The organism is Methylopila sp. Yamaguchi (genome assembly GCF_002897035.1).
Classification (GTDB): domain Bacteria; phylum Pseudomonadota; class Alphaproteobacteria; order Rhizobiales; family Methylopilaceae; genus Methylopila.
Window position 1 is genome coordinate 1 of the sequence record NZ_BAUX01000002.1, and the last position, 55,619, is coordinate 55,619.

A 55,619-nucleotide genomic window follows, 5' to 3' on the forward strand; every position below is an offset into this window, starting at 1 on the left:
ACGGCGGGCGCAACGCCGAGCCGCGCCGCCAGCACGCCTCCGCCCCCCAAGGCGCGCGGAGCGACGGCGGCCGCGGCTCCGAAGGTGGCATGTCCGGCGTCGGCTTCATGAAGGCGAACGGCGGCGGCGGGAAGCCCGGCGGACGTCGTCCCCGTCGCGACGGCCGCCCGCAGGGCGATCGTCGTCAGGCCGACCACGGCTGACGACGCCGGACCTCAAAGCCATTAAGGCTTCATTCAAAGAAAGGGCGCTTCGGATTTCCGAAGCGCCCTTTCGCGCATCTGACGAGGGTCGAACCGCCGGCTAGACCTCACTGCGTGGTGGTCGATTTCACGATCGCCACGCCATCGGCCGCGCCGCAGGTCGTGTCGAGTTGCGGCCCGAGCCAGGTCAGCGCTGGTCCCAGTTCGCGTCGCCACAGCGGCCACTCGTGACGGCCGGGGACGATCGTCAGCTTGCTGTCGACGCCCGCCCTCAGCAGGGCGAGATGCAGCTCTGTCGAGCCCTGCACGATGCCGCCGGGATCGCGGTCGCCGGCGTTGATGTAGATCTTCGGCTTCTCGCGCAGCAGGGCGAGCCTCGGAGCCTTGGGGAACAGGTTCGCGGCGTTGAAACGCGAGACCCTAAAGGGCGTGCCGAAGGCGCCGTCGTAGAAGGTGCGAGCGCGTTTCAGCCGCCCGGTCATCTGCGGCGCGATGGGCTGCGTCAGACTGCCGGACAGACTAACGCCAAAGCCGAACCGGTGCGGCTTGTCGAACGCGAACAGCAGCGCGCCGTAACCGCCCATCGACAGGCCTGCGGCCGCCCTGCCCCCGCGGCAGGCCGCCGTCGGCAGGCTCCGGTCGATCGCATTGACGAGATCGCGCGTGATCGCGGTCTCCATCAGGCCCTCGCCCTGCGGGTCGGGATTGTCCACGTACCAGCTGTTTCCAGCGTAGGGCATGACCACGATGGTCGGCGGCATGCGCCCTTCCGCGATCGCTTTGTCCATCGTGCTCGCGAGCCCGCCGGCGTCGAGCCAGTCGGCCTCGCCCGGCCCGCCGCCGTGGAGCAAATAGAGCACGGGCCAGCGCGTGCCCGGCGCGGGCTCTCCCGCGGGCTTGTAGAGACTGTACCGCAGCGGCTTGCCGAGGGCGGGACTGGGCGCCTTGAGGTCGCGCTCGACGATCCCGCCGGAGACGGCGGGCGTCGCGGCGCTCAGAACAAGGGACGCGACGGCGAAGCTGGCGGACAGGATGCGCGTGATCAAACGGGCGCTCTCCGACGGGACGGACAACCGGGAGCGGCGCGGGCGGCGTCAGAACGTCGTCGGAGCCGTCCTGATGTTATTGCGCGCGCGCTTTGAAAAGCACGCCCAAATGGTCGGCGCCGATCTTGCGCTTTTGCATGCGTTCAAGGCGTCGGCTTGGAGCCGTCGGGCGCTCCGCTCGAGGCCATGTCATGGCCGCAGGCGGGATCGAGCTTGGGTCCGAGCCACGTCAGAGCCGTCGCGAACTCGCGCCGCCACGTCTCCCAGTCATGCTGGCCCGGACCGATCCGGAAGGTGCTGTCGACGCCCGCCCGCAGCAGCGCGACATGCAGCCGGGTCGTGTTCTGCAGCAGACCGCCCCGATCGCGGTCGCCGATCGACAGATAGACGTCCGGCCGCGGCGCGGCGCCCTTTTCGAGCATGCGGAGGCGCGTGAAGAGATTCCAGGCGTTGAACCGCTCGCGATCGAGCGGCCGACCGAAGGCGCCGTCGTAGAAGGCGTCGGCGCGCTTCAGCCGGGCGACGTCGTTGCGGTCGATCGGCGGGCTGACTGCGCCGGCGAGGCTGATCGCCGCCGCGAACGCCTCCGGCGCGTCGATCGCGAACAACAGCGCGCCGTAGCCGCCCATGGACAGACCTCCGACGGCGCGCCCCTCGCGGCAGGCCGCGGTGGGGAAGCGTTGGTCGACCGCCGCGACAAGATCGCGGACGATCGCCGTCCGCATCAGTCCGTGGCCGCCGGGATCTGGGTTGTCGACATACCAGCTGTAGGGGGCGACGGGCGTGACCACGAGCGTCGGCGGCATCGCGCCCGCGGCGATCGCCCGGTCCATAGTCTCGGCCAAGCCGCCTTGGTCCAGCCAGTCCGATACGCTGGGGCGGCCTTCGAGAAGGTAGACGACAGGCCAGCGCTCGCCGCCGGAGGGCGGCATCTCCGGGCGGTAGAGGTTGTAGACGAGCTCTCGCCCCAGCGCCGGGCTCCAGGCCGACTGGTTGCGCTCGACGACACCTTGGGCCTCAGCGCCTGCGGGGGCGAAGGCGAGAAGAAGGGCCAGGACGGCGGAGACGCGTCGACGCATCGGGGACCATTCAACGATACGGAAGCCGGAACATAGGGCCGGAGTTTGGGGAGCTGATCAGATTCTCGTGTTTCGGACGGCCCGGCGAGCGGGAGATCGGCAGCCCAGCCCGCTTCGCCGCCATCGCGAGCGGTATCCCAAGAGGGATCAAGGACGCATCCGGGGGTTGCGTACGCCGAATTTGCGCGGGGCGCCCACGGAGCGCTCCGCGCCATCGTTTTCCGCTCTGAGCGGGGGCATGCGAGAGCTTTCCAAGGGATGCGTATGAAACAGGTGTCCACCCCAATCGGTCGCGCCCCCGTTTCGGCGATCGGCTTTGGCTGCGCCTCGATCGGATCGTGGGTCCCCGCCGACGAGGGGCTCTCCGCGCTCCAGCGCGCCTTCGACGCCGGGGTCACCTGGTTCGACGTAGCCCCGAGCTACGGCGACGGGGCGGCGGAAGCCATACTTGGCCGCTTCCTCGCGGGCCGCTCCGGGGCGGTCAACGTCTGCACCAAGGTCGGGATCGTCGCGGTGTCGACCGGTTGGAAGGCGGCGCTGCGGCCGCACGCCCGCCGGCTGGTCCGGCGGTTGCCCGCGCTTCGCCGCTACGCTCGTGGGATACGGACGATCGAGACCACGCCGCTCACGACCGTGGGAGTTATGGCGAGCGTGGACGAGAGCCTTCGCCGGCTGGGCGTCGAGCGGATCGACCTGCTGATGATCCACGACCCCTCGCCGCGCGAGGTGCTCGATGGCGCGGTGCAGGAGGCGCTGACGATGGCGCTGGAGGCTGGGAAGGTCGGCGCCGTCGGCGTCGCGGGGGATATGGACGCCGCAGCGGCCGGCGCGGCGCGGCCGGGGCTGTTCGCGGCGCTCCAGGTCGAGAACAACCCGTTCGAGCCCAACCTGCAGGACCCGCGCCTCGCCGAATGGCGATCCGGAGGCGGCCTAACGATCGCGCATGGGGCCCTCAACGTCTTCGGCGCCCTGCCGCGGCTGCGGACTTTGCTGGCGGAGGACCCTACGGCGCGACGCCGCGTCGCCGACGCCGGCTATGATCCGGCGGCGCCGACGACGCCGGCCGAGGTGCTGATCGACTACGCGCTTGCGACCAACCGCGCGGGGCTCTGCTTGTTCTCGGCCATCAAGCCGCGGCACCTCACCGCGCTGGTGGCGCGCGTCGACGCGCCGCGGCCTCCCGCCGAGATGCTGGACCTCGGAGCGGCGCTCCGGGAACGCTGGCGCAGCCGGAGCTTGGCCGAGACATGAACCGACATGGAACGACGGCGCTGCGCGCGCCCAAGCGGCGGAGCGACCGCAATCCGGCCGAGGCATGATCCAGCTCAGACGGCCCGCGTCGCGGCGCGCCCGCTATGGTGCGCGTCCTTGAGGCCCAAGCGATCGACCGGCGCGGAACATGAGCGCGGCGGCCAACAGCGCGTTGCCGGTGGCGACGACCGCCAGCGCCACCAACAGGACCCCTGGCTCCGCAGCGGTCAGCGCGAGGCCGGCGGCGAAGGGCGCGGCCGCCTGCACGATCAAGTTGGGGGCCGCCAGCCGCCCCATCACCACCGGGTAACGCCCAGCGCCGAACAGCGCGAGCGGGACAGTGCCGCGGGCGATCGACCACACGCCGTTCCCAGCCGCATAGAGCACGACGGCGACCGCCGCCGGCGCCGCCCCGAGCGCCAGAAGCACCACGCCGACAGCGACCAACCCGCCCGCGCAAGCGAGCGTGGCGGTGGGGTGGAGCCGGTCGCCGAACAGCATCTCGACCGCTCGTGCGCCGACCTGCGACGGGCCGATCAGCGCGCCGACCGCGACGGCCGCTGCGAGCGCCATCCCCTGATGTTGCAGGATCGCAAGCAGATGCACCGCCACGGTCGTCTGGACCGCGCCATTCGCCATCAAGATCGCAGCGAGCAGCAGGAACGATCCACGCTCGCCGCGGGTCATCCGCCTGCTTTCCGTGAGATCTGCCGCAGCCGGCGCTTTCCGCGCCTCCCGCGGCAGTAGGGCGAACAGCGCCGGAGCCATCACGAACACATGCGCGGCGGCGTAGGCGAAGCAGGCGCCACGCCAACCGATGTGTTCAATTGCGAGAGCGGTCAGGGGCCAACAGACGGTGCTGGCGAACCCGCCGAACAGCGTCAGGTTGGTGATCGCGCGCCGCGCCGACGCCCCGAAGATCCTTCCGAGCGTGGAGAACGCGGCGTCGTAGAGCCCGGCGCCCATGCCGAGGCCGAGAACGACCCAGCCGAGGAGATAGGTCACGGGCCCGGTCGATAAGCCGACTGCGGCGAGCCCAGCGCCCATCAGGAGCGACCCCGCGGCCATCGTCGGTCGCCCGCCGAAGCGGTCGATCATCCGACCGACGAAGGGCGACACAATCCCGGAGCAGAGAAGCCCCACCGACCCGCCGCCGACCACCCACGCGATCGGCCATCCGGTATCAATGGACATCGGGGCCGCGAGCACGGCGAGCAGGTAGAAGCTCGAGCCCCACGACAGGATCTGCGCGACGCCGAGCAGCGGGACCGCGATCCTGCCGCCTGGCGGCGTCGAGGCCCCGCTCACGTCTAGACGGCCTGCTTGAGGTTCACCCGCGCTTCGAGAGCCGCGGCGCTCTCCCGGCGCTCGCTGTAGCGGTCGGTCAGGTGATCCGACAGGTCCCGCGTGAGCCAAGTGAACTTCACCAGCTCCTCCATCACGTCGACCACACGGTCGTAGTAGGCCGACGGCTTCATCCGGCCGTCCTCGCCGAACTCCTGAAAGGCCTTCGCCACGGACGACTGGTTGGGGATCGTCAGCATCCGCATCCAGCGGCCAAGCACGCGCATCTGGTTCACGGCGTTGAACGACTGCGAACCGCCGGAGACCTGCAACACCGCGAGCACGCGCCCCTGCGTCGGCCGCACCGAGCCCACCGCGAGTGGGATCCAGTCGATCATGGACTTCATGACTCCCGTCATGGCGCCGTGCCGCTCCGGGCTCGTCCAGACCTGCGCCTCCGACCAGAGCGACAGCTCGCGCAGCTCCCGCACCTTCGGGTGATCGACAGGGCCGCCGTCCGGCAGCGGCAGGCCGGTGGGATCGTAGACCCGGGTCTCGCAGCCCAGCCGGTTCAGCAGGCGCTCGGCTTCGAGCGTCAGCAGCCGGCTGTAGGAGACGGGCCGCAGCGAGCCGTAAAGCAGCAGCACCCGCGGCGGATGGGTCGACCGGGGACCGTGGAGCCTGGACGGGTCGGTCGGGCGGAACGAGTCCTCGTCGAGGTTGGGCAGGTCGCTCATGACGCGGATCCCGCCTTCACGACCTCGCCGTCCTCTTTGGTGAAGTCCCCGACCAGAGACGTGGGCAGGATCTCGAGCACGACCTCGGACGGTCGGCAGAGCCGCACCCCGCGGGACGTGAACACAAAGGGGCGATTGATCAGGATGGGGTGAGCGAGCATCACGTCGAGAAGCGCGTCGTCGGCGATGGAAGGATCGTCGAGGCCGAGCTCCAGGTAGGGCGCGCCCTTCTGCCGGATGGCCGCGCGGACGCTCAGGCCGGCGGCGTCGACCGCGCGCTCCAGCTCGTCGCGCGTCGGCGGCGTCTTCAGATATTCGACGACGGTCGGCTCGATCCCAGCCGCTCGGATCATCGCCAGCGTATTGCGGGACGTGCCGCAGTCCGGGTTGTGCCAGATGGTGACGGCTTCGGGCATCGCGGCCCTCCTCAAGAACGGGGTTCGAGGGTCGCGGCGCGGACGCCGCGGGCCTCATACCAAGGCTTCGAGCGGTTCACGATCCAGACGACCGAGAGCATGACCGGCACTTCAATCAGCACGCCGACGACCGTCGCGAGCGCGGCGCCCGACTTGAAGCCGAACAGGCTGATCGCCGCGGCGACGGCCAGCTCAAAGAAGTTCGACGCGCCGATCAGCGCGGACGGCCCGGCGACGCAATGCGCCTCGCCGGTCGCTCGGTTCAGCACGTAGGCGAGACCCGCGTTCAGGTAGACCTGGATCAGGATTGGGACCGCCAGCAGGGCGATGACGAGCGGCTGGGCGACGATCTGCTCGCCCTGAAAGGCGAACAGCAGAACCAGCGTCGCGAGCAGCGCCGCCAGCGAAAGCGGCTGGATGCGCCCGAGCACGTGGTCGAGCGCGGAGCGTCCTCCCGTCGCGAGCAGGCGTCGACGAAGAACCTGCGCCACGACGACCGGCACGACGATGTAGAGGACGACCGACAGGACCAGCGTGTCCCACGGCACGGTGATGGCCGACAGGCCCAGCAGCAGGCCGACCAGCGGCGCGAAGGCCACGATCATGATGGCGTCATTGACCGCAACTTGGCTCAGCGTGAACAGCGGGTCGCCGCGAGTCAGGTTCGACCAGACGAAGACCATGGCGGTGCACGGGGCCGCCGCGAGCAGGATCAGCCCGGCGACGTAGCTGTCGATCTGGTCCGCGGGGAGCCACGGCCGGAACAGCCAGCCGACGAACAGCCAGCCGAGCAGCGCCATCGAGAACGGCTTCACGGCCCAGTTGACGAACAGCGTCACCGAGACGCCCCGCCAGTGCGTCGCGACCTGGCGCAGGGCGCCGAAGTCGACCTTCACCAGCATGGGGATGATCATCAGCCAGACCAGCGCCGCGACGGGCAGGTTCACCCGAGCGATCTCCAGAGAGCCGATCGCCTGGAAAAGCTCGGGCGCGGCATAGCCCAGAGCGATCCCGACCACGATGCAGAGCGCCACCCAGAGGGTGAGCCAGCGTTCGAACAGCGACATCCGTCAGGCCCTCGCCGCCGGCCTGCAGCCGCAGCCCTTCTCGAGCTGCTCGAACACCGGCGCGCAGACCTCGGGGCGACCCGCGCAGCAGTCCGCCAGCAGATAGTTCACGAGGCCGCGCATCCCTTCGAAGTTGGCGGCGTAGAGGATCGACCGCCCATCGCGGACGCCCGTGATAAGCCCGGCCCGCACGAGGATCGCGAGATGAGTCGAAAGCGTGTTCTGGAGACAGCCGAGCGCGTCGGCGATCCCGCCCGCGGGCTGGGGCTCGGGCGCCATCGTGACGAGGTGCTTGAAGATGCGGAGCCGCGTGGATTGACCGAGCGCTGAAAGGGCGTCCAGGGCCGAAGCCTCGGGCGTGGACGTGGACGTCTCCGGCATCAGCCCCTCCTTCACTGCAGAGGGCCTTATATCGAAATATCGACGTTTGTCGATGAGTTTTGCGAGCGCTCGGGACGGCTCAGCGTCGTCCGCGACGCGACAAGCGCTAACGGCGGCGTTGCAGACGATGGCGGCCCGGGACGCGCCGGGTGCCAAGGTTTTATCTGCTCAAACTGGCGCTATTTCATCTGGTGCGGACGGCGGGACTCGAACCCGCACGCCTTGCGGCGCAAGATTTTAAGTCTCGTGCGTCTACCGGTTTCGCCACGTCCGCCCGTGCGGCGAGGTATGGACACGAAAAAGGCGCGCCGCAACTGCGACGCGCCTTTCAGCGATCGATGACGCTCGAGGCTTACGAGCCGAACGGGCGGCGGACCTGGGTCGCCGCGTCGGAGATGCCGAGGCGGTCGAGGTCGGCGGCGTTCGGGGTACGGTGCGACTCGACCGCCGAGGCGACGCGGCCGGCGGCGAACACGAGACCAATGGTCTCCATCACCTCACGAGCCATGTTGCGGATGCGAAGCGCCGGCAGAGGGCGGCCCATCGCGACGGAAAGATTGCGAGCCACGTTCGATCTCCAAAGTTCCTGGAACCCGATGGTTCCTGCGGCTCAAGATAAGCTCGATGCCGCATCGCACAATGCGCGTTGTCCTCGACCGAGACATGCTACTTTCGCATAACTCTTTGCGTCCGCTTTCACGCAATCGCAACAGTCCGACTCACCCGGCCGCGCCTTCGCGGATCGGCGGCTGAAAGGCGAGACCCATGTCCCAGGGAAAATAGATCCAGGTGTCCTGGCTCACCTCGGTGACGAAGGTGTCCACCAGCGGCCGCCCCTGCGGCTTGGCGTAGACGGTGGCGAAGTGCGCTTCGGGCAGCATGGCGCGGACGCAGCGCGCGGTGCCGCCTGTGTCGACCAGATCGTCCACGATCAGCACGCCCCGCCCCTGTCCGCCGCCGAGCGCCGCCACCGACGCTGCGACCTCCTTCAACACGGTCATGGCGCCTTGGGTGTCGTAATCGTGGTAGCTCGCGACGCAGACCGTCTCGATCACCCGGATGTCGAGCTCGCGCGCGACGATCGCCGCCGGCACCAACCCGCCGCGTGTGACGCTGACGATGGCCTTGAAGCCGCCGACCGCCGCCGCGTCCGCGGTGAGGCGCCATGCGAGCGCGCGGGCGTCGCGGTGAAACTGCTCCCAGGAGACGGGATAGATCTTCTCGGGGCCCGGAGCCGCCATGGTCGTCGTCCTCCCGAGCCGTCAGCGCAGGCTGGCCAGCATCGCCTCGACCGCGGTCTTCGCCGCGGCGAGCGCCTCCGGATCGCGCGAGCGGATCACGATGTTGGTGTTGAAGCCGCCCTCGTCCACGAAGGGGTAGCTGCCGATCGCGACGCCCGGATGTTCCTTCTGCACGGCGCCGAGCGGCGTCGCGATGTCGCCCTCCTTCGCGTCGGCCCGGACGCTTTCGCTCAGAACTTTGACGCCGGCCGCAAGCGTCGGCCCGACCTCGTCGAGCATGGCCTGCATGATCGAAGGTACCCCCGCGAAGACGAAGACGTTTTCGAGCCGGAAGCCGGGGGCCTTCGAGACCTTGTTGGCGATGAGGTCCGCGCCGAACGGAATGCGGGCCATGCGCAGCCGCCCCTCGTTGAGGTCGGCCGCATTGGGAAAGCGTTCGCGGAGCATCGCGACGGCGCGGGGGTCGTGGTCGATGCCGACGCCGAAGGCCTTGGCCACCGAATCGGCGGTGATGTCGTCGTGCGTCGGGCCGATGCCGCCGGTCGTGAATAGGTAGGTGTACCGGGCGCGGAGCGCGTTGATCGCCTCCACGATCGCCGCCTCGTCGTCCGCCACGACGCGCACCTCCTTCAGGTCGATCCCGATGTTGGTGAGATACTGCGCGATGTAGCCGCTGTTGCTGTCCCGCGTGCGTCCCGAGAGCACCTCGTCGCCGATCACGAGGACGGCGGCTGTGGCGGGCGTGTTCGACATCGGATCGGCCTTGCGATGGGAGGACGTCGCGGAGATAGAGGAGCGATCGGCGGCGAACAAGCGAGGCGCCGCCTCGGAGGGCCTTCCTCGCAGGAGACAGCCGTGACGCCGCTCATCAACATCGACGTTCCGGACCTCGCCGCCGCCGTTCGCTTCTACCGCGCGGCCTTCGGGCTGACGCCGACGCGGCGTGTCGGCGACGCGGCGGTGGAGCTCGCCGGTTGGCCGACCCCCGTCTACCTCCTGCAGCGCGCCGAGCACACGGCGACGGCCGGCCGCGCGCGCCGCTCCTACGCCCGGCATTGGACGCCGCTGCATCTCGACGTGGTGGTCGACGACATCCGGACCGCGCGCGACCGGGCCGCCGCGGCCGGCGCGATCGTCGAGGGCGAGATCGCCGTGGAGGACTGGGGCTCCCTCGCCGCGCTGTCCGATCCCTTCGGCCACGGCTTCTGCTTGATCCAGTTCCACGGCGACGGGTACGGCGCGATCTCGACGGCGGCAGATGATCTCTGACGTGGACGTCGCCGCGGCCGCCTTTCCCGTGCTGCCCTATCCGGCCACGCTCGTTCCGGGCCGACTGATCCGCCGCTACAAGCGCTTCCTCGCCGACGTCCTGCTCGACGACGGCCGCGAGGTCGTCGCTCACGTTGCGAACTCGGGCTCGATGATGGGGCTCTCGACGCCCGGCATGCGCGTCTGGCTCTGCCCGAAGACCAGCGGGTCCCTGCCGTGGTCGTGGGCGGTGGTCGAGGTCCAGATCGAGGGACGTCCGACGCTGGTGGGAGTCGACACGGCCGCTCCGAACAAGCTCGGCCTCGCCGCGGTCGGAGCCGGCCTGCTGCCGGCCTTCGCAGGCTACGACAGCGTCCGGCGCGAAGTTCGCTACGGCGTGAACAGCCGCATCGACCTGCTGCTCGAAAGCGCCGGCCGGCCGAAGGCCTTCGTGGAGATCAAGAACGTCCACCTGTGGCGGCGCGGGGCGCTGGCGGAGTTCCCGGACGCGGTGACCGCGCGAGGCGCCAAGCACCTCGTCGAGCTCTCGAACGAGGCGGCGGCGGGGGCCCGCGCGGCGATGCTGTTCATCGTGCAGGGCCCGGCGGCCGGCTTCGCGATCGCCCGCGACATCGACCCCGCCTACGGCCGCGCCTTCGACCTCGCCCGCGCCAGCGGGGTCGAGGCGCACTGCTGGAGCGCTACGGTCACGCTGGACGGCGTCCGGCTCGACCGCGAGGTCCCGATCGTCGCCTGAACTTTGAGAGTCAGCTCCCCAGCGCCGCCAAGCGGTCAAGCGCGGCGGAGAAGCCGTTGAGGGAGACGCTGAAGCTCGTCACCTGGCCGTCGCTCTGGTTGAGCGACGAGATCGTCAGACGTTGGCCCTTCTTCATGGCGTCCGTCGCCGCCGCCGGGAACGACACCGGCAGCACGCAGCCCTGCGGCACGCAGGTGGAGAAGCGCAGGCCCGTCCCGAAATCCTTGTCGTCGAGGGTGAGGATGGCGCCGTTGTCGAGCTTGAGGCCGAAGGGCATGAGCACGGCGCCCTCGGTCTTGCCGTCCGCCGGCACGCGCAGCTCGATCGCGAAGATGCGGCGGCCGGACTGCTTATCGCCCTGCGCCTGCGACAGCAGGCAGCTCTTGCGGCTGTCGGCGACCCGGCAGTCCACGGTCCAGTCGCCGTAGGTCTCGTTGATGGAGCCCGCGCCGTTGGGAAGCGTCGCGGCCGCGGGCTGCCCCGGCGCCTGCGCCTTCGCGGCCTGGGCGTCCGTCGGCTGAGGTTGCGTCGTGCGGTCGTTCTTCCGCAACCGGTCGGTCGCGGCCTTCATCTCCTCAGGCGTCGGCTGCTGGGCGAAGGCGGCCGGAGCGGCCGCCACTGCGGCGGCGGCGAGAAGGAGAACGGCGCTGAAGCGGAGCATGACGAGGCTCTTCCAAAACATTGATCGACGACGCGGGCCGCTTTACACCAAACAGGGCGCGAGACGTAAGTCCTTGCGGCGAAAGACAGCGAAAGCGACAGCACAGCAAAGTATAGAATCGATCTAAAGTTCGGCCGTCACAGCAGCCGCCCGCGGCGATCGAGCGCCTGACGCGCGCGCCCGGCGGATGCTATCTCTCCTGCGACGCAACCACGCACGGACGGGCGCCGCACGCATGAGATTCGAAGGCACGACCGCCTACGTCGCGACGGAGGATCTCAAGATCGCCGTCAACGCCGCCGTGACGCTGGAGCGGCCGCTGCTGGTGAAGGGCGAACCCGGCACGGGCAAGACCGTGCTCGCCCACGAGATCGCCCAGGCGCTCGACGCTCCGCTGCTCGAGTGGCACGTGAAGTCGACGACGAAAGCTGTTCAGGGGCTTTACGAATACGACGCCGTGGCCCGGCTGCGTGACGGCCAGCTCGGCGACCCGCGCGTCTCCGACATCGCCAACTACATCCGCAAGGGCCCGCTCTGGACCGCCTTCACGGCGGAGCGCCGCCCCGTGCTTCTGATCGACGAGATCGACAAGGCGGACATCGAATTTCCGAACGACCTGCTGCTCGAGCTCGACCGCATGGAGTTCCATGTGCCTGAGACCGGCGAGACGGTGAGGGCCGCTCGTCGGCCGGTCGTGATCATCACCTCGAACAACGAGAAGGAGCTGCCGGACGCTTTCCTGCGCCGCTGCTTCTTCCACTACATCCGCTTTCCCGATCCGGAGACCATGGCCGCGATCGTGGAGACGCATTTTCCCGGGCTGAAGAAGCGTCTGCTTTCGGAGGCGCTGGCGCTGTTCTACGAGGTGCGCGAGGCGCCCGGCCTGCGCAAGAAGCCATCGACGAGCGAGCTCTTGGACTGGCTGAAGCTGCTGCTGGCCGAGGACGTGGCGCCCGAGACCTTGCGCGCGAAGGATCCGCGCCGGGCGATTCCGCCGCTGCATGGCGCGCTGCTGAAAAACGAGCAGGACGTGCAGCTGTTCGAGCGCATGGCCTTCATGATGCGGCGCGAGGGGCGATAGCGCCCCCCGGCCGCCTCGGCATCAGGCGAGCGCGAGCGACTTCTCGAACACGGTCAGCCCCGTCAGGCAGTCCTCCATCGCGCGGCGGGCCCGGGGGCGCGGCACGTCGAGCGCCTTTGCGACCGTCTCGAGGCGGTGGTTTGGGAGGTCCTTCACGCGGCCCTGCGCGAAGCGCATGGCGCAGACGGTCGTCGCCGGCGCCGTCAGGCCGGCCCGCTCCGCCTCGGCGACGAGGAACGCGTGGTCGAAGCCGATGTTGTAGGCGACCAGCGGATCCTCCCCGACGAAGGCGAAGAAGTTCGCCAGGGCCTCCTTGGGCTCCGGCGCCTCCGCGAAGGCGGCGTCGTCGAGGCCCGTCATCGCGCGGACAAAAGCGGGGATCGCGCGGTCCGGCTTGACCAGTGACTGGAAGGCCGAAAGCTCGCCGGAGGCGCGGTCGAACTTGAGGGCGGCGATCTCGATCACGCGGTCCCGCTTCGGCGTCAGGCCCGTCGTCTCGAGGTCGAAGAAGACATAGCGGCTTTCGCCGGCGGCGATGCGTTCAAGCGGCGTGGTCATCTCTTTCCGATCGGGACTCGACTGGCGCGTGCGGCGGGACGTTAACGGATCGTTCCTACGGTATCGAAAAGAGCGTCGCCAGAAGCTTTTCGCCAAGACCACAGCGTGGCATAGGCTCCGTCCATGTCGCACAACACCTTCGGCCACCTCTTCCGCGTCACCACCTTCGGCGAGAGCCACGGCCCCGCCATCGGCGCGGTGGTCGACGGCTGCCCGCCGAGGCTGACCTTTCGGCGGGACGACGTGCAGGCCGCGCTCGATCGCCGGCGCCCCGGCCAGTCGCGTTTCACGACCCAGCGGCGCGAACCGGACCAGGTCGAGATCCTGTCGGGCGTGCTGGAGGCCGAGGACGGCCTGCTGACGACCACCGGCACGCCGATCGGCCTGCTGATCCGGAACGTCGACCAGCGGTCGAAGGACTACTCCAACATCGCCCAGAGCTACCGCCCGGGGCATGCGGACGTGACCTACGACATGAAGTACGGCCTCCGCGACCACCGCGGCGGCGGGCGGTCGTCGGCGCGCGAGACCGCCATGCGCGTGGCGGCCGGCGCGATCGCGCAGCTCGTGATACCGGGCGTCACCATCCGCGGGGCCCTCGTCGCCATGGGCGAGATCGAGATCGACCGGTCGCGCTGGGATTGGTCGGAGGTCGACCGCAACCCGTTCTTCTGCCCCGATCCTGTCGCGGCGAAGGAGATGGAGACCTATCTCGACGGCATCCGCAAAGCGGGGTCCTCGGTCGGCGCGGTGCTTGAGGTGGAGGCGGACGGCGCGCCCGCGGGGCTTGGCGCGCCCATCTACGGCAAGCTCGACGCCGACCTCGCGGCGGCGCTGATGAGCATCAACGCGGTCAAAGGGGTCGAGATCGGCGCGGGATTCGCCGCGGCGCGCCTGACGGGCGAGGAAAACGCCGACGAGATGCGGGCGGGGAACGACGGCAAGCCTGTGTTCCTGTCGAACAAGGCCGGCGGCGTTCTCGGCGGCATCTCGACCGGGCAGGCCATCGTCGCGCGCTTCGCGGTGAAGCCGACCTCGTCGATCCTCACGCCGCGCCGGTCGATCGACGCCTCGGGCGCCGACGTGGACGTCTCGACCAAGGGCCGCCACGACCCCTGCGTCGGCATCCGCGCGGTCCCCGTCGGCGAGGCGATGGTCGCCTGCGTGCTGGCGGACCACGTCCTGCGACATCGCGGCCAGACCGGCGGCTGATCAAAGGCTTGACGCGTGGTGCGAGCGGCCCGAAACCGGGGCGCGTCCAGACGCCGATCTCGGCGACGGAACTAAGACGCGGCTGGTCCGCGGCGAGGTAAATCCGTTGTCACGATCGCGCCGTACGAGACCGCATAGGCGCGCCCCTCGGGGTTGCGTTTCAACTTGAGAAACCCGCCGGCCGGTAAGCAGTCCCCGAGCCGGCGGTTTTTTTCGCTCTCCCCACGCCGTGGTCCAAGCTGAGCTTCGACGCGGGCGGCGTATCGCCGCCTCTCGCGACGTCGGATGGAGGACCTACGGCCATGGAGCGACTGACGGGCGGCTGCTTGTGCGGCGACGTTCGTATCGTGGCGTCGGAGCGACCGTACCGGGTCGGCGTCTGCCACTGTCTTGACTGCCGCAAGCACCACGGCGCGCTGTTTCACGCCTCCGCGGTGTTTCCACAGGAGGCGGTCTCGGTATCAGGCGAACCGCGCTCTTACGCCGGCCGGTTTTTCTGCCCTCGCTGCGGTTCGTCCGTCTTCGCGCGCACGGCGGACGAGGTCGAAGTGAACCTCGGATCGCTGGACGCGCCCGACCAGCTGCAGCCCACGTACGAAAGCTGGACCGTCCGTCGCGAATCCTGGCTGCCGCCGTTTCCGCTGTCGCGTCGCTACGCCGGCGACCGCGATCCCACGAGCCGGTCAGAGGACTGAGTCTAGGGGCGCTGCGCGTCGAACAGGTTGCCGGCGACCTCGCGGACCGTCGGGGGACGGCGCTCGACGAAGGGCAGAGGCCGGCACACCGCCATCGCGGCGAGGCCGACGCGGGCGGTCAGAAGGCCGTTCAGCACGCCCTCCCCCAGCCGCGCTGAGAGCTTCGCCGCAAGGCCGTGCCCGAGCACCTGCTCCAGCAGCCCGTCGCCGACCCCCATGCCGCCGGTCACGGCGAGATGGCCCAGCACGTGCTTCGCCAGCTTGAAGAAGCCGAGCGAGCCCGGGCGGCCGCCGTAGATCGTGCCGATCCGACGGATGAGCCGCATGGCCTCCACGGCCACGAAGGCGAGGTCCACGATCGCGCGCGGGGACACCGCGGTCACCACCGACACGCGCTTGGCGGAGGAGGCGATCGCGCGCGTCGCCTCGGCGTCGAGCGCCGCGAGCAGTTCGCGCTCGGCGATCTTGAGCCGGTCGGAGCCGTCGATGATGTCGTCGTCGTGCTCGGCGACCGCACGGCGCGCACGCGCCGTTTCCGGCCGCGCGGCGTAGAGCGCCATCACGTCCGCGATAACGCGCTTCGCGGCCTTTGCGTCGTCGCTGGCGTGCGCGGCGTCCGCCGCCTCCCGCAGGTGCTCGATCCGCGACAGCCGCATCAGCCCCGCAGCCTCCCGCCCGATGATGGCAAGGCCGGCCAGGGCCGCGAGAACGGCGAGGCCGAGCGCGACCCAGCCGAGCCAGTCCGAGCGCGCGAACAGGTCCTCCACCACGCGCGTCGCCCACAGCCCCACCGCGAGGCTGACGAGGCCCCCGAGAGCGCCGAAGAACAGGTTGCCGAGAGACAGCCCCTTGCGCCGCGGCGCCACGGGCGCCGCCGCGGGCTCCTCGACCTCGAAGGGGTCGGGCTGCGAGGTCACGACCACGCCGCCGCGCGAGGTCGCGACCGCCTCGTCCGGAGCGGCCATCACCACGGACGGGTCGTTCAGGCGGAACGCGGTCGGCCGGCGCGGAGGCTGCCGCCGCGGGTCGTTTGGCGGAGCGTCGGTCACAGCAGCGCGTCTCCCAGCAGGAATTCAAGCGTGCGGTCGAGGCGAATGTGCGGAAGCTGCGTGATCCCGCGCTCGGGCGCGAGTCGCGGCGGGCGGAACTTCACGAAGCGGATGTCGCCGCCGTCCTCGCTGAGGGCGCGGCCGCGGTAGCCGCCGGCGCTGAGCGCCGTCTCAGGATCCTCCGGAAGATCGCCGGGGAACACCGCAATCTCCTCCTGGCCGTCGAACACCTGCCCGCCCGACCGCTCTCCGGCCTCCGGCACGCCGACGATGACGGGGAGGTCCTCCCGTCCCTGCCGCGCCGTGGCTTCCCGGGTGGCGCGCACCGCGGCGAGAGCGACGACGTCGACCGCCGCGCCGTCGAACTCCGCGTTCTTGATGGCCCGTCCGACAAGCCGGCGCAGGATCGCCTCAAGCCGGTCATGGCTCGTGTGATGCAGATGGTCGGCCTTGGTCGCGGCGAACAGCAAGCGGTCGACCTTGGGGCGGAACAGGCTGGTCAGCCATGAGTTCCGGCCGTGCCGGAACGCCGCGAGCACGTCGGTTAAGGCCACCTCGAGGTCCGCGACCGCCTCGGGGCCTGCGTTGAGCGCCGCAAGCGCGTCGACGAGGACAACCTGCCGGTCAAGCCGCGCGAAATGATCCCGGAAGAACGGTTTCACGACGTGATTGCGGTAGGATTCGTAGCGCCGCTCCATCATCGCCCACAGCGACCCGGCTGGGGCCTCGCCTTCCGGCGGCACGTCGAGCGGGGCGAAGGTGAGCGCCGGGCTGCCGTCGAGATCGCCCGGCATCAGGAAGCGGCCGGGCGGAAGCGTCGACAGAGCGACGCGCTCGGCGCGACCTGCGATCAGATAGGCTCGGAACAGCGCGGCGGCCTGCCGAGCCGCGGTCTCGTCCTCGCGGGCGGCGGGGTCCAGCGTCGCGAGATGGGCCCGCCATTCGGCGGCGAGCGGCGCACGGGTGGCGCCTTCCGAGGCGTGGAGCGTCTTTTGCGACCAAGTCCGGAAGTCCTGCGACAGCAGCGCGAGGTCGAGCAGCCATTCGCCGGGATAATCGACGATGTCGAGCGTGAGGCGGCGGCCCGGCCGCTGCCGGCTGAGAAAGCCCGAGCGGCTTTCGAAATCCACCACCACGCGCAGTTCGGAAATCCGTCGCGTGGACTCGGGCCAGTGCCGGTCTGGGCCCGTCAGCGCCCTTAGATGGGTCTCGACCTCGAACCGCGGCACCGCGTCGTCCGGCTGCGGCGCGAGCCTCGCCCCGGCGATGCGGCCCTGGCCGTAGGCGCGGAACGCCGGCAGGCGGCCGCCCTGCGTCAGGGCGTTCACCAGAGCGGTCAGGAACACGGTCTTGCCCGCCCGCGACAGACCGGTCACCCCAAGCCGCAGCGTCGGATCGAGCGTGCCGGCGGCGGCGTCGAGCAGGCTCTGCGCCGCGATCCGGGCTTCGTGGGCGAGGTCGCCGAAGTTCATGCGACGTCGAGGCCGAGGCTCTTGGGGGTGACGAACCGGTCGAGCCGCCCTGCGCGCGGCGCGGCCTGGGCCCAGCCGTCGAACGGCAAGTCGAGCACCGCGATCGCGGCGGTCGGAAACTTGACCGACAGCAGGCGCCTCGCTTCCGGATCCCCCGAGCCGGCGAGCAGGTCGACCAGACTTGCGAGGCCAGGATTGTGACCGACGATCATCAGCGTCTGCGCCTCCGACGGCGCCGCGCGGATCAGCTCGAGCAAGCCTTCGGCGGACGCCTCATAGGCCTCCCGCACCACGCGCGTCTCCGGCGCCGGGGTGAAGGCGCCCTTCGCGATGTCCCAAGTGGCTTTGGCGCGCTTCGCCGTCGAGCACAGCACGAGTTCCGGGCGGAAGCCCCGGCCCGCGAGCCAGGCCCCCATCGGCCCGGCGGCCTTTCGGCCCCGAGTGGCCAGGCCGCGGTCGTGATCCGCGGTCGCGGCCAGCGACCAGTCGGACTTCGCATGGCGGAACAGAATGAGACGGCGCATGGATCCCCGGAATTCACAGCCGCGACGATCCCGCGGCGCTGCAGGAGGTGGGGGCCTCAAACGCCTTTCTCAAGCCTCGGCGTTCACGACTCGGAAACCTTCCATGGCGTTTCCATGGGTGGCGCCAGGGTGAACGCCGGATGAACGCGACGTTCGGACCGAGTTCAACGTCGCTCGGCGAAACTGATCACCGTGGCCGAAAGGTCACTTTGTAGGAAAAGCTTTCGCCGAAAGGTGAGCAAGACGTTTCGGCGCCTTTGTTTCACCATCGCCATCGCACACTTCAGAACGGCGCCCGCAGCGTATCAGCGGGTTTGGAGTTAAAGTCATCATGTCGAGCACCATGGAACAGTACGAGCAACGCACCGGCGGGGAATTCGCGACCGCGATCGACCTCGCCCACCTTTCCCGCCAGACTCTTGGCGACCGGACTCTCGAGCGCGAGGTCCTCGAGCTTTTCCGCCGTCAGGCGCGCATCCTCCTCTTCCGTTTCGAAGCGGTGACCTGCCCGTCCGAGCGCGCCCAGATCGCGCACACGCTGAAGGGCTCGGCCCGCGGCGTCGGCGCCGGCCGCGTGGCCTATGCGGCGGACGAACTCGAGCGCGCGGCGAACGCCGGCGAGCCCACCGGCAAGGCTCTCGCCGAAGTCGCCGAGGCCGTCGCCGAGGCGACCTCCGCGATCGAACTGCGCTTCGGCTTCGACCGCTAAGCTTTTGGCTTCCACCGTCCGGGCCGGCTAGATCAGCCGGCCGCGATTCGAACGCGTGACGACGACGGCGTCCGCCCGTCGTCTGGCGCGCGGATGCGAAACGCTCTAAACAGCCCGCCGAACGATCTGCCGCGGCACGGCGGACCGATCCGTGTGTGCGAGAGGCGGCGCGGCGATGGCCAAGATCACCTTCACCGATCATGACGGCGGCGAACGCACGGTCGAGGCCCGCGAGGGCCAGACCGTGATGGAGGTCGCGATCGCGAACGACGTCCCCGGCATCGACGCCGAGTGCGGCGGCGGCTGCTCCTGCGCGACCTGCCACGTCTACGTGGACGAGGCCTGGAGCGAAGTGGTCGGCGGCCCGACCCCGATGGAGGAGGACATGCTGGACTTCGCCTTCGACGTCCGGCCGTCCAGCCGCCTCTCCTGCCAGATCAAGATCACGCCGGCGCTCGACGGCCTGAAGGTGGCGACGCCGCAGCGTCAGGGCTGACGCTCTCGGCCGCGCCGCTTTTCCCGCGGCCTCGCCTCCGCTAGATCTGCGCTTCCTCAAGCTTTGCGCAGACCCGGAACGCCATGACCGACATCATCCGCACAGACGCCGTGATCGTCGGGGCCGGCCCAGTTGGGCTGTTCGCCGTGTTCCAGCTCGGCATGGTCGACGTCGAGGCCCACGTCGTCGACATTCTCGACCGGCCCGGCGGGCAGTGCGTCGAGCTGTACCCCGAGAAGCCGATCTACGACATTCCCGGACTGCCGGAGGTCACCGGCCAGGGCCTCGCCGACAACCTGCTCGCCCAGATCCAGCCGTTCGCGCCACGGTTCCATTTCGGCCAGATGGTCTCCGCGCTCGAGCGGACGCCCGACGGCCGCTTCCTTCTGACCACGGACGCCGGGACGCGCTTCGACGCCAAGGTCGTGGTGATCGCCGCCGGCGGAGGCTCGTTCCTGCCGCGGCGCGCGCCGATCCCGGGCGTCGAGGCCTACGAGGGCCGGTCGGTGTTCTACGCCGTCCGTTCCAAGGACGCCTTCCGCGCCAAGCATCTGGTGATCATCGGCGGCGGCGATTCCGCGCTCGACTGGACGCTCAACCTCGCGCCGATCGCGGAAAGCGTGACGCTGATCCACCGTCGCGACGTGTTCCGCGCCGCCCCGGACACCGTCAACAAGATGCGCGCCCTGGTGGACAAGGGCGTCGTTGACCTGTTCATCGGCCAGGCCACCGGCCTCATCGGCGAGAACGGCATGCTGAAAGCGGTGAAAGCCAAGGCGGAGGACGGGTCGCTCCACGAGATCGCCGCCGACGCCATGCTGCCGTTCTTCGGCCTCGCGGCGCAGCTCGGCCCGATCGCGGACTGGGGCCTGAACCTCAGCGAGAACCTCATCCCGGTCGATGTCGAGAGCTACCAGACGACGACGCCCGGCGTGTTCGCCATCGGCGACGTCAACGCCTATCCCGGCAAGCTGAAGCTGATCCTCTCAGGCTTCCATGAGGCCGCCCTGATGGCCCAGGCCGCCGCCCGCCGCGTGCATCCGGAGCGCCGGATGGTCTTCCAGCACTCGACCTCATCGTCCACCCTGCAGAAGAAGCTGGCGGGCGCCTGACGGCGCTGGACGGCGGCGTCAACTGCGACGCCTCGGGGGCCTTCGATGTTCATTTCGGTTGTCCGTCGCTTCGGACGGTGGGCTGTGCTCCCCGTTGCGGCGCTGCTGGCGCTGCTGGCGTGGGGCTGGTTCGCGCTTCTGGACGCCAATCCGCTGGCCGGAGCCGCATCCGCTCTCGTCGTCATCCCAACCCTCGTCGCCGGAACCGTCTTAACGCTTGGCGTGCTTGCGGTCCCTTCCGGCTGGAAGCCTCAGAACACCCTCTCGCCACAGGAGGCGCCGGCGCTCTGGGCTCTCTGGGACGAGGTCGACCCGCCCAAGGGGCGGCGCCGCATTCTAGCGGTCGACAGCGGGCTGAACGCGTCGATGGCCGACATACGGGGGCCGTTGGGTTTACGGCGCCACGAGGTGCTGACGCTGGGTCTCCCTTTGCTCATGATGCTCGACGAGCCTGCAATACGGGCCGTCGTGTCGCATGAGGCAGGGCACGCGCGGCTTGATCACGCCGCCGGGACGACGAACATTATCGAGTTCATTGGCGTGTTCGACTTTCTGTTTTTCTACGCGGCCCCGTACGACACAATCGTCGGGGCGTTGGCCCATGCAGCGCTCGAGGGCGGACTACGGCGGACGGAACGAGCGCGCCGCGATCTATCGCGGCAAAACGAGTTCGAAGCCGACGCTTTCTCGGCCGACAAGTCTGCCTCGGCGCGAGCGCTCGTCCTCGTCGGAGCCGCGGGTCGCGTTCTCGCGCGTCGCATATTCCAGCCGGTCGAGAGAGAGGTGCTGGGCGCGATGTCCCCGCCCATGTCGCCAATCCGCCGTATGGAGGCGCAGCTTAACTCTCTGCTTGGTGAGACAACGTCTCAAGCGCTCGTGGAGCCGGAACCTGAGCTCGACGATGAATCCGCCGCGGACCTGGCGCGCTATGGCGCGACGCACCCGCCGCTAGAGGAACGCCTCGCCAAGCTTGGGTACAGTTCGCCGCCCGACGTCGCCCCGGTCTCCCGCCCCGCGAGCTCCGATTTGCTTTCTCCCGAAATGCTCGCTGCGCTGATCGCCACGTTCGACCGAAGCTGGCGCACGGCCTTTGAGCGTATGATCGACAGATAAGAGACCTAAAATCAGCGCGCCAGCGCCCGGGTGGCGCGGTCGAGGCCGTCGAGGCTGAGCGGGTACATGCGCCCTTCGACCACGTCGCGGACGATGTCGATCGACTCGGTCCACGACCAGCTCTGCTCCGGCAAGGGGTTGATCCAGGCGAGCTTAGGGAAGCGATCGACGAACCGTCGCAGCCAGACCCGGCCGGCCTCCTTGTTCATGTGCTCGACAGCGCCGCCGGGCGACAGCAGCTCGTAGGGGCTCATCGAGGCGTCGCCGACGATCACCACCCGGCACTCCGGCGGATAGCTGCGCAGCAGGTCGAGCGTCGGCGTGAGCTCGGCGCGTCGGCGGCGGTTGTCGCGCCAGACGTGCTCGTAGACGCAGTTGTGGAAATAGAAGTGGTCCAGCCGCTTGAACTCGGAGCGCGCGGCGGAGAACAGCTCCTCGCAGGCGCGCACGTGGCCGTCCATCGACCCCCCGACGTCGAGCAGCAGCAGAAGCTGCACCGCGTTGCGGCGCTCCGGGCGGAGCTTCACGTCCAGAAAGCCCTGGCGCGCGGTCGCGCCCACGGTGCCGTCGAGATCGAACTCCTCCGCCGCGCCGGCGCGGGCGAAGCGCCGCATCCGCCGCAGGGCCACCTTGATCGCCCGCGTGCCGATCTCAACCTCGCCGTCGAGATCCCGGAACTCCCGCTTGTCCCAGACCTTCACCGCCTTGAAGTTGCGGTTGGCCTCCTGCCCGATCCGGATCCCTTCCGGGTTGTAGCCGTAAGCGCCGAAGGGCGACGTGCCGCCCGTGCCGACCCACTTGTTTCCGCCCTGGCGCCGCCCCTTCTGCTCGGCCAGGCGCTGGCGCAGCGTCTCCAGCAGCTTGTCGAGCCCGCCAAGCGCCTCGATGGCCGCCTTCTCCTCGTCCGACAGCAGGCGTTCGAAGCGTTTCAGCAACCAGTCCGGCGGTATCTCCGGCCCGGCGAGCGCCTCCGCCAAGGTTTCGGCTCCGGCGAAAATCTGGGCGAAAACGCGGTCGAATCGGTCGAAGTGCCGTTCGTCCTTGACGAGGCAGGCGCGGGCCAGCGCATGGAGCCCGTCCGCGTCGGTCGGACGAAGTCCGCGGTCGAGCGCCTCCAGGAACGCGAGGTGCTCGCGCAGCGACACCGGCACGCCGGCGCTGCGGAGCGCCTCGAAAAACCTCAGGAACATGAAGCGGCGCCGGCCAAATCGTTTGAGATGGTGAACAACCCGTTAACGACGTTTGCCATCGGATGGATTCCGCGGTTCTCTAGATGCGGGATCATCGGTACCATCAGAAGCGTGGAGACGCATGCCTGACGACGCCGCGGCGTTTTCGTGGCGACGGCGTGGCGGCTCCGAACGGCGAGACGGGCCGTGTCTGTGTGGGGACACGATCCGGCAGAGGGCTTCGTCGGTCTCGTGTTGAGGCCGGCGGGTCCGAAGCGACCGATGTGTGCAGTGTACGGACGCGAGGCTTGAGACGATGGCGAATCCCAATCCTGCCAAGGATCCCGCGGAAGCGGCCCTGTCCGCCATTGAGGAGGCGCTGAACCTCGTCGCTCCTGGCGCGAAGGCGGTCGTCGCCCCGCGCAAGGCCGCGCCCGAGCCCACCGTGACGGAGCCGATGGTCGAGCCGCAGCTTCAGGCCGCGGCCCCTGAGCGCCGCGTCGCGCCGACGCCGGACCGGTCCGGCCGCCGCGCGCCCGCGAACGACGACGCGCGCTCCTTCGCGCACATTCTCTACGCCCTGCAGCGCAAGCCCTCGAACGGCCCCTTCGTGCTGGCGACCGCCGCCGCCGTGGCCTGGGCCGCGCTCGGCGCTCTCTATGTCTTCGGCGTCGTGGGCCTTGGCCAAGGCGCAGTCGATCTCGCCGACCGCGCGATCCAAGCGCAGCTGGCCGCCGCCTTCGTCGGCACCTTCGCGCCGATCGTGTTTTTCTTCATGCTCGCGATGATGGCCTGGCGCTCGCAGGAGATGCGCCTCGTCGCCCGTTCGATGACCGAGGTCGCGCTCCGCCTCGCCGAGCCCGAGACCTCGTCGACCGATTCCATCACCTCGCTCGGCCAGGCCGTGCGCCGCGAGGTCGCCGCCATGGGCGACGGCATCGAGCGCGCCGTGAACCGCGCCGGCGATCTTGAGTCGCTGGTGCGCGGCGAGGTCTCTTCGCTCGAGCGTTCGTTCCACGACAACGAACTGCGCGTCCGCAACCTCATCGCCGAGCTGCAGAGCGAGCGCGAAGCCATCGACGGCAACGCCGAGCGGCTGCGCGAGACCATCGCTGGGGCGCACGAGCTGCTCGCCCGCGACCTCAACGCCGCCGCCACCCTGCTGACCGCGAACATCGCCGAGTCCGGCGCGCGGGTGACGGAACATCTCGACGCCAAGAGCATGGAGCTCTCCGCGGCGATCGCCGAGGCCGGCGAGGCCATGCTCGTCGCCGTCGGCGGCCGCGGCGCGGAGCTGATCGAACGTCTTTCCAGCACCAGCGACGCCGTGACCCGCAGCCTCGACGAGACCGGCGCGCGGCTCGCCGAGACCGTCGCGGCCCGCGCGGACGCGGCGCGAGACGCCATGACCGACAGCGGCGAGAGCCTCGCCCGCTCGCTCGAGGAGCGCACCGCGCTGCTCACCGACCGGCTGGCGGCGACCGGCCTCGACCTCGACGAGCGGCTCGCGCGCACCAGCGAACAGATCGTCGGCGTGCTCGACGGCCGCGGCAATCAGATGGCGAACGAGCTGGAGCGCTCGGGCGCGGCGGTCCTCGACCGCATCTCCGAGCGCTTCGGCGAACTCCACGTCGCGCTTGACCGCACCAGCGCCGATCTCGGCGAAGGCTTCGCCGCCCGCGCGGGCGAGCTGACCGAGGCCCTCGCCTCCACCGCGGCCTCCGTTACGGAGGCGTTCGGCGAACGTGGGGCCCGCGTCACCGAACAGCTCGAGACCGTGGCCGCGCGCCTGTCCGATGACTTCGCCGCCCGCGGCGACCGCGCCGCGGAGACGCTGCAGCGCGCCGGGGACGACGTGACCGGCGGCTTTACCGAGCGGGCCGACATCATTCTGCGCAGCCTGTCGGAGCGCGCCGAGGCGGTGTCCGAGGCGCTCCGCGAAGTGGGCGAGGACTTCCAGGGCGTGCTCGCGGTCCGCGCGGCCGAGGTCACCGAGGCCGTCAAGACGGCCGGCGACGGCGTCGTGCTCGACCTGTCGCTGCGCGGCTCCGAGATCACCGGCAAGCTCGACGAGACCGGCGGACGCCTTGCGGAAAGCATCGCGCTGAAGAGCGGCGAGCTGGCGGACCGTCTGTCCGAGGCGAGCGCCCGGATGCACGAGGCGATCGTCGTCCACGGCGGCGAACTCGAGCGCCGGTTCGGCGAGAACGGCGAGCGCATCGCGGCCCTGCTGGAAGAGCGGGGCGACAACGTCGCGACCCGCATCGCGGCCGCCAGCGACCGCGTCCACGAGGCCGTCGTCGGCCGTTCGGGCGAGGTCGAGCGAGAGTTCGACGCGGCCGGCGCCCGCATCGTCGCGGCCATCGAGACCCGCGCCCTCGAAGTGCGCGAGAGCATCGAGGCCACGACCGTGACGATCGCCGACGTGCTGTCTGAGCGCGGCGGCATCCTCGTCACCCAGCTTGGCGACACCGCCGAGCGGATCCACGACGTCGTCGTGGTCCGCGGCTCCGACCTCGAAAGCCGCCTTGCGGCGACCGGCGACCGCCTCGGCGAGACCATCGAGGCCCGCGCCGTCGCGGCGCAGACGGCCTTCGACGCCGCGGCCGGACGGATCTCCTCCGGCGTCGAGGAGCGTCTGCGCGCCTTCGAAGAGCGGCTCTCGACCACCGGCGGCTCCGTCGCCGAGATCATCGCGGACCGTGGCGGCGCCCTCGCCTCGACCCTCGAGGAGACCGCCGAGCGCATCCACGAGACCATCGTTTCGCGCGGCGGCGAGCTGGAGACCCGCCTGACGGCGGCGACCGGCGCGCTCGGGCGCACGATCGACGACCGCGCGACCGCCGCGGAGGAGGCCTTTGCGGCCGCCTCCGACCGGGCGACGCAGGGCGTCGACGAACGGCTGTCGGCCTTCGAGGAACGCCTCGCGGCGGCCGGCGGCGCGGCGGGCGAGATCATCGCCGACCGCGGGGGCGCCCTCGCCTCCTCGATCGAGGAAACCGCGGCGCGCATTCACGAGAGCATCGCGGGCCGCGGCGGCGAGCTTGAGGGCCGCCTCGTCGCGGTCGTCGGCTCGCTCGGCGAGGCCATCGACGGCCGCGCGGCTGCGGTCGAAGAGATCTTCGCGTCGGCGTCCGAACGCGCCACCTCCGGGCTGGACGAGCGCCTCGCGGCGTTCGAGCAGCGTCTTACGGGCGCGGGCGGCGTGATCGCCGAAGTGATCTCCACGCGTGGCGGCGACCTTGCGACCCGCCTGGACGACACCGCGGAACGGATTGACTCGCTGCTCGCGGGCCGCGGCGGCGCGCTGGGCGACCGGCTCGAAGCCGGCGCGGAGACCCTGCGCCTGGCGCTCGAAGAACGTGCGGCGGCGATCGAAGCCAAGTTCGGCGCGGCGGCGGAACGCGTCGCCACCGGATCGGACGAGCGTCTGCGCGCCTTCGACGAGCAGATCACCAGCACGGGCGGCGTGATCGCGGAGATCATTGCGGAGCGCGGCGGGGCCCTGGTCTCTTCGCTCGGCGAGACCGCCGAGCGCATCCATGACGTCGTGGTGCTGCGCGGCGATGAACTCGAGCGCCGGCTCGCGGCGAGCGGCGAAGGCCTCGGAGCCAAGATCGACGAGCGTGCGGCCGCGGCGGAAGCCGCGTTCGACGCCGCGACGGGCCGCATCTCGACCACGGTCGAGGACCGCCTGCGCGCCTTCGAGGAGCGCCTCGCGACCACGGGCGTTTCGGTGGCGGACGTCATCGCCGAACGCGGCGGCCAGCTCACCATGACCATCGGCGACACCGCCGAGCGGATCCACGACGCCATCGTCAACCGCGGCGCCGATCTCCAGACCCGCCTCGCATCCGCGGAAATTCGCTTCGTCGAGACGATCGATGCGCGGGCTCTTGCGGCTGAAGGCGCCCTCGACGCCGCCGGCCAGCGCCTCGGCGCGAGCTTCGAGGAGCGCCTCGGCGCCTTCGAACAGCGCTTCGACGGCGCGGGCTCCGCGCTCGGCGAACGGCTCGCAGGCGAAGTCGCCCGCGCGGAGCGTCTGCTCGGCGAGGCCGCCAGCCTCGTCGCGCTGCGCCTGCGCGACGGCGCCCAGAACGCCGGCGCGACGCTGCAGGCGTCCGTCGAAGGCTTCGGCGTCGCGCTCGACGGGCGCGTCGCCGAGGTCAACAGCCAGCTGGAGCGCGTCAGCGAGGAGATCGGCTCGGCCATCGCGAGCCGCGGCGAGACCCTGAGCGAGTCGCTCGCCGCGACCGCGCGCCAGCTCGCCGACGAGATCGCCACCCGCGGCGGCGCCGTGAACGAGGCCTTCGCGGCCCAGCTCGCGGCGCTCGACAAGACGCTCGACGAGCGCGGCCCGGCTCTCGCCGACCGCATCGGCGCGGCGAGCGAGAGCTTCGCCGCAAGCGTGGCGTCGCACGTGGGCGACGTCGAGCGCGTGCTGCGCGAAGACGGCGGGCGTCTGGCCGCGTCGATCGGCGAGACCGCCGGTCGCATCGAGACCTCCATGTCCGACCGGCTTGCCTCGTTCGACGGCAAGATGTCCGAGTTCGACGGCGCCATCGCCGACCGGCTCGCGGGCTTCGACGACCGCCTGGCGGCGATCGACCTCGCCTCCCGCAGCCACCTCGGGGCCGTCGACGGCCGCATCGAGCGGCTCGATGAGACGATCGGCGCCCGCGTCGGGCAGTTCGACGAGAAGATCTCGACCTTCGACCAGCTGTTCGCCGGCCGGATCACCGCGCTCGACGGCCAGATCCTGCGGCTCGACGAGACCATCGCGCTCCGCGTCGGATCGATCGACGAGAAGATCGGCGCCATCGACGAGACGGTGGGCGCCCAGGTCGGCCGCATCGACGACCAGGTCGCGCAGCTTGACCGCGTGATCGGCGAGCGCCTCGGCGCCTTCGACGCGCGGGTGACGACGCTCGACGGCTCGCTCGGCGAACGCCTCGAGGGCTTCGCTGGGCGCGTCGCCGCGCTGGACGAGTCGCTCGGCGAGCGCGTCGCGTCCTTCGACGACAAGGCGGCGGGGATCGGCGAGGTGCTGACGAAGAGCCTCGAGACCTTCGACAACCGCGCCAACGTGCTTCATCGCGCCGTCGCCTCCCGCATCAACGTCTTCGACGCCAAGGCGACGGAGTTCGAAAAAGCCATCGCCGCGCACTCCGACGGCGTGAACACGCGCACGACCGAGCTCGAGGGCGTCCTGGCCCAGCGCTTCGGCGCCTTCGACGAGCAGCTGGGGAGCCGCATCGGCGACCTCGCGCTGTCGCTCGAGAGCCGCATCAGCCGGATCGACGACGGCCTCGAGGCGCGCACCCGCGCGCTGAACGAGACGCTGGCCGCCCGCACGCTCGAGCTTGCGCGGACGCTTGGCGACGGCTCGACCGGAGTGGCGGCGGCGCTCGCCGACCGCGCGGCCGAGTTCGCCGCGACGCTCAGCGCGCGCACCGACGAGCTGATCGCCTCCTTCGACGGCAAAGCCGAAACGGTCGGCGCGACGCTGGGCGCACGGGCGCTCGAAGTGGCGTCGGAGCTCGAAGGCCGCATCGGCCGCTTCGAGACTGTCGTCTCCACTGGGCTCGAGACCGTCAGCGCCAATCTCGGCGCCCGCGGCGACGCGCTCACCTCCGAGCTCGCGCTCAAGACCGACGCGCTGGCGCGCGCGATCGCCGAGGCGACCGAACGCGCCGAGGGCGACATGTCGCGCCTCTCCGGCGAGGTCACGGAAGCGCTCGTCGCCCGGATCGGCGAGCTGACGGTGACGCTTGAGCGGCAGGGCTACGGCCTCGTCGAGCGCTTCGGCGCTCAGAGCGCCGCGGTGACCCGCGAGATCGCGGCCGCCGGCGATGCGGTCTCGACCGAGATCCAGAGCCGTTCGGCGACCCTGATCGACGGGCTGGCCTCGCGCGGCGCCACGCTGAAGGAAACGCTGGAGGCGCTGAACGGCGACCTCGTGCGCACCTTCGAGACCCGCGGCGCGGAGACGGTGGAAAGCCTGAACTCGGTCGCAGACCGCCTGCGAGTGGTCTCGCATCGTCTCTCGGAGACCATGGGCCTCGAAACCTCCAAGGCGGTCGAGCACCTCGACGGTTCGAGCCGCAAGCTCCAGGAGGCCGTCGTCGAGGCGACGTCGACGCTTGCGACCACGGTCGCCCGCGAGAGCAAGCGCGCCGTCGCCGACCTCTCCCGCACCCAGACCGCCCTCACCGGCGAGATGGCGGACGTTCTCACCAAGCTCGCGGACTCGAACGCCGGCCTGCAGACCCTGCTCGACAGCGCCGGGCAGAAGCTCGGAGCGGTCGAGAGCGAGCTTTCGGGCCGCGTCACGGCCTTCGAGGAGATCATGGCCGACATCGCGGAGACGACGACCCGCACCGGCGAGAAGGTCGGCGCCCAGGTCACCTCGCTCCGCGACGTCTCCGCGGGCGTGCTCCAGCGCGTCACCGAGGTGTCGAAGAAGCTCGACGACCAGACGCAGGCGATCGCGGCCGTCACCACGACGCTCGACGGCGCGCAAGGCCGCCTCGCCGGCGCGCTCGAGGAGCGCCGCTCGGCGCTCGAGACGCTGTCCGGGGCTCTTGTCGCCAAGGCGGACGAGCTCGGCGGCGTGATCGACGGCTTCACCGTCTCGATCGACGGCGCGCTGTCGAAGTCGGAGCAGCGGGCGCAGAAGGTGGCCGAGACCCTCGCGCAGCAGGTCGGCGCCGCCGCCCAGCAGATCGCCGGGGAGTTCGAAAAGGTGCGTCAGACCACCGAGGCCGAGCGCGAGAAGACCGCGACGGCGCTCAAGGCCGCCAACGAGGAGGCGGCGCGCGACATCGCCAAGACACTCGGCGCGGCGACCGGGCGCTTCGCGGAGATCACCCGCGAGCTGCGCGGCATGACCGCCTCTATCCAAGCCGAACTCGACACGACCCGCGAGCAGCTGCGCCGCGGCGTGCTGGAGATGCCCAAGGAGGCGGAGGAGAACGCGGCCGAGCTGCGCCGCGTGATGGCGGAGCAGATCCGGGCTTTGACCGCGCTCGGCGAGATCGCCGCGCGCCAGGGCGCCTCGTTCGACGTGGCCGAGCCCTCACAGGCCCGCGCGGCTGCGGCGAAGCCGGCTCCGGTCCCGGCCCGACCGGCCGCGCCGGTTCGCGCGGCCGCCCCCGCCGCTTCGGCCCCGCGGCCTGCGGCGCCGAAACCCGCGACGCCGACGAACGCCCGCGCCGACGCGTCGGCGGAGGACAACGGCAGCTGGATCTCCGGCCTGCTCGCCCGCGCCTCGCGCGACGACGCCCCGGCGGGCGCTCCTCCGGCGGCGGCGCCTCGCAAGCCCGCGCCGGCGGCTCCGCAGCAGCGCTCGCCGCTGCACGCGATCGAGTCGCTCGACAGCCTCTCGGTCGACATCGCCCGCATGATCGACCATCAGGCCGTGACGGACCTCTGGGACCGGTACCGCCGCGGCGAGCGCAACGTCTTCACGCGCCGGCTCTACACGCTGCAAGGGCAGCAGACCTTCGAAGAGATCCGGCGCAAATACGGCGCGGAGCCCGAGTTCCGGGCGACGGTCGAGCGCTACATCTCGGAGTTCGAGCGGCTGCTCGAAGAGGTCGGGGAGGACGATCGCGACAACATGCTGACCAACACCTACCTCACCTCCGAGACGGGCAAGGTCTACACGATGCTCGCCCACGCGGCCGGGAAGTTCGATCCGAGCTGAAGGCGGCGTTGCGACGGAAAAGCCCCGGCCGCACGCGCGCGCCGGGGCTTTTTCATGGGCAGGAGTTCGGGATTGCGCGATCCCGTCAGACGTAAGCGATCAGCCGGCCGAGCGCGGCGACGGTCAGCCACAGCCCGAGCGACACGGCGACCTGAACCCGGGCGGCGCGCGGCGCCGCCGCGTCCCAATCGCCCAGCGCGCGGCTCCACAACGCGCGAAACAGAACGGCGTTGGCGCAAGCGGCCCCCACGAGCCCGAGCTTCCAGAGAAAAGCCGCGTTGACGACCAACGACCGGGCGTCGGCGGCGAACAGCAGGCCGCCGGTCACGACGAGCAGCGCGCCGCCGGCAAGCATCGTCGGCGTCACGGCCTGAGACACGGCTTCGGCGGCGAGCCGGCGGCCGGCGCCGAGCAGGCGGAGATCGAGCAACAGCACCGATCCGACGAGCAGCACCAGCCCGAGCAGATGGCCTAGGTTCGCAAGAGGATAGGCCGCGGATGCGCCCCGCATGAACGCCCCCAGCGCGGAAGCCTCGATCGCGGCGGCCCAGCCCGGCGCGGCGCCGACGGGGTCCACGTCCATCCCGTCAGCGCAGTTCGACGGTCTTGGATCCCACGATGATGCGCTCCGCCCGGAGTTCGGTCGCGACCCGGGTGCTGACGTAGCCCTCGAGCTTCACGGTCGCGCCGACCGCGATGTCGGCCTCGGTCAGGCCGCGCGCCGTCATGCGCGAGGGAGGGGCGAGCACCGCCTCCCAGCGCTTGCCCTCATGCTCGATGGTCACGGAGCCGTGGGGATTGCCGAAACGGGACTCGAGAACGGGTCCTTGCAGCGTCACCAGCTTGGTCGAGTCGTAACTCGACCACCCATGATGGGCGAGCGCCGGCGTCGCCATCAGGCCGGCCAGCGTCAGTCCTCGCACGATCGTCGCTTTCATCGCCGCAGTCTCCATGTGTTCGGCACAGGGAGGTGGCGCGGGCCGATGGCGGGTCGAGCGGCTTCCGGATGACGCCTGCGTGAGGGATCAGAGGCGCTGGCCGGTCCAGACGACGAGGCCGCGCAGCACGTCCGCAAGCGCGGCGTTGAGGGCGCGTGTCGCGGTCGGGCCGTCGACCGCGCCGGGCAGCGGCCGGCGGGCCTGGAACACTTCGCCGGCGACGATCTTGCCGGTCTTGTCGCTGACGATCTTCGCGGTCAGCTCCACCACGGCCTGGCCCTGCCCCGCCCGGATTTCGAAGGCGCGGAGCTCGGTGACGAGCTGGTAGTCGATCGCGAGGCGGTCGCCGGGGCGCCCCACGCTCTTCAGCCGGTTGGCGTTCTCATAGGCCTCGATGATCTTGGCCTGAACGAGCTTCGGGAGACGGTCCGACCACTGCGAATCCGGGAGGTAGGTCACCTGCCCCACGTCCGGCTTCACGACGATGCGCTGCCCGTCGATCACGGCGACCGCGACGGGCTCGCCGACGACGAGGTTGCCCTGCTGCGAACCGCCGCGCGGCATGTCGGTCGGCGCCGTGAGGTCATACGTCGCCGGGGGCTTGCCGGCGAGCAGGCTGGAGCAGCCCGCGAGCGTGACGCCTGCGAGCAGCACGGCCATGACGCCGAAGGTCTTGGCTCTGAACGCCTGGGTCTTGGCGCGGATTGAAGGGGTACGCGGTTCGGTCACGGCTCTCTCCGAGCTCGTCGGGATACGGGGCGATGCGGCGGCGGGGGTCGTCATCGGCGGTTGTACTCGCGCACGCCGCCTGAGTCGCCGAACAGGAACTGACGCGGGTTGCTCTGAAGGCCGCGCAGGACGCGGTCGAGTTCGTTCAGCGTGCGGCGGCCGTCGGCCGTGAAGCCCTGAAGATCGCGGACGCCCGAGGTCGAAAGCTTGTTGACGCTCGCGGTGATGTCCGCTGTGCGCCCGTCGAGGCGCTGCGCAAGTTCGCGGATCGCTTGGCTGGTCTTCTGGAAATCGGCGATCGCGCCTTGCGTCTGATCGCTGCCGATCACGCGCTGCGCGTCGGTGATGACGGCGTCCAGCTTGTCGGCAGTGCCCGTCAGCCGCCCCGAGATCTGCCGCGCGTCGGCGACGATCTGGTCGACGTCGTTGCTGCTGCGGCCGAGCGCCGCCGCGAAGCTGTTCACGTTGTCGATGGTGGAGCGCACCTTCTCGCTGTCGACGGCCGAGATCACCCGGTCGACGTTCGCGATCGTGCGGCTGATCGTGGGCCCGTCGATCGACGTCGCCAGGCTGGTGAAGCCGTCGACCGCGCGGTTGATCTTGGCCGGATCGATCGCGGCGATGGCGCGGTCCGCGTTGCGAGCGGCGCTTTCCACCGAGGTGACCGCGTTCGAGACCTTCTGCGGATCGACCGCGTTCAGCAGCGCGGCGAAGCGATCGACCGCCCCCGAGACCTTCTGCGGGTCGACGCCGCGCACGATCTCCTCGACGCCGGCCAGCACGGAGTCGACCCGGCCGCCGGAGGCCCTCAGCTGGGTGGCGAGCGCCGCGACGTCCTTCAGGGCGGTCTCGATCTGGGGCGCGCCGTTCTTCAGCGACTCCGAGAAGGCGACGACGTTGGACATCGTCTTGTCCACCTTCGCCACGTCCACCGCCCGGACGAGGTTCTGCACGTCGGTCACGAGCGGCACGAGGTTGTCCGCGAGCGTGCCGATCTGGCGCGCGGCGATGCCGGTGTTCTGCATGAAGCTCTTGAGGTCGTCGGAGTTCGCGGCGAGCGCGGCGGTGAACTGCTCGACGTTGAGCAACGAGCGCTCCACCGAGCCGCGGCTGTTCGCCACCAGCCCCTGGACGTCGTTGAAGGTCAGCTGCGCCTTCTCCAGCACACTGCGCGCGCCTTCGAGGATGTCCTGGAACGCGGAGGGCTCGGCCACCAGCACGGGCGCGTTGTTGGGGTCGCCCGACTCCGTGGTCACCTTCGGCAGCGGCGCCGCGGTCGAGGAGCCGCCGGCGAGCTGGATGACGGAGCCGCCGGTGAGGCCGGTGATCTCGAGCCGCGCTTTGGTGTCCGAGCGCACGGGCGTGTTCGTGAACACCTCGATCCGCGCGACGACCTTGGCGGGGTCGAGCGGATCGAAGTTGAGATTGGTCACGTCGCCGACGCGGATGCCGTTGAACAGAACGCCGGAGCCTGGCGTCAGCCCGGACACGGCGCCCTGGAACTGCACGCGGTAGATCGCGCGCTCGCGCTGCTGGCCGGCGGAGGTGAACCACCAGACGAAAGCGAAGGCGGTCGCCACGACGAGGAGCGTAAAGCCCCCGACGAGGGCGTGATTGGCGCGGGTTTCCATCCGGTCTGCTCCTTGGCCCCGTCAGGCGGCCGTCGCGCCGATGCCGGCCGCGCGGGCCCGCTCGCCACGGAAATACTGCTGCATCCAAGGATCGTCGTTCTTGACCATCTCGGACATCGGCCCGACCGCCAGCGTCTTGCCGCCCTTCAGGGCGGCGATTCGGTCGCAAGCCGTGGTCAGGCTGTCGAGGTCGTGCGTCACCATGTAGACGGTCAGCCCGAGGGCGTCGCGCAACGTCATGATGAGCTTGTCGAAATCGGCTGCGCCGATCGGATCGAGGCCTGCGGTCGGCTCGTCGAGGAACACGATGTCCGGATCGAGCGCGAGCGCCCGCGCAAGCGCCGCGCGCTTGATCATGCCGCCAGAGAGCTCCGCGGGGAACCGGTCCGCGGCCTCGGGCTTAAGGCCGACGAGGTCGATCTTGAGCCGCGCGATCTCGTCGAGCAGCTTCGGCGACAGCGACGTGTGCTCGCGCAGCGGCATCTGGATGTTCTGCAGCACGGTCTGCGAGGAGAACAGCGCGCCCTGCTGGAACAGGACGCCCCAGCGCCGCTCCACCGCGAGCCGCTCCTTGGCCGTCGCCTGATCGAGGTCGACGCCCAAGACCTCGACGGTCCCCGCCTTCTTCGGCAGCAGCCCGATCACCGCGCGCAGCGTCACGGATTTGCCGGCGCCGGACGGTCCGACGACGCCGAGAATCTCGCCCCGGCGGACGTCGAGGTCGAAGCCGTCGATGACGTTGCGCTCGCCGAAGCCCACGACGAGGCCGCGCACGCTGATGACGTTGTCGGGAGCGGCGCCGTTTCCTTCGACCATGGTCAGATGCCCATCGCCGCGAAGAACATGGCGAACACGCCGTCGAGCACGATCACGATGAAGATCGACTTCACCACCGAGGAGGTGGTGCGTGCGCCGAGCGATTCGGCGGAGCCTTCGACCTTCATGCCCTCCGTGCAGGCGATGAGGCCGATCACGACGGCCATGAAAGGCGCCTTCACCAGCCCGACGAAGAACGTCTGGAGGGAGATCGCGTCCTTGAGCCGCTGCAGGAAGGTGACCGGCGTCACGTCGCCGTAGAGCCAGGCCACCAGGCCGCCGCCGAGCAGCGCCGACATGGAGGCGATGAACGCGAGCAAGGGCAGAGCGATCACGAGCGCCACGAGCCGCGGCATGGCGAGGATTTCGATCGGATCGAGGCCCATGGTCTTCAGCGCGTCGATCTCCTCGCGCATCTTCATGGACCCGATCTCGGCGGTGAAGGCCGAACCCGAGCGGCCGGCGACCATGATCGCGGTGAGCAGCACCCCGAGTTCGCGCAGGACGAGAATGCCGAGAAGGTCGACGACGAACAGCGTCGCTCCGAAGTTCTTGAGCTGGAAGATCGACTGCTGCGAGACGATCGCGCCGACGAGGAAAGAGATGAGCGCGATGATCGGCACGGCGCGCAGCCCGACGCGCTCCAGATGCACCACGGTCGAGGTGTAGCGGAACCGCCAGGGGGCGAGCAGCAGCTTGCCGGTCGCCGCCACCACGGCCCCGAGGAAGGAGGTGGCGCGCACGGCGTCCTTGCCGATCTCCAGCACGCCTTCCCCGACGTCGGCGAGCAAGGTCAGCGGGCCGAACTCGTGGCGGGTTGCAGGCGGCTCGCCGCGACCGCGATCGCTCAGCGCGTCGAGCAGGCGCTTGTGCGGCGGCTTGGCGTTGTGGATCTCGACTTTAGCGCCGATCTCGGCGGCGCGATCCTCGAGCTGGTGCAGCACCAGGACGCCGACGGTGTCGAGGCGATCCAGCTCTCCCAGATCGAAGGCGAGCGTCTTGCCTTGGGCGCCCGACAGGTCAACCGTCTCGGCGTGGCGCGCCGCGGCGTCCACGCCTTCGGCCGTCCATGCGCCGAGCGGGGTCAACACGAGCCCTTCGTCGAAGGTTTCGATCTTCAGATCGCCGGTCTTGGCTTCAACCTGCACGTGCGCTCGCCGTTGGCTCCTAGAGACTCGACCGCTTGCTCGACAAGACCCTAGCCTTAATAGTCAGCCTATCAGCCGCATGTCGAGGCGGCGTCGAGAGGCGGAGCGCGTTGTGGAGATTGCAAAGCCCTACCTGTTGTTTCTGGGCGACGCCCCGGACGCGCTGGCGGCGAAGACCGCAGCTGGGGTGGTGGACTGGCGGCGGGACTGGTGCGTGGGCCAGATGCGTCTCCAAGGTTGCGGCGCGAACGTGGGCCTCCCCGATATGGATGTTCCGGCCGCCGTGGCCGCGGGCGCCAAGACCATCGTCATCGGCGTGGTGAACGCCGGCGGGGTGCTCCCCGACCACTGGATCGACGAAATCGTGGCCGCCCTGGAGGCGGGCCTCGACGTCGCGAGCGGCCTGCATGGGCGCCTGAAGGACACCCCCCGCATTGCGGAGGCCGCCGAGCGCGCCGGCCGCGCGCTGCATGACCTGCGCCACGCCTCGGAACGCTTCGCAACCGGCAAGGGGACCAAGCGGCCCGGCCGGCGGCTGCTGACGGTCGGAACCGACTGCTCGGTGGGAAAGAAGTACGCCGCGCTGGCGCTCGAAGCCGAGATGCGGGCCCGCGGGCTCGACGCTGAGTTCCGCGCCACCGGCCAGACCGGAGTCCTAATCGCCGGCCGCGGCGTCGCAGTGGACGCCGTGATCGCCGACTTCATCTCCGGCGCGGCGGAGTGGCTGACTCCTGCAAACGATCCGGCGCATTGGGACGTGGTGGAAGGCCAAGGCTCGTTGTTCCACCCCTCCTTCGCCGGCGTCACGCTCGGCCTGCTGCACGGCGCGCAGCCCGACGCCTTCGTGGTCTGTCACGAGCCGACGCGCAAGACGATGCGGAACGTGGCGCATCCCCTGCCGACCATCGGTCAGGTGATCGAGGCGACGGTCGCCGCGGGGCGGCTCACCAATCCGGAGATTCGGTGCGTCGGAATCTCGATCAACACCGCGGCCCTGCCCGACGCAGAGGCCCGCGCAACGCTCGATGCGGCCACGGCGGAGCACGGCCTGCCCGCGAGCGATCCGATCCGCTTCGGGGTGGCCCCCATCGTCGACCGGTTGCTGGAAGTCCTTCCGTAACCGTGCGGCCGCCGGACAGGCCAGACGTCAAGCGGAAGCTCGGGCCCGTCTGGATGCCCCGGAAAAACCGGGGCATGACGCGGAAATCTTCGGATGATCAGAGCGTTACCGCGAGAGCCGCACCACCTGAACGTCGAGGTCGCGGATCTTCTTGCGCAGCGTGTTGCGGTTCACGCCGAGCAGCTCCGCCGCCTTGATCTGGTTGCCGCGGGTGGCCGCGAGCGCGGCCGAGATTAGCGGATACTCCACCTCCCGCAGCACACGGTGGTAGAGGCCCGGCGGCGGCAGGTTCTCGCCAAACTCGGCGAAGTAGGCGTTGAGGTGGCGCTCCACCGAGTTGATCAGCGTCTCGGCGCCGCCAGCCTCGTCGCCGATGGTCGCGGCCGGCGGTTGCGACAGCTCGGCGTCGATGATGGCCGCGCCGATGATCTCCTGCGGATAGAGCGCGGCGAGGCGCCGGATCAGGTTCTCGAGCTCGCGAATGTTGCCCGGCCAGCGGTAGCGCTTCAGCCGGTCGATCGCCGCGGCGTCGATCTGCTTCGGCGGCAAGCCCTCGCGCGCCGCCAGCGTGAAGAAGTGGCGCGTCAGGTCGGGCACGTCCTCCGCGCGTTCGCGCAGCGGCGGCAGCCGGATAGGCACCACGTTCAGGCGGAAGAACAGGTCCTCGCGGAACAGGCCCTGCTGGATGAGCAGGCGCAGGTCCTTGTTGGTGGCCGCGACGATGCGCACGTCGGTCTTGATCGCGGTGCGGCCGCCGACGGTGGTGTACTCGCCCTGCTGCAGCACGCGCAGCAGCCGCGTCTGCGCCTCCATCGGCATGTCGCCGATCTCGTCCAGGAACAGCGTGCCGCCCTCGGCCTGCTCGAACCGGCCGGACGAGCGCGCCTGCGCCCCGGTGAAAGCGCCCTTCTCGTGCCCGAACAGCTCGGCCTCGATCAAGTCGCGCGGGATCGCCGCCATGTTGATCGCGACGAAGGGGCCGGCGCGGCGCTTGCCGTAGTCGTGCAGGGCGCGGGCGACGAGCTCCTTGCCGGTGCCGCTCTCGCCCGAGATCATCACGGTAAGGTCGGTCTGCATCAGCCGCGCGAGCACGCGGTAGATGTCCTGCATCGCGGGCGAGCGGCCGACGAGCGGGATCTCGTCGACCTCGGCGTCGTCGCTGCGGCGCAGGTCCTTGCCCTTGGGCTCGGTCAGCGCGCGGCCGACGATCGCGATCAGCTCCTTCAGGTCGAAGGGCTTCGGCAGATACTCGTAGGCGCCCTTCTCCGAGGCGCGGATCGCCGTCATGAAGGTGTTCTGCGCGCTCATCACGACGACCGGCAGCTCCGGCCGCGCCTTCTTGATGCGGGGCAGCATGTCGAAGGCGTTTTCGTCCGGCATGACCACGTCGGTGATCACGAGGTCGCCGTCGCCCTGGGAGACCCAGCGCCACAGCGTCGCGGCGTTGCCTGTGGAGCGGACCTCGTAGCCGGCGCGGCTCAGCGCCTGATTGAGGACGGTGCGGATCGCGGCGTCGTCGTCCGCGACGAGAATGCTGCCTTGCGGCATGGGGCGATCAGCTCCGCTGGCGGCGGCTGTCGCCGCTCGTGAACATGGGCATCAGCACGCGGAAGGTCGTCCGCCGCGGCTGGGATTCGCATTCGATGATGCCGCCGTGGTTGCCGACGATCTTGGCGACCAGCGCAAGGCCAAGGCCGGAGCCGGTCGGCTTGGTGGTCACGAACGGGTCGAACAGGTGCGGCAGCAGATCCTCGGGCACGCCGGGGCCGTTGTCGCGCACGGTGAACTGCAGCGGCAGGCTCACGCGGGTGCTCGATCCCGGCACGGACAGCCGCACGCCCGGCCGGAAAGCGGTCGTGAGATGGATTTCGCCATCCTGAGCGTCGCCAATGGCTTCCGCGGCGTTCTTCACCAGGTTCAGAAACACCTGAACGAGTTGGTCGCGGTTCGCGAGCACCGGCGGGAGCGAGGGATCGTAGTCCTCGACGATCCTCAGGCCGCGGGCGAAGCCGGAGACGGCGATGCGCTTCACGTGCTCGAGCACGGCGTGGATGTTCACCGCCTCGCTCTCGATCGGCCGCTCGTCGGAGAACACCTCCATGCGGTCGACCAGCTTCACGATGCGGTCGGCCTCGTCGCAGATCAGGCGAGTGAGGACCCGGTCCTCGTCGCTCGCGGACTGCTCCAGAAGCTGCGCCGCGCCGCGGATGCCGGAGAGCGGGTTCTTGATCTCGTGCGCGAGCATCGCGGCGAGCGCCGTCACCGAGCGCGCCGCCCCGCGGTGCGTAAGCTGGCGGTCCATCTTGTCCGCGATCGTCCGCTCCTGCAGCACGACCACGAGGACGTCCGGACGCTCGTGCAGGGGCGCGACGTGGATGTCGACGATGCGCTCCCCGCCGTTGCGCGGCGTGCCCAGGTCCACCCGGTACTCGTTGACCGGAGCGCCGCGGTCGCGGGCCTGCTCGATCAGCGAGATCAGCGGAGAGCCGAACGGCACGAACTCGCGGATGTCATGCCGGCGGAGCACGTTGGCGCTCGCCTCGAAGAAGGCTTCGGCGGCGACGTTGACGTCGACGATCCGGCCGGCGTCCGCGACGCAAAGCACGGGATGGGGCAGCGCGTTCAGCACCGCTTCCGGCGCGCCGGCGCCGGTGCGGGGGCGATCGCTCGGCGCGAGGCTCATGCCGCGGCCCTCCAGCCGAGTTCGTCGTAGGCGGCGACGAAGGCGGACCGCGCCTCCTCCGCTGTGGGAGCGCTCTGCGCGGCGGCCTTCAGAGCAGCCGGAACGGGCGTCCCGGCGCTGGCCGCCGCGGCGTCCAGATACCAGCCGAGATGCTTGCGGGCGTGCCGGACGCCGACGTCGCGGCCGTAGAGCGCGAGCAGGCCTTCGTAGTGCTCGAGCGCGAGATCGCGCTGCGCGTCGAGGTCGGGCGTCTCCATTTCGCGGCCGGCGAGATGGGCGGCGACCATGCCGGGGAACCAAGCCCGCCCCTGCGCCCCGCGGCCGATCATCACGGCGTCCGCGCCGGAGGCCTGCAGCATCGCGGGCGCATCCTCGACCGCGACGAGGTCGCCGTTCGCGACCACGGGAATGGAGACCCGCTCGACGATGGCGCGGATCGCGCCCCAGTCGGCCTGGCCCTCGTAGAACTGCGCGCGCGTCCGGCCGTGTATCGTCACCATCGCGGCGCCCTCCGCCTCCGCGCGCGCGGCGAGGTCGGGCGCGACGATCGACTCGGCGTCCCAGCCCAGCCGCATCTTCACCGTGACGGGCGCGTCGACGGCGGCAACCGTGGCGGCGATCAGGCGGGTCGCGAGGTCGAGATCCTTCAGCAGCGCCGAGCCGCCATGGCCGCCCACGACCTTCTTCGCCGGACAGCCCATGTTGATGTCGACGATCGCGGCGCCGGCCCCCACGGCGACGCGGGCCGCCTCAGCCATCCACGCGGGATCGCGGCCGGCCAGTTGGACCACATGCACGCCCAAGCCCTCGCCCTCGGCGCGCAGCCGCGCCTCGTCGTCAGCCGTCGCCAGCTCCCGGGAGGCGACCATCTCCGACACCACGAGCCCTGCGCCGAGACGCGCGGCGATTCGGCGAAAGGCGAGATCCGTCACGCCGGACATCGGCGCGAGAAGCACCGGATTGTCGGGGGAAACGCGTCCAACGACAAAATTTTGGGCGAGAGGCACGGGGGCGATGCTGCTCATAAAATTGGCCGGCGGCTTGTGTGCACACATATTAGACAGATTTCGATCGGACACAACGCCGCAAAGCGTCTGTTTTCGTCGCTGCGCGACAGGGCGGCCGCACCTCGTTAGAAGACGGCGGGGAATTCGGCGCCCGTCGCGCCGGCAGCGGACGAAACGCGATGGCATTGTCCACAGATTCAAGCGGCCGAACGGTCGCCCTGATCTGCGCCGCGGGCGGCGGGCTTCGCGCCGGCGCGGGCGCGCCGAAGCAGTACCGTCTGCTTGGCGGAGAGCCGATGCTCGCGGTCGCCGCGCGCCTGTTCCTTGACCATCCGGACGTGGCGGAACTGAGGGTGATCATTGGGCCCGGCCATGACGACCATTACCATGAGGCGATGGCGCCGTGGTTCGGCCATCCCAAGCTGGGCGCGCCCGTGCTCGGCGGCGCGACGCGCCAGGCCTCGGTCCACGCCGGACTGCAGGCGCTCGACCACGGCGTCGACGTCGTCCTTGTCCATGACGCCGCCCGTCCCTTCGCGAGCTCCGCGCTGGTGTCGCGCGCGATCGCCGCGGCTTACGCCCATGGCGGGGCCGTTCCGGGCGTCGCGGTGATCGACACCGTCTGCGCGGTCGCCGCCGACGGCGAGCGGGGCGCCACGATCGACCGCGCGGGCGCACGCGCGCTGCAGACCCCGCAGGCGTTTCGCCACGGGTCCCTTCTCGCGGCCCACGCCCGGGCGGCGGCGGAAGGTCGCGAAGATTTCACCGACGACGGCGCGCTGTACGCCTGGGCGGGGCATAGGGTCGTCGTGTTCGAAGGAGAGGCGCGCAACGTGAAGCTCACGACCGCAGAGCAATTCGACGACGATCTGCTCCGGCGCGCCGGCGCCGAGTTCCTGGCTCGCGGCGACGTCCGCACGGGGACCGGCTTCGACGTCCACGCCTTCGCGGAGGGCGACCACGTGACCATCGGCGGCGTGAAGGTCCCGCACGGTTTCGGCCTGTCCGGCCATTCCGACGCCGACGTCGTGCTGCACGCGCTCACAGACGCGGTGCTTGGCGCGTTGGGCGACGGCGACATCGGCGCGCACTTCCCGCCATCGGACCCGACCTGGAAGGGCGCCGACTCCGCGCAGTTCTTGGAGGACGCCGTGGCGCGCGTCCGCGCGGCCGGCGGCGTCGTCGCCCACCTCGACGTCACGGTGGTCGGCGAAGCGCCCAAGGTCGGGCCGCACCGGGAGGCCATGCGGGCGCGGATCGCGGAGATCGCAGGCGTCGCCGTGGGCCGCGTGGGCGTCAAGGCGACCACGACCGAGCGGCTCGGCTTCGCCGGGCGGCGCGAAGGCCTCGCAGCCATGGCCTCCGCCACGATCCGCCTCCCCTTCAAGGATGATCTGGCATGAGCGCGACGGTCTATGAGCTCGCCGAAGAGACGCTCCGCCTCGCCCGCGGCGCGGGGCTGACGATCGCGACCGTCGAATCCTGCACCGGCGGGCTTGTCGCCGGGGCGTTGACCGAAGTGCCGGGCTCGTCCGACGTCGTCGACCGGGGTTTCGTCACCTACTCCAACGCCGCCAAGACCGCTCTGGTCGGCGTGCCGGCCGAGTTGATCGAGGCCAAAGGCGCGGTCAGCGAAGAGGTCGCCGTCGCGATGGCTGAAGGCGCGCTCGCGGCCGCCGGCGTCGGGCTGACGGTCGCGATCACCGGCGTCGCCGGTCCCGGCGGCGGGTCGGAGGACAAGCCCGTCGGACTGGTGCATTTCGCGGCGGCCCGCCTCGGCCGTCAGACCCTGCACCGCGAGCGGCGCTTCGGGGACCTCGGCCGCGCCGAGATCCGCCGCCGCTCGGTGATCGAGGCGCTTGAGATGCTGCAAGAGGCCTCGGGAGCGACGGGGGTAGCCTGACGACGCCGCCGTTGCTCCGGGCGAAGTCCCGGAGCCTATAAGCCCGCCGCCAACAAGGCGCGACGCACCTCACAGATGATCGTCAGCCGCCGGCTTATAGGCTCCGGCATTTTCGCTGGGCTTCAGCCGGAGCGACTGCGCCCGCTCAATCCACTCGCTTCATGCCCTTGGCGAAGCGGCGGGCGTTCGCGACGTAGCGTCCTGAGGTGCCGAGCAGCCGGATCTCCCACTCCGGCCCGAGCGTCTTCACGACCTTGGCCGGCGAGCCGACGATCATGGAGAAATCCGGAAACTCCTTACCCTCGGTCACGAGCGCGTTGGCGCCGACGAGGCAGGACTTTCCGATCTTTGCGCCGTTCAGCACCGTCGCGCCCATGCCGATCAGGCTTCCGGCCCCGATGGTGCAGCCGTGCAGGATCGCGCCGTGTCCGACCGTGCAGTCGGGTCCGATGTCGAGCGGAAACCCAGGGTCGGTGTGCAGGATGCAGCCGTCCTGGACGTTGGAGCGCGCGCCCACGGTGATCGTCTCGTTGTCGCCCCGCATCACGGTGCCGAACCAGACGTTGGCGTCCTCCTCGAGCACGATCTTGCCCACGAGCACGGCCGTCTCCGCCACCCAGTACCGGCCATTGGCGGGCGTCTGAGGGCGGTCGCCGTCGAGTTCGTACAGGGCCATGACCGGCTCCCTCTTTCCAAACGTCACATGCCCAGCGCCGCCGCCCCCGAGAGCGCGGCCGAGCCCAGCGCAAGGCTCCACAGGCCGGCCAGCACCGTGCCGACGGCGATCCCGATCGCAGACCGTCGGCGGGCGCGGAGGGCGATCAGGTTACGGGCCATCATGTACGGCGCGGCGATCGTCACAAGCGGCACCGCGACCACGGCCGTCGAGTCCGGCGAACGCAGCAGCCGGAAGCTCGCCCGACGCGCGGTCGCCGCCTCGAAGGCGGAGGCCGCGAGCGCCGACAGGGCGAAGCCGAGGCAGAGCGTGAACAGGCTGGCGACGAAGGGCGACATGGGCCTCTCCCGACGACGGCGGCCGCCGCCGTCCGAAGCATGACGCCAGCAACATCCGGGCCGTCCCTGATTGGGACGCGGCCCGGCGGACCTCACTCGAGGTCGGTCTCCAGGATCGCCATCTGGAAATTGTAGGACAGGTCGCCGTCCTCGTCGTCGCGGAACACGACGCCGATAAACTCCTCGCCGAGATAGACCTCGGCGCTGTCGTCCTTGCGTGGACGCGCCACGACCCGGACCGTCTGGTTCTGGAACAGGCGGCGCATGTAGCTCTGCACGCGCTCGATTTCGCGCTTTTCCAACGTCACCTCCCAGAGTGGACTGGCTTGACGCGCCGACGCGGACGACCGGCGCGAGAGGCCGCACGCCTTGCCACGGGCGGCGGCGGGAGGCAAGGCGGCGCGAGCGCCGACGACGTCAGAGACCGGCGTCGTAGAAGATGTGGTCCATGGTCCGCGACGGCTCCTTGCAGGGCGACGCGCCGACCACGCGGGCGGGGACGCCGGCGACGGTGGTGTTCGCTGGCACGTCCTGCAGCACGACGGAGCCCGCCGCCACGCGCGAGCAATGGCCGACCTCGATGTTGCCGAGGATCTTTGCGCCGGCGCCGATCAGCACGCCGTGGCGGATCTTCGGGTGGCGGTCTTCGGTGCTCTTGCCGGTGCCGCCCAGCGTCACGCCGTGCAGGATCGAGACGTTGTCCTCGATGACGGCCGTCTCGCCGATCACGACGCCGGTGGCGTGGTCGAAGAACAGGCCCCGGCCGATGCGGGTCGCCGGGTGAATGTCGACCTGGAAGACCGACGACGAGCGGCTCTGCAGATAGAGCGCGAAATCATGCCGCCCCTGCGTCCACAGCCAGTGGGCGAGCCGATGCGTCTGGATCGCGTGGAAACCCTTGAAGTGCAGCAGCGGCTCAAGCGCCCGGGTGCAGGCGGGATCGCGCTCGACGACCGCCGCGAGGTCGGCGCGCACCGCCGCGCCGATCGTCGGATCGGCGGCCACGGCCTCGTCGTAGGTCTGGGAGATGATGGAGGACGAGAGGTCCTCATGGCCGAGCCGCGAGGCGATGCGGTGGCCGATCGCCTGCTCCAGCTTCTCCTGATTGATCACCGTTGCGATCAGGAAGCTCGCAAGCTCCGGCTCCCGACGCAAAGCCTCCTCGGCCTCGGAGCGCACACGCGCCCAGACGGGATCGAGGGTGAGCAGGTTATGGCTCTCGGCGCGCGCGAGCTTGGCCATGGCGTAACACTCCCGGGGGGCCGCCGTTTATATCTGGCGGTTCTCTACCACACATGGTCTCGGCGCGCGCTGAAGAAAGGGCGCGACGCCCATGCGCCTCAGGGGCGCCTCGACAGAAAGTCGACCACACCCTGCTTGTAGACCTTGTCGCCGACCGCCCTGTTGTGGTCGCGGCGGGGGATTTCGAGCACCTCGGCGCCGGGGATCAGCCTGGCGAGCGCATGCGGATCGCCCGCGACGTCGTCCTCGGTGCCGACGGCGATCAGCACCGGCGTGGTGATCGTCCCGAGCTTCTCCGGATCGACCAGCGACCGCTGCGCCCGCATGCAGGCGGCGAGCGCGCGGCGATCCGCCTTGGTCGCCTCCGCGAAACGCCGGAACATCTTGGCGGTCGGGTTCACGATATCGTCGACGCTGTCGGCGACCAGCCCCTCGGCGATCTCCTCCGCCGAGGGAGCTCCGCGCAGAAGCCCCTCGCCCATGCCGCCGATGATCGCGCTCCGCAGGCGCTCTCGGTTCCGGATCGCCATCAGCGACGTGACGCGGGCGCCCATGGAGTAGCCCATGACGTCCGCGCGATCGATCTCGAGGTGGTCGAGCAGCCGCAGCGCGTCCTCGGCCATCAGGTCTGACCCGTAGAACGCCGGGTCGTAGAGCTTCTCGCTCGCGCCATGGCCCCGGTTGTCGATCGCGATGACGCGGCGACCGTCGGCCTTCAGCAGGTCGAACCAGCCGGGTCCGACCCAGTTCACGTCGAGGTTCGAGGCGAAGCCGTGGATCAGTAGGATGGGATCGCCCTCGCCCTCGTCGCGGTAGGCGAGGTCGAGCCCGTCGGAGGAGAAGGTCGGCATGGCGGCTCCGGTCGTGCGTTGGGAGAGCGAGGCGTCGAGGGGCCGCGACCCTAACCGCAGCCGGGGTTAGACGAAAGCCGTGGGACCGCTTGTCCGCGCCGCGCAAACCGCCTAATCCGAAGCTCAGGCTGCACGACGATCGAGGACCCGCGCCCATGGCCGACCACGGAACCCCGCACTTCGCCAACGACGCCGGCGTGAGCGTCATCCATATTGGAGCGAAGGAGTTCCAGTGCATCGGCGCGAAGCCGCCGTTCGACCACCCGCACATCTTCCTGGACATGGGCTCGGACGACGAGATCATCTGCCCCTACTGCTCGACGCTCTACAAGTTCCGCGCCGACCTGCACGCCGACCAGTCCGATCCCGCCGCCTGCCTGTGGAAGGCGCCCGCGGCGGCCTGACGCGGAGGTGACGCGCCCGGTCCTGATCGCCGGCGCGGGCATTGGCGGACTGACGCTCGCGCTCGCGCTGGCGGAGCGCGGCCTCGCCAGCGAGATCTTCGAACGCGCCTCCGCGCTCGACGAAGTCGGAGCCGGCGTCCAGCTCGCGCCGAACGCCAGCCGCATCCTCGACGGAATGGGCCTCGGACCCGCGCTCGACGCCGTGGCCGTACGGCCCGAGGGCGTCGTCATCTCGGACGCGCCGAGCGGCCGGCCTCTTAAGACGATCCCGCTCGGCGCCGCCGCCGAACGGCGGTGGGGCGCGCCCTACCGCGTGGTCCATCGCGCGGATCTGCAGGCGGCGCTGCACGACGCCGTAAGCGCGCGTGCGTCCATTGGCCTGACGCTCGCCGCGCGAGCGGTGAAAGCGGAGGACGTCGCCGGCGGCGCCGTGCTTGAGATCGAGACTGCAGGCGAGCGCAGGACGATCGACGGCTCCTTCGTCGTCGGCGCAGACGGCCTCCGCTCGGTTGTGCGGCAGGCCGTGAAGCTTCCCGAGGCCGCCCGTGAGACCGGCCTGATCGCGCATCGCGCCGTGCTGGCCGCCGAAGCGCTGCCGAAGGCTTTCCCGCTTACGCACGTCAGCGTCTGGCTCGCGCCCAGCGCGCACATGGTGGTCTATCCCGTCCGGGCGGGCCGGGAGGCCAATGTCGTCCTGATCGGAGCGCTCGGCGCGACGACGCCGGGGGAGCGGGTCGCCCGCTGGGCGGCGCCCGCCCGGGCCCTGGTCGCGGCCGCCCCGCGCTGGACCGAATGGCCGCTGTTCGACCGCGCGCCGGCCGCGCGCCTGCGCCGGGGTCGCGTGGCGCTGATCGGCGACGCCGCCCACGCCACACTGCCCTCGCTCGGCCAAGGGGCGGCCTTCGCGATCGAAGACGCCGCGACCCTCGCCCGCGTGATCGACGAGGGCGGACCCGATCCGCTCGCCGCCTACGAGACCGCCCGGATCATGCGCGCCATGCGTCTGCCCGAAGCCTCGCGTCGCCAGGTCGCGATCGACCACATGGGCGGCCTCGCGGCGCGCGCGCGCAACCTGGCGCTGACGGCTGCGCCGACCTCCGCGCTGCTGCGCGGGCTGGACTGGATCTACGGCTGGCGCGACGGCTAAGGCGAGACGAGGAAGGCGGCATGACGAACTATTCCCCGCGCAAGGACGACCTCATCAAGGCCTTTCCGGAGCGGATCTCGACGCCGCCAGCGCTTTTGCTCGCCTTCGCGGACTGGCTCGCGACGCATCCTTGGGGCTCGGTCGGCGCCTTCGACCTCTCGCCCGGCTGGTCGGACCATATGATCTTCGGCGGCGAGCGATTCTTCAGAGAATTTGCGCTGTTTCTTAGGCTGCCGGACGGCTCCCGCGCTGGTTACTGGCTGAGCGACAACCGGCCACTGGAGCAGGCGCCGATCGTGCTGGTCGGCTCGGAGGGGGAGGCCGAAACCTGGGCGCCGGACCTGCCAAGCTTCCTGGTCCGGCTTGCGACCGCCGACTTCGACGACGCCGGCGCGGCGAGCGACCTTATGCCAAACCACGACGACACGGCTCCGAATCTCCGCGGCGCACTCGCAGCCTGGCTCGGCGCACGGCTTGGCGCCTCCGGCGCAGGTCGACTGAAGCGGCCGCGAGCCGACGAACCGGACGCTTTTCGCGAATGGTATCTTACGGCCGCGCGAGAGCCAGAGACGGATCTCGCCCACGATCCGGACACGCACGCGATGACGAAGCTCCTGGAGCGCTACCGGCCGCCGGCTTCAGCGGCCCCCTGGGACGTGACGACGCTCTCCGTGGGCTGGGCGGGCGACCACGTCGAGATCGTGAACGCCTCAGCCGGCCATGAAGCCGTGCCGGAGAAGGACGCGCTCACGCCGCATCTCGCTGCGCTGCGCCGGAAAGCTGCGGAGCGTACGCCCGGCGTCGGCCTGTGGCACAACGCCTGGATCACGATCGCGAACGAAGACCCCGCCCGGCTCGACGCGATCTACCTGTTCGAACCGAAGTTTTTCCTCGGCCAGCCGCCCGCTTCGGCGTTCCGGGCCGACCAGGCGACCGCGCCGCGCGCAGCGCGACGCGTCCCCGACTGGCTGGCGCGCCTGCTCGCCTGAGCGTCGTCACTTCCCGTCGGAAAAGCCTTTGAACGTGACGTCGGGGGCGCTGGTGTTGTGCTTCGAGGGCTCGACGCGGTCGAAGCGCACCTCGGTGGTGCTGGCGCTCTTGAAGTCCATCACCGGTTCGATGAACAGCCCGCCTTCCATCCGCCAGTTCACCCGCGCCGTGTCGGCGTTGTCGGACGTCACGAACATCGAGCGGATGCCGGCGAAGGGGGCGAGCTTGTCGCCGGCGGGGAGCCCGTCGAGCTTGACCTCGAGCGTCACGCCCTCCCGCTCCGCCTTCGCGACCTTGAGTTCGCCCACGCCGCCGCGAGCGAAGGTCATGCGGAAGGTCAGCGTCTTGGGATCGATCTCGAGCTTCGAGACGTCGACGATCGGCCGATGCTGCTCCTCGATCGGCCCGAGCAGGAACGAAGTGCCGTAGGCCGCCTCCGGGAACTTCACGGGCGGGATCGGCTTGGCCCGCCAGTAGCCGTCGAAGGGGTAGAACACGAGGTATTCGACGAACTTGCCGTCGACCTTCTTCAACGCCTGGATCAGGTGGATGTCGCTTTCGTCCACCCCGCCGATGACGACCTCCGCGCCGCGCGGGCGCCAGCTGACCTCGTGGGTGAACCCCAGAATCTTGGTGTCGGCGTCCTCGTACAGCGTCAGCGTCTTCGGTTGGAACTTGAACTTCGGGTCGTCCTTCATCGCCTCGCAGTGGTCGAAATTCGGCGCGGTGTCGTCCTTCTCGAGGCTGGCGAGATAGACCGGAGGCGTGACCTCGATGGCGAAGCGGCGCACGTCCGCGCCCGTCATCGTGTAGTAGACGTTGTCAAATTCGGCGCACTGGGTCGGATGGCTTCGGTTCTCGACCAGCGCCCGCGCGTCGCTGGCCGCGGCCGGCGCGGCGAGGATCACGCTCGCGCCCCACAGCGCGAGAATCACGGCGGCGAGGCCGCCCGTCGGATTGCGCACGTCGAAATCTCCGGCAGGTGTCGTGGGTTGAAAGGTATAGCGCGCCTTAGCGGCCGCCGGTGACCCGTATGTTCGCGCCGGTCACGTAGGAGGCCGCGTCCGACAGCAGCCAGACGATCGCTTCGGCGGTCTCCTCCGCCGTTCCGGCCCGGCCGATCGGGATGCTCGAGGCGAGGCGCTGGAGGCGGTCGGGCTGGCCGCCGGCGGCGTGGATCTCGGTCTCGATCAGCCCCGGCGACACGGCGTTCACGCGGACCCCTTCGGCGGCGAGCTCCCGCGACAGCCCGATCGTCAGGCTGTCGATCGCGCCCTTGGTGGCGGCGTACCAGACGAACTCGCCCGGCGATCCCAGATTGGCCGCCGCCGACGACAGATTGACGATGGAGCCGCCCTGCCCTCCGCGCGCGGTGGAGAGCGTCCGGGCCGCCTCCCGCGCCACGAGCAGCGCGCCGGTGACGTTGAGCGCGACCACGTCCTTCAGCATGTCCGCCGCGGCGTCCGCGAGCTTCCCCGCCGGCGCGCCGGTGATCCCGGCGTTGTTGACGACGCCCCTGGCGGGCCCGAGCGCCGACTGCGCCATGTCGAACAGGTTGCGCACGTCGCTTTCGATCGCGACGTCGCCCTGCACGACGGTCGCCCTGCGGCCGAACGCGCGCACTTCGTCCGCCACCTTTTCCGCCGCGACCTTGTCGCGGGCGTAGTTCACCGCGACGTCCCAGCCGTCCCGCGCCGCCAGTCGGGACACCGCCGCGCCGATGCCGCGGCCGCCGCCGGTGACGATCAAAACCTTACCCTGGTCGTTCACTGCAGCGCCCTCGCCTTTGCCGGACGTCGCGAGCGGCCTTCGCTCTCGACTTACCTGGATATCGCGCGACGCCGACGCGCCGTCGCCGAGCGAAATACACCCGCCATGACCTAGCGCAAGGCGCAGAGGTTCGCCTCAATCGATCACAACGCCGTCGAGGGGCCGCGGACCGGACGCGAAATTTCTCGCGCGCCGCCGCGGCGGAGCGAGACTTTCGGTCGACGCCGCGCCATCTAGGTCGCAACCGCGCGACGCGCGAAGGCATGGGAGCCCCATCATGAATGAGGCCATGACAGCGGACGTGGCCGTGGTCGGCGGCGGTCCTGCAGGACTGCTCGCCGCGCTGCTCTGCGCCCGCGCCGGCGCCTCAGTCGCGCTGATCGCCGCCCCGCTTCCCTCCGACGCCCGAACCACCGCGCTGCTGGACCGCTCGGTGGCTGCGCTGCGCGACGCCGGGCTCTGGGAGCCGCTTGCGGCCGCCGCGGCCCCGCTCAGGAAGCTCCGGGTCATCGACGGCGGCCGGCGGCTGGTGCGCGCGCCGGAAGTGCTGTTCGACGCGGCGGAGCTGAACCTCGACGCCTTCGGCTGGAACGTGCCGAACGTCGCCCTCGCGGCGGCGCTCCGGGAGGCGCTCGCCGCCGAACCGACCGCGACAATGATCGACGCGGCGGCGGTCGCCAGCCGCCCGGGCGAGGACGACGTCGAGATCGAGCTGGCCGACGGACGCGTCGTGCGCGCGGCGCTCACCATCGCGGCGGACGGTAAGCGCTCCCTGATGCGGGAGGCGGCCGGTCTCGCGTTGCCGCTGACGCCGCGGCCGCAGACCGCCCTCGCCTTCACTGCGGATCACGAGCGGGACCACGAGGGCGTCTCGACCGAGATCCACTTCGAGGAAGGCCCCTTCACGCTGGTGCCGATGCCGGGCGGCCGCCGCTCCAGCGTGGTGTGGGTCGTTCGCCCGGCGGAGGCCGAGGACCTCCAGGCGCTTTCGCCCGAAGCCTTTGGCGAGGCCGCGACCCAGCGCGCCGGACGGCTGCTGGGCGCGATGACGCCGGTCGGCCGGATCGGGGCCTTCCCCATCGCCGTCGGCGCGGCGACACGGCTCGCGGCCCGCCGCACGCTTCTCGTCGGCGAGGCCGGCCACGCCCTTCCGCCGATCGGCGCGCAGGGGCTGAACCTTGGCGTCCGTGATGCGGTCGCGGCGGCCGATCAGGTCCGGCGCGCCATCGCCGCGCGCGGCGACGTCGGCGGTCTGCCGACGCTCGCCGGCTACATGCGCGACCGGGCGGCGGACGTGTGGTCCCGCACGCTCGCGACGGAGGGGCTGAACCGCACCCTCACCTCGGGTCATCCCTCGCTCCACGCGCTGCGCGGCGCAGGGCTTGCTGCGCTTCAGGCGATCGGCCCGCTCCGGCGCTTCGTCATGCGCCAGGGAATCGGCGGCGCAGCCTGATCGCTCACGGCAGCATGCCGTGGACCACGAGGTAGAGCATGCCTGTCACCGTCAGCACCGACAGCACGGTGCCGACGAGGATCACGCTCGAGGCGCGCTCCACGTAGGTCTGGTACTGGCTCGCCATCACGAAGATGTTGAGCGCAGGCGGAAGCGAGGCCATCAGCACCGCCGTCGACACCCAGATGCGGTCAAAGCCGCCGACCAGCGTCAGCAGCGTGAACACGATCAGCGGGTGAACCAGCAGCTTGATCGCGAGCAGCGCCGGAAGCTCGCCCGGGATCCGCTTCAAGGGCCGCAGGGCGACGGTGACGCCCAGCACGAACAGGGCGCAGGGCGCAGCCGAGCCGCTCAGCAGGCGAACGATCTCGTCGATCGGTTTGGGCGGGACGTAGTGCAGGTAGGCCGCGATCCCGCCGGCGAGCGTCGCGAGATTGAATGGATGCAGCGCGACCCGCCGGACCACCAGCGCGGCCGTCGCCCAGAGGCTCTCCCGCTTGCTCGCCGCCACCGACATCAGGAAGGGGACCAGCGTGAAGAACAGCATGCAGTCGAACACGAAGATGAGCGCCGTCGGCGCCGAGGCGGTTGGCCCCAGCGCGGCGAGCGTGAGCCCGGGTCCCATGTAGCCGACGTTGGAGTAGCTCCCGCCCATGGCCTGGATCGTCGCCTCGGGGATCTTGCCGCGGGCGGCGATCGTCCCGACGCCGAAGGACAGCGCGAAGGCGAGAAAGGTCGAGGCCGTGGTGACCGCGATGAAGCCGACGTTCGCCAGCTCCTCGAACGGCGTGCGCGAGATCAGGACGAAGTAGAGCGCGGGCACCGCCACATAGACGATGTAAACGTTGAACCACTCCAGCCCCCCGACAGGCGCCTTGATCAGGCGGCCGCAGGCGAAGCCGAGGAAGATCAGCCCGAAGAACGGCAGGGCGAGGCCGGCGACGTCCGCCATGCGGTCCAACGGGGCTGCTCCGGCCCGGCGGGCCGCTTGACGTGCGGCTAACGCCTTTGCCAAGAGGGGTCAACGCCGCGAGACGAATGTCAGACATCCAGCCCCCCGCGCTCCCGCCCTCCCCGCCTCAGACCTCGCGCGGGCTCCGGCGCCGGAAGCGGCGCGGGCGCCTGCGCAACACGCTCGAGGCGGCAGGCGTGCGGCTGATCGTGAGCCTCTGCCGGGCGCTCGGCCTCGACGCTGCGTCGGCCGTTTCCGGCGCGGTCTGGCGCGCGCTCGGACCGTTCAATCGTCGCCATCGGCGCGCGCTCGACAATCTCGCGAAGGCGTTTCCCGAGAAGACCGCAGCGGAGCGCGAACGCATCGCCCGCGGGGCCTGGGAGAACCTCGGGCGCAACATGGCGGAGGGCTTCCTGCTCGACCGCCTCCTCGCCCTGCCCGAGCGCTTCGAGGATCACGCGACCCCCGTCTTCGCGGCGGCGCGCGCCGAGGGGCGAGGGCTCGTCGCCGTCTCCGCCCATTACGGCAACTGGGAGCTCGGCGCGAAGTCGGTGGTCGAGGCGGGCTTCCGGCCGATGGGCGTCTACCGGGCGATCGACAACCCGCACGTCGACGCGCTGGTCCGCGCGGTGCGGGAGCCGCTCTACCTCGGCGGGCTGGTGCCGAAAGGACCCGACGCGCCTCGCAAGCTGATCGGCCACGCCCGCTCGGGCGAGGCGGTGGTGATCATGGCGGACCTGCGCGACGGGCGCGGCGTCGAGGTCCCGTTCTTCGGGCGCCCCTCGCGCTCCACCCCCTTCCCCGCCATCGTCGCGCGGCTGCTCGACGCGCCCCTGATCGCCGGTCGCGTGGTCCGGACGAAGGGCGCGCGCTTCGAGATGCAGTGCGAGCGGATCGACGTTGCGCGGACCGACGATCGGGACGCCGACGTGCTGGCGGCCACGGCGGCCGTCGCCGCCCTGTTCGAGCGCTGGATCCGCGAGCGGCCCGAGCAGTGGATGTGGAGCATGGGCCGCTGGCGCTAGTCCCGCTGCGACGAAAGCAGCGTTGCGCCGCAGCATGGGCGCGGGGAATGTGCCGGCGTCCCAGCCCACTCGCCCGAAAGGCAGTCCGCTCATGATCGTTCCGAGCGCCTACTACCGCCCGCTCGCGCTCGGCGCGCCCGCGCCCTTCCGGGAGCCGCCGGTCAAGGTGGAGCGGATGATCCATTTCGTGCCGCCCCACGTCGAGAAGATCCGCAACCGGGTCGGCGAACTCGCGACCCAGGTCGACGTCGTTCTCGGCAACCTCGAGGACGCGGTGCCGGCCGACGCCAAGGAGGCGGCGCGCGCGGGCTTCATCGAGATGGCGAAGGCGAACGACTTCGGCGCGGCGGGCCTCTGGATCCGCATGAACGCGCTCGACAGCCCTTGGGCGCTCGACGACGTCATCGAGATCGTCGGCGCGGTCGGCGACAAGCTCGACGTCATCATGCTGCCGAAGGTCGAAGGCGCCTGGGACGTCCATTACCTCGACCGGCTGCTGGCGCAGCTCGAGGCCCGCCACGCGATCAAGCGGCCCATCATGATCCACGCCATCCTCGAGACGGCGCAGGGCGTGATGAATGTCGAGGAGATCGCCAAGGCCAGCCCGCGCATGCACGGCATGAGCCTCGGCCCCGCGGACCTCGCCGCCTCGCGGCGCATGAAGACCACGCGCGTCGGCGGCGGCCATCCCGGCTACGGCGTGCTGACCGACAAGGAGGGCGACGCTCCGCGCGCCTTCTACCAGCAGGACCTGTGGCACTACACGATCGCCAAGATGGTGGACGCCTGCGCTGCGAACGGCATCAAGCCGTTTTACGGCCCGTTCGGCGACTTCTCCGACGGCGCGGCCTGCGAGGCGCAGTTCCGCAACTCCTTCCTGCTCGGCTGCGTCGGCGCCTGGACCTTGCACCCCTCGCAGGTCGCGATCGCCAAGCGCGTGTTCTCGCCGGACGTGGACGAGGTGAAGTTCGCCAAGCGCATCGTCGACGCCATGCCGGACGGCACCGGCGCGGTGATGCTCGACGGCAAGATGCAGGACGACGCCACCTGGAAGCAGGCCAAGGTCATCGTCGATCTCGCCCGGCAGGTGGCGGAGCGCGAGCCGGAGATGGCGGAAGCCTACGGCCTCTGAACCGATCGCCTCAGTTCGGCGTATGTGACGCGGTCGGACACGATCGCGTCGCAATGCCGTCGCATGCCATTGACTTGGGGCCGCGGTCGCGATCCTTTCCGCGTCCCGAAGCGAGACGTAACGTCGTCATGGCCGCCCGCGCACAGTATCGAAACGCCAGGTTCAAGATCGGCGAAGTGGTCCGCCACCGCGTCTACCCCTTCCGCGGCGTGATCTATGACGTCGACCCCACGTTCTCGAACACCGAGGAATGGTGGCAGGCGATTCCCGAAGACGTGCGCCCTGAGCGGGACCAGCCGTTCTACCACCTCCTCGCCGAGAATGCGGAGACCGAGTACGTCGCCTATGTCTCGGAGCAGAACCTGCTGCCGGACACCAGCGGAGAACCGGTGCGGCATCCGCAGGTCGAGGCGATCTTCGAGCGCTCCAGCGACGGCTCCTACCGCGTCCGCCGCGACGTCCGGCACTGAACGGCGAACCGGCTGAGCCCCGCTCCGCCGCGCATTTCGGCAAGACAGGGCCGTGAGGCGGCGTCTCCCCAGCTAATCTTCCGCCGTCCTCCTCCGGCTGGAGCGGGCCCATCTTAGACGTGGACCGCTGCGCCGGACGTGGATGGTCGGGTCTGCCGGACCATGACGCGGGTCGGCCAAACGAAAACGCGCGGCCCGGAGACCGGACCGCGCGTTCGTCAGTCGTTGCGGGCGCGAGCCCGCTGGATCACTGCTGCTTGACGGGGGCCTGTCCGCCGGGAGCCGGCGTCGCGGTGGGCGCGGCGCCCTGCATCTGCAGTTTGTCACGGGCCTCTTCGGCGCGCTTGTTCATCTCGGCGTTCAGGCGATCGCGCTCCTGCTGCACGACCTTGGGGTCGAGCGCCGGGCCGTCGTAGGCCTTGCTGAAGCCGGAGAGGCTGATCGGGAAGTTCACCGTCTTCGCCTGCTGGTTCATGGCCTGCACCACGAGGTTGTTGCCCTTCTTCACGTTGGCGAAGAAAGCGTCGGTCACCTCGACTTCGGCGTAGCAGGCGTTCGGGAAGCAGATCGAGTACTTGCCGCTCACCGGCTGGTTCTGATCGACCGCGACGCGAACGCCCGGCTGAATCAGAAGACCGGGGGGCACGGCGGCGAGGAAGAAGCGCTTGCTCTCGCCGCTCACCTGGCGGATCGCGATCGAGGCCACGGTCTGGCCGGTCTCGGCCTTCACGTCGCGAGAGGTGAGACACACCTCCTTCTTGGCCTGCGGATCGGTGTTGCAGATCTTCATCCAGTTCGGCTGCTGCGCCGCGGGCGGCGTGGCGGGCATCGGGCCGGGGCCTTCCGCCGGCGCCGCCTGCTGGGCCTGAGCCGCAGGCGCCTTCTTCTCCTGCGCGAAGGCCTGCGACGTCAGAGCGACGGAGGC

General features: G+C 70.3%; 55 protein-coding genes, 1 tRNA gene and 1 pseudogene (1 of these 57 running past the window's edge). 22 read left to right on the plus strand and 35 right to left on the minus strand.

What is annotated here, in order from left to right:
- Positions 1-203: pseudogene (locus tag METY_RS02170) on the plus strand (DEAD/DEAH box helicase); the annotation flags it as partial.
- 107 nt (positions 204-310) lie between these two features.
- Here the strand turns inward: METY_RS02170 and METY_RS02175 are convergent.
- Both METY_RS02175 and METY_RS02180 read right to left on the minus strand, forming a co-directional pair.
- Positions 311-1,249 (minus strand): alpha/beta hydrolase, encoded by a 939-nt coding sequence (locus METY_RS02175; RefSeq protein ID WP_103119772.1) that lies wholly within the window; start codon positions 1,247-1,249, stop codon positions 311-313.
- Positions 1,250-1,392: 143 nt separating this feature from the next.
- Complete coding sequence (locus METY_RS02180) at positions 1,393-2,328, minus strand: alpha/beta hydrolase (protein ID WP_103119773.1); 936 nt, start codon at positions 2,326-2,328, stop codon at positions 1,393-1,395.
- 264 nt (positions 2,329-2,592) lie between these two features.
- On the opposite strand from METY_RS02180, the gene METY_RS02185 reads away from it, so the two are divergent.
- Positions 2,593-3,579, plus strand: coding sequence for an aldo/keto reductase (locus tag METY_RS02185; RefSeq protein WP_160147294.1), 987 nt, complete (start codon positions 2,593-2,595; stop codon positions 3,577-3,579).
- A gap of 102 nt (positions 3,580-3,681) precedes the next feature.
- On the opposite strand, the gene METY_RS02190 is transcribed toward METY_RS02185, so the two are convergent.
- From METY_RS02190 to METY_RS02230, 9 genes are all read right to left on the minus strand, one after another.
- Positions 3,682-4,887, minus strand: coding sequence for an MFS transporter (locus tag METY_RS02190; protein WP_244593489.1), 1,206 nt, complete (start codon positions 4,885-4,887; stop codon positions 3,682-3,684).
- A gap of 2 nt (positions 4,888-4,889) precedes the next feature.
- Positions 4,890-5,600: an arsenical resistance protein ArsH gene (arsH, locus tag METY_RS02195; RefSeq protein ID WP_103119775.1), complete on the minus strand. Its 711-nt coding sequence runs from the start codon at positions 5,598-5,600 to the stop codon at positions 4,890-4,892.
- Positions 5,597-6,016 (minus strand): arsenate reductase (glutaredoxin), encoded by a 420-nt coding sequence (gene arsC / locus METY_RS02200; protein ID WP_103119776.1) that lies wholly within the window; start codon positions 6,014-6,016, stop codon positions 5,597-5,599. Before arsC ends, arsH begins: the two co-directional genes overlap by 4 nt.
- 11 nt (positions 6,017-6,027) lie before the next feature.
- Positions 6,028-7,083, minus strand: coding sequence for an ACR3 family arsenite efflux transporter (gene arsB / locus METY_RS02205; protein WP_103119777.1), 1,056 nt, complete (start codon positions 7,081-7,083; stop codon positions 6,028-6,030).
- Positions 7,084-7,086: 3 nt separating this feature from the next.
- Complete coding sequence (locus tag METY_RS02210; protein WP_103119778.1) at positions 7,087-7,464, minus strand: ArsR/SmtB family transcription factor; 378 nt, start codon at positions 7,462-7,464, stop codon at positions 7,087-7,089.
- A 189-nt stretch (positions 7,465-7,653) separates the two neighbouring features.
- Positions 7,654-7,738: transfer RNA gene (locus METY_RS02215), tRNA-Leu, on the minus strand.
- Positions 7,739-7,816: 78 nt separating this feature from the next.
- On the minus strand, positions 7,817-8,032 hold the full coding sequence (locus METY_RS02220) for a hypothetical protein (RefSeq protein WP_103119779.1): 216 nt from the start codon (positions 8,030-8,032) through the stop codon (positions 7,817-7,819).
- A 151-nt stretch (positions 8,033-8,183) separates the two neighbouring features.
- On the minus strand, positions 8,184-8,705 hold the full coding sequence (gene gpt, locus METY_RS02225; RefSeq protein WP_103119780.1) for a xanthine phosphoribosyltransferase: 522 nt from the start codon (positions 8,703-8,705) through the stop codon (positions 8,184-8,186).
- A gap of 21 nt (positions 8,706-8,726) precedes the next feature.
- The gene (locus tag METY_RS02230; protein WP_103120115.1) at positions 8,727-9,458 is read right to left on the minus strand and encodes a competence/damage-inducible protein A; all 732 of its coding nucleotides are present in this window, start codon (positions 9,456-9,458) and stop codon (positions 8,727-8,729) included.
- A gap of 102 nt (positions 9,459-9,560) precedes the next feature.
- On the opposite strand from METY_RS02230, the gene METY_RS02235 reads away from it, so the two are divergent.
- Entirely contained in the window at positions 9,561-9,974 is a 414-nt protein-coding gene (locus METY_RS02235) for a VOC family protein (RefSeq protein WP_103119781.1), read from the plus strand.
- Positions 9,964-10,710: a DNA/RNA nuclease SfsA gene (sfsA, locus tag METY_RS02240; protein ID WP_200819575.1), complete on the plus strand. Its 747-nt coding sequence runs from the start codon at positions 9,964-9,966 to the stop codon at positions 10,708-10,710. The genes METY_RS02235 and sfsA overlap by 11 nt, the downstream gene beginning before the upstream one ends.
- A 10-nt stretch (positions 10,711-10,720) precedes the next feature.
- On the opposite strand, the gene METY_RS02245 is transcribed toward sfsA, so the two are convergent.
- Positions 10,721-11,371, minus strand: coding sequence for an invasion associated locus B family protein (locus METY_RS02245; protein WP_103120117.1), 651 nt, complete (start codon positions 11,369-11,371; stop codon positions 10,721-10,723).
- Between the two features lie 235 nt (positions 11,372-11,606).
- On the opposite strand from METY_RS02245, the gene METY_RS02250 reads away from it, so the two are divergent.
- Positions 11,607-12,452, plus strand: a complete 846-nt coding sequence (locus tag METY_RS02250; RefSeq protein ID WP_103119782.1) for an AAA family ATPase — start codon at positions 11,607-11,609, stop codon at positions 12,450-12,452.
- 21 nt (positions 12,453-12,473) lie between these two features.
- On the opposite strand, the gene METY_RS02255 is transcribed toward METY_RS02250, so the two are convergent.
- The gene (locus METY_RS02255; RefSeq protein ID WP_103119783.1) at positions 12,474-13,010 is read right to left on the minus strand and encodes a 3'-5' exonuclease; all 537 of its coding nucleotides are present in this window, start codon (positions 13,008-13,010) and stop codon (positions 12,474-12,476) included.
- 123 nt (positions 13,011-13,133) lie between these two features.
- Between METY_RS02255 and aroC the strand changes: the two genes are divergently transcribed.
- On the plus strand, positions 13,134-14,222 hold the full coding sequence (gene aroC / locus METY_RS02260) for a chorismate synthase (protein WP_103119784.1): 1,089 nt from the start codon (positions 13,134-13,136) through the stop codon (positions 14,220-14,222).
- A 302-nt stretch (positions 14,223-14,524) separates the two neighbouring features.
- Positions 14,525-14,917 (plus strand): GFA family protein, encoded by a 393-nt coding sequence (locus METY_RS02265; RefSeq protein WP_103119785.1) that lies wholly within the window; start codon positions 14,525-14,527, stop codon positions 14,915-14,917.
- A 2-nt stretch (positions 14,918-14,919) separates the two neighbouring features.
- On the opposite strand, the gene METY_RS02270 is transcribed toward METY_RS02265, so the two are convergent.
- From METY_RS02270 to METY_RS02280, 3 genes are read right to left on the minus strand one after another with little or no spacing between them, the layout of a single operon-like run.
- Positions 14,920-15,966 (minus strand): YcjF family protein, encoded by a 1,047-nt coding sequence (locus METY_RS02270; protein ID WP_103119786.1) that lies wholly within the window; start codon positions 15,964-15,966, stop codon positions 14,920-14,922.
- Positions 15,963-17,438 carry a YcjX family protein gene (locus METY_RS02275; RefSeq protein ID WP_103119787.1) on the minus strand — a complete coding sequence of 492 codons (1,476 nt, stop codon included), beginning with the start codon at positions 17,436-17,438 and terminating at the stop codon, positions 15,963-15,965. The genes METY_RS02270 and METY_RS02275 overlap by 4 nt, the downstream gene beginning before the upstream one ends.
- The gene (locus METY_RS02280) at positions 17,435-17,962 is read right to left on the minus strand and encodes a SixA phosphatase family protein (RefSeq protein WP_103119788.1); all 528 of its coding nucleotides are present in this window, start codon (positions 17,960-17,962) and stop codon (positions 17,435-17,437) included. Before METY_RS02280 ends, METY_RS02275 begins: the two co-directional genes overlap by 4 nt.
- 331 nt (positions 17,963-18,293) lie before the next feature.
- Here METY_RS02280 and METY_RS02285 point away from each other — a divergent pair, with 331 nt between their 5' ends.
- The 4 genes from METY_RS02285 to METY_RS02300 all read left to right on the plus strand — a co-directional run bounded on the left by METY_RS02285 (position 18,294) and on the right by METY_RS02300 (position 21,392).
- Positions 18,294-18,671, plus strand: a complete 378-nt coding sequence (locus METY_RS02285; RefSeq protein ID WP_244593490.1) for an Hpt domain-containing protein — start codon at positions 18,294-18,296, stop codon at positions 18,669-18,671.
- Positions 18,672-18,846: 175 nt separating this feature from the next.
- Entirely contained in the window at positions 18,847-19,167 is a 321-nt protein-coding gene (locus METY_RS02290) for a 2Fe-2S iron-sulfur cluster-binding protein (protein WP_103119790.1), read from the plus strand.
- A gap of 83 nt (positions 19,168-19,250) precedes the next feature.
- Positions 19,251-20,279, plus strand: a complete 1,029-nt coding sequence (locus tag METY_RS02295; protein ID WP_103119791.1) for an NAD(P)/FAD-dependent oxidoreductase — start codon at positions 19,251-19,253, stop codon at positions 20,277-20,279.
- A gap of 45 nt (positions 20,280-20,324) precedes the next feature.
- Positions 20,325-21,392 carry a M48 family metallopeptidase gene (locus METY_RS02300; protein WP_103119792.1) on the plus strand — a complete coding sequence of 356 codons (1,068 nt, stop codon included), beginning with the start codon at positions 20,325-20,327 and terminating at the stop codon, positions 21,390-21,392.
- Between the two features lie 11 nt (positions 21,393-21,403).
- Here the strand turns inward: METY_RS02300 and METY_RS02305 are convergent, their stop codons facing one another.
- The gene (locus METY_RS02305) at positions 21,404-22,582 is read right to left on the minus strand and encodes a vWA domain-containing protein (protein ID WP_103119793.1); all 1,179 of its coding nucleotides are present in this window, start codon (positions 22,580-22,582) and stop codon (positions 21,404-21,406) included.
- Between the two features lie 295 nt (positions 22,583-22,877).
- On the opposite strand from METY_RS02305, the gene METY_RS02310 reads away from it, so the two are divergent.
- Complete coding sequence (locus METY_RS02310; RefSeq protein ID WP_103119794.1) at positions 22,878-30,269, plus strand: hypothetical protein; 7,392 nt, start codon at positions 22,878-22,880, stop codon at positions 30,267-30,269.
- A gap of 85 nt (positions 30,270-30,354) precedes the next feature.
- Here METY_RS02310 and METY_RS02315 read toward each other — a convergent pair whose 3' ends face one another.
- The 6 genes from METY_RS02315 to METY_RS02340 form a co-directional block, all read right to left on the minus strand.
- A complete protein-coding gene (locus METY_RS02315; protein WP_103119795.1) occupies positions 30,355-30,852 on the minus strand; it encodes a DUF6644 family protein in 498 nt (165 codons plus the stop codon).
- Between the two features lie 4 nt (positions 30,853-30,856).
- Positions 30,857-31,207: a DUF6152 family protein gene (locus METY_RS02320; protein ID WP_103119796.1), complete on the minus strand. Its 351-nt coding sequence runs from the start codon at positions 31,205-31,207 to the stop codon at positions 30,857-30,859.
- An 87-nt stretch (positions 31,208-31,294) separates the two neighbouring features.
- Entirely contained in the window at positions 31,295-31,936 is a 642-nt protein-coding gene (locus tag METY_RS02325) for an ABC-type transport auxiliary lipoprotein family protein (RefSeq protein ID WP_244593491.1), read from the minus strand.
- Between the two features lie 50 nt (positions 31,937-31,986).
- The gene (locus METY_RS02330; RefSeq protein WP_103119797.1) at positions 31,987-33,567 is read right to left on the minus strand and encodes an MlaD family protein; all 1,581 of its coding nucleotides are present in this window, start codon (positions 33,565-33,567) and stop codon (positions 31,987-31,989) included.
- A 21-nt stretch (positions 33,568-33,588) separates the two neighbouring features.
- Complete coding sequence (locus METY_RS02335; RefSeq protein ID WP_103119798.1) at positions 33,589-34,383, minus strand: ABC transporter ATP-binding protein; 795 nt, start codon at positions 34,381-34,383, stop codon at positions 33,589-33,591.
- A gap of 2 nt (positions 34,384-34,385) precedes the next feature.
- Complete coding sequence (locus tag METY_RS02340) at positions 34,386-35,531, minus strand: MlaE family ABC transporter permease (protein WP_103119799.1); 1,146 nt, start codon at positions 35,529-35,531, stop codon at positions 34,386-34,388.
- Between the two features lie 112 nt (positions 35,532-35,643).
- On the opposite strand from METY_RS02340, the gene dgcN reads away from it, so the two are divergent.
- Entirely contained in the window at positions 35,644-36,651 is a 1,008-nt protein-coding gene (gene dgcN / locus METY_RS02345) for an N-acetyltransferase DgcN (protein ID WP_103119800.1), read from the plus strand.
- A gap of 105 nt (positions 36,652-36,756) precedes the next feature.
- Here the strand turns inward: dgcN and ntrC are convergent, their stop codons facing one another.
- The 3 genes from ntrC to dusB are packed head-to-tail and all read right to left on the minus strand — an operon-like array spanning position 36,757 to position 40,359.
- Positions 36,757-38,199, minus strand: a complete 1,443-nt coding sequence (ntrC, locus tag METY_RS02350; protein WP_020185519.1) for a nitrogen regulation protein NR(I) — start codon at positions 38,197-38,199, stop codon at positions 36,757-36,759.
- Between the two features lie 7 nt (positions 38,200-38,206).
- Positions 38,207-39,334 (minus strand): two-component system sensor histidine kinase NtrB, encoded by a 1,128-nt coding sequence (locus tag METY_RS02355; RefSeq protein ID WP_103119801.1) that lies wholly within the window; start codon positions 39,332-39,334, stop codon positions 38,207-38,209.
- Complete coding sequence (gene dusB / locus METY_RS02360) at positions 39,331-40,359, minus strand: tRNA dihydrouridine synthase DusB (protein WP_103119802.1); 1,029 nt, start codon at positions 40,357-40,359, stop codon at positions 39,331-39,333. Before dusB ends, METY_RS02355 begins: the two co-directional genes overlap by 4 nt.
- Positions 40,360-40,520: 161 nt before the next feature.
- Here dusB and METY_RS02365 point away from each other — a divergent pair, with 161 nt between their 5' ends.
- Together METY_RS02365 and METY_RS02370 are read left to right on the plus strand one after the other, a co-directional pair.
- The gene (locus METY_RS02365) at positions 40,521-41,744 is read left to right on the plus strand and encodes a bifunctional 2-C-methyl-D-erythritol 4-phosphate cytidylyltransferase/2-C-methyl-D-erythritol 2,4-cyclodiphosphate synthase (protein ID WP_103119803.1); all 1,224 of its coding nucleotides are present in this window, start codon (positions 40,521-40,523) and stop codon (positions 41,742-41,744) included.
- The gene (locus tag METY_RS02370) at positions 41,741-42,244 is read left to right on the plus strand and encodes a CinA family protein (RefSeq protein WP_103119804.1); all 504 of its coding nucleotides are present in this window, start codon (positions 41,741-41,743) and stop codon (positions 42,242-42,244) included. The genes METY_RS02365 and METY_RS02370 overlap by 4 nt, the downstream gene beginning before the upstream one ends.
- Before the next feature lie 145 nt (positions 42,245-42,389).
- Here METY_RS02370 and METY_RS02375 read toward each other — a convergent pair whose 3' ends face one another.
- The 5 genes from METY_RS02375 to METY_RS02395 form a co-directional block, all read right to left on the minus strand.
- Positions 42,390-42,920 carry a gamma carbonic anhydrase family protein gene (locus METY_RS02375; protein WP_103119805.1) on the minus strand — a complete coding sequence of 177 codons (531 nt, stop codon included), beginning with the start codon at positions 42,918-42,920 and terminating at the stop codon, positions 42,390-42,392.
- 23 nt (positions 42,921-42,943) lie between these two features.
- Complete coding sequence (locus METY_RS02380) at positions 42,944-43,258, minus strand: DUF6949 family protein (RefSeq protein ID WP_103119806.1); 315 nt, start codon at positions 43,256-43,258, stop codon at positions 42,944-42,946.
- Between the two features lie 92 nt (positions 43,259-43,350).
- Entirely contained in the window at positions 43,351-43,560 is a 210-nt protein-coding gene (locus tag METY_RS02385; RefSeq protein ID WP_020185526.1) for a DUF3126 family protein, read from the minus strand.
- A 115-nt stretch (positions 43,561-43,675) separates the two neighbouring features.
- Positions 43,676-44,500 carry a serine O-acetyltransferase gene (cysE, locus tag METY_RS02390; RefSeq protein WP_103119807.1) on the minus strand — a complete coding sequence of 275 codons (825 nt, stop codon included), beginning with the start codon at positions 44,498-44,500 and terminating at the stop codon, positions 43,676-43,678.
- 98 nt (positions 44,501-44,598) lie between these two features.
- A complete protein-coding gene (locus METY_RS02395; RefSeq protein ID WP_103119808.1) occupies positions 44,599-45,351 on the minus strand; it encodes an alpha/beta fold hydrolase in 753 nt (250 codons plus the stop codon).
- 155 nt (positions 45,352-45,506) lie between these two features.
- Here METY_RS02395 and METY_RS02400 point away from each other — a divergent pair, with 155 nt between their 5' ends.
- Genes METY_RS02400 through METY_RS02410 form a run of 3 tightly spaced genes read left to right on the plus strand, consistent with a single transcriptional unit; the run spans position 45,507 to position 47,891 of the window.
- A complete protein-coding gene (locus METY_RS02400) occupies positions 45,507-45,755 on the plus strand; it encodes a zinc-finger domain-containing protein (protein WP_103119809.1) in 249 nt (82 codons plus the stop codon).
- 7 nt (positions 45,756-45,762) lie between these two features.
- Positions 45,763-46,902, plus strand: a complete 1,140-nt coding sequence (locus tag METY_RS02405) for an FAD-dependent monooxygenase (RefSeq protein ID WP_103119810.1) — start codon at positions 45,763-45,765, stop codon at positions 46,900-46,902.
- 20 nt (positions 46,903-46,922) lie between these two features.
- Complete coding sequence (locus tag METY_RS02410) at positions 46,923-47,891, plus strand: hypothetical protein (RefSeq protein WP_103119811.1); 969 nt, start codon at positions 46,923-46,925, stop codon at positions 47,889-47,891.
- Positions 47,892-47,897: 6 nt separating this feature from the next.
- On the opposite strand, the gene METY_RS02415 is transcribed toward METY_RS02410, so the two are convergent.
- On the minus strand, positions 47,898-48,857 hold the full coding sequence (locus tag METY_RS02415; protein WP_103119812.1) for a hypothetical protein: 960 nt from the start codon (positions 48,855-48,857) through the stop codon (positions 47,898-47,900).
- A 46-nt stretch (positions 48,858-48,903) separates the two neighbouring features.
- A complete protein-coding gene (locus METY_RS02420) occupies positions 48,904-49,662 on the minus strand; it encodes an SDR family oxidoreductase (protein ID WP_103119813.1) in 759 nt (252 codons plus the stop codon).
- A gap of 277 nt (positions 49,663-49,939) precedes the next feature.
- Between METY_RS02420 and METY_RS02425 the strand changes: the two genes are divergently transcribed.
- A complete protein-coding gene (locus METY_RS02425; protein ID WP_103119814.1) occupies positions 49,940-51,115 on the plus strand; it encodes an FAD-dependent monooxygenase in 1,176 nt (391 codons plus the stop codon).
- A 4-nt stretch (positions 51,116-51,119) separates the two neighbouring features.
- Here the strand turns inward: METY_RS02425 and METY_RS02430 are convergent, their stop codons facing one another.
- Entirely contained in the window at positions 51,120-52,067 is a 948-nt protein-coding gene (locus METY_RS02430) for an AEC family transporter (RefSeq protein WP_103119815.1), read from the minus strand.
- Positions 52,068-52,264: 197 nt separating this feature from the next.
- On the opposite strand from METY_RS02430, the gene METY_RS02435 reads away from it, so the two are divergent.
- From METY_RS02435 to hspQ, 3 genes are all read left to right on the plus strand, one after another.
- On the plus strand, positions 52,265-53,092 hold the full coding sequence (locus METY_RS02435) for a lysophospholipid acyltransferase family protein (protein ID WP_200819576.1): 828 nt from the start codon (positions 52,265-52,267) through the stop codon (positions 53,090-53,092).
- Positions 53,093-53,183: 91 nt separating this feature from the next.
- Positions 53,184-54,224 (plus strand): HpcH/HpaI aldolase/citrate lyase family protein, encoded by a 1,041-nt coding sequence (locus METY_RS02440; protein ID WP_103119817.1) that lies wholly within the window; start codon positions 53,184-53,186, stop codon positions 54,222-54,224.
- Positions 54,225-54,352: 128 nt separating this feature from the next.
- The gene (gene hspQ, locus METY_RS02445; RefSeq protein ID WP_103119818.1) at positions 54,353-54,694 is read left to right on the plus strand and encodes a heat shock protein HspQ; all 342 of its coding nucleotides are present in this window, start codon (positions 54,353-54,355) and stop codon (positions 54,692-54,694) included.
- Positions 54,695-54,941: 247 nt separating this feature from the next.
- Here hspQ and METY_RS02450 read toward each other — a convergent pair whose 3' ends face one another.
- A protein-coding gene (locus tag METY_RS02450) for an invasion associated locus B family protein (RefSeq protein WP_103119819.1) crosses the window boundary here: on the minus strand, positions 54,942-55,619 show its 3' portion. The gene runs 63 nt beyond the window's last position; the window shows 678 of its 741 coding nt (coding positions 64-741); the start codon falls outside the window, past its right edge — the gene reads right to left on this strand; the stop codon is at positions 54,942-54,944.

Coding starts and splice junctions, on each gene's coding strand:
- METY_RS02180 (WP_103119773.1), bottom strand. CDS start 2,328: ATGCGTCGACGCGTCTCCGCCGTCCTGGCCCTTCTTCTCGCCTTCGCC.
- METY_RS02185 (WP_160147294.1), top strand. CDS start 2,593: ATGAAACAGGTGTCCACCCCAATCGGTCGCGCCCCCGTTTCGGCGATC.
- arsH (WP_103119775.1), bottom strand. CDS start 5,600: ATGAGCGACCTGCCCAACCTCGACGAGGACTCGTTCCGCCCGACCGAC.
- arsC (WP_103119776.1), bottom strand. CDS start 6,016: ATGCCCGAAGCCGTCACCATCTGGCACAACCCGGACTGCGGCACGTCC.
- arsB (WP_103119777.1), bottom strand. CDS start 7,083: ATGTCGCTGTTCGAACGCTGGCTCACCCTCTGGGTGGCGCTCTGCATC.
- METY_RS02210 (WP_103119778.1), bottom strand. CDS start 7,464: ATGCCGGAGACGTCCACGTCCACGCCCGAGGCTTCGGCCCTGGACGCC.
- gpt (WP_103119780.1), bottom strand. CDS start 8,705: ATGGCGGCTCCGGGCCCCGAGAAGATCTATCCCGTCTCCTGGGAGCAG.
- METY_RS02230 (WP_103120115.1), bottom strand. CDS start 9,458: ATGTCGAACACGCCCGCCACAGCCGCCGTCCTCGTGATCGGCGACGAG.
- sfsA (WP_200819575.1), top strand. CDS start 9,964: ATGATCTCTGACGTGGACGTCGCCGCGGCCGCCTTTCCCGTGCTGCCC.
- METY_RS02245 (WP_103120117.1), bottom strand. CDS start 11,371: ATGCTCCGCTTCAGCGCCGTTCTCCTTCTCGCCGCCGCCGCAGTGGCG.
- METY_RS02250 (WP_103119782.1), top strand. CDS start 11,607: ATGAGATTCGAAGGCACGACCGCCTACGTCGCGACGGAGGATCTCAAG.
- METY_RS02255 (WP_103119783.1), bottom strand. CDS start 13,010: ATGACCACGCCGCTTGAACGCATCGCCGCCGGCGAAAGCCGCTATGTC.
- aroC (WP_103119784.1), top strand. CDS start 13,134: ATGTCGCACAACACCTTCGGCCACCTCTTCCGCGTCACCACCTTCGGC.
- METY_RS02265 (WP_103119785.1), top strand. CDS start 14,525: ATGGAGCGACTGACGGGCGGCTGCTTGTGCGGCGACGTTCGTATCGTG.
- METY_RS02275 (WP_103119787.1), bottom strand. CDS start 17,438: ATGAACTTCGGCGACCTCGCCCACGAAGCCCGGATCGCGGCGCAGAGC.
- METY_RS02280 (WP_103119788.1), bottom strand. CDS start 17,962: ATGCGCCGTCTCATTCTGTTCCGCCATGCGAAGTCCGACTGGTCGCTG.
- METY_RS02285 (WP_244593490.1), top strand. CDS start 18,294: ATGTCGAGCACCATGGAACAGTACGAGCAACGCACCGGCGGGGAATTC.
- METY_RS02290 (WP_103119790.1), top strand. CDS start 18,847: ATGGCCAAGATCACCTTCACCGATCATGACGGCGGCGAACGCACGGTC.
- METY_RS02295 (WP_103119791.1), top strand. CDS start 19,251: ATGACCGACATCATCCGCACAGACGCCGTGATCGTCGGGGCCGGCCCA.
- METY_RS02300 (WP_103119792.1), top strand. CDS start 20,325: ATGTTCATTTCGGTTGTCCGTCGCTTCGGACGGTGGGCTGTGCTCCCC.
- METY_RS02305 (WP_103119793.1), bottom strand. CDS start 22,582: ATGTTCCTGAGGTTTTTCGAGGCGCTCCGCAGCGCCGGCGTGCCGGTG.
- METY_RS02310 (WP_103119794.1), top strand. CDS start 22,878: ATGGCGAATCCCAATCCTGCCAAGGATCCCGCGGAAGCGGCCCTGTCC.
- METY_RS02315 (WP_103119795.1), bottom strand. CDS start 30,852: ATGGACGTGGACCCCGTCGGCGCCGCGCCGGGCTGGGCCGCCGCGATC.
- METY_RS02320 (WP_103119796.1), bottom strand. CDS start 31,207: ATGAAAGCGACGATCGTGCGAGGACTGACGCTGGCCGGCCTGATGGCG.
- METY_RS02330 (WP_103119797.1), bottom strand. CDS start 33,567: ATGGAAACCCGCGCCAATCACGCCCTCGTCGGGGGCTTTACGCTCCTC.
- METY_RS02335 (WP_103119798.1), bottom strand. CDS start 34,383: ATGGTCGAAGGAAACGGCGCCGCTCCCGACAACGTCATCAGCGTGCGC.
- ntrC (WP_020185519.1), bottom strand. CDS start 38,199: ATGCCGCAAGGCAGCATTCTCGTCGCGGACGACGACGCCGCGATCCGC.
- METY_RS02355 (WP_103119801.1), bottom strand. CDS start 39,334: ATGAGCCTCGCGCCGAGCGATCGCCCCCGCACCGGCGCCGGCGCGCCG.
- dusB (WP_103119802.1), bottom strand. CDS start 40,359: ATGAGCAGCATCGCCCCCGTGCCTCTCGCCCAAAATTTTGTCGTTGGA.
- METY_RS02365 (WP_103119803.1), top strand. CDS start 40,521: ATGGCATTGTCCACAGATTCAAGCGGCCGAACGGTCGCCCTGATCTGC.
- METY_RS02370 (WP_103119804.1), top strand. CDS start 41,741: ATGAGCGCGACGGTCTATGAGCTCGCCGAAGAGACGCTCCGCCTCGCC.
- METY_RS02375 (WP_103119805.1), bottom strand. CDS start 42,920: ATGGCCCTGTACGAACTCGACGGCGACCGCCCTCAGACGCCCGCCAAT.
- METY_RS02380 (WP_103119806.1), bottom strand. CDS start 43,258: ATGTCGCCCTTCGTCGCCAGCCTGTTCACGCTCTGCCTCGGCTTCGCC.
- cysE (WP_103119807.1), bottom strand. CDS start 44,500: ATGGCCAAGCTCGCGCGCGCCGAGAGCCATAACCTGCTCACCCTCGAT.
- METY_RS02395 (WP_103119808.1), bottom strand. CDS start 45,351: ATGCCGACCTTCTCCTCCGACGGGCTCGACCTCGCCTACCGCGACGAG.
- METY_RS02400 (WP_103119809.1), top strand. CDS start 45,507: ATGGCCGACCACGGAACCCCGCACTTCGCCAACGACGCCGGCGTGAGC.
- METY_RS02410 (WP_103119811.1), top strand. CDS start 46,923: ATGACGAACTATTCCCCGCGCAAGGACGACCTCATCAAGGCCTTTCCG.
- METY_RS02425 (WP_103119814.1), top strand. CDS start 49,940: ATGAATGAGGCCATGACAGCGGACGTGGCCGTGGTCGGCGGCGGTCCT.
- METY_RS02430 (WP_103119815.1), bottom strand. CDS start 52,067: ATGGCGGACGTCGCCGGCCTCGCCCTGCCGTTCTTCGGGCTGATCTTC.
- METY_RS02440 (WP_103119817.1), top strand. CDS start 53,184: ATGATCGTTCCGAGCGCCTACTACCGCCCGCTCGCGCTCGGCGCGCCC.
- hspQ (WP_103119818.1), top strand. CDS start 54,353: ATGGCCGCCCGCGCACAGTATCGAAACGCCAGGTTCAAGATCGGCGAA.